Consider the following 55,582-nt stretch of genomic DNA (forward strand, 5'->3'; position numbering starts at 1 on the left):
ACCCGCCGGTCGCCGGTCAGGGAGGACTTCAGCCGGGGCTCGATGAAGCAGAGGTAGCGGCCCATCGCCGGGATCGACTCGGCCGGCGAGAAGGGCGGCCGCGGGGTCTTCTCGGTGGGCAGGCCGTCCGCGCGGACCCACCAGCGCAGCACGCGCGGGGTCCAGCGGGCGATGCCGTACTCGTCGCGCGCGGGGTCCGACAGCTCGGGGTCGAAGTCGCTCTCCGCCTTCAGCATCGCCGCGATCAGCGCCGGGGAGACCTCCGGCTGGACGCAGGAGTGCGCCGCGTCGACGATGAGGCGCCGGTAGGCGACCGGGATGCCCTGGTCGGTACGGAGTTCCGCGGCGCCGTACGCCGCGGCCGCCGCGGTCGGCGCGGTGGCGCCCGCGCGGCCCGGACCCGGCCCGCCCCCGTCGCCCGCCCACGGGCCGAAGGCGTACCCGAGCGCGGCGGCCGCCGCCGTGACCGCCGCCGCGGCCGCCACGGCCGTACGGCGGCGAAGGCGGCGCGGGCCGGTCTCGCCCGCCGCCTCCCGCACCCGGCGCAGCAGCGCCTCCCCGGCGATCCGCTCCTCGTGCGTCCGGGTCAGACAGCACCGCACGATCTCCCGCCAGGGCTCCGGCAGTCCGGGGGAGAGCCGCAGCTCGTCCGTGCCGCGGGCGTACGCGGCGGCCGCGTCACGGCGGGCCGTCGGGGTGGCGCCGGGCAGCGGGAAGGCGCCGGTGAGGACCAGGTGGGCGAGGACGCCGAAGGCCCAGACGTCGGCGGAGGGGCGGATGCGGCGGCCGCGTTCGCCGATCTCCGACCAGAGCAGTTCGGGCGGGGTGTAGTCGGGCGTGGAGAAGGCGGGCGTGTAGGCGTGGGTGCCCTCCAGCTCGGCGGCCATGTTGAAGTCGGCGAGGCGGGCCGAACCGTCCCGCATCAGCAGGACGTTGGCCGGTTTAAGATCGCCGTGCACCCAGCCCGCCGTGTGCAGCTGGTGCAGGCCCTCGCAGATCTGCGCCAGCAGAGCGGGGCCCGAGGCGGGCCGCGGGGTCTGGGCGAGCAGAGCCGTCAGGGAGCCCTCCGCCTTCTCCAGGACCAGGACGGTCGCGCCGTCGAGCCCGGGGCGGGCGGGGTCGTCGACGGTCAGCGTCTCGTACATCCGGATCAGCCGGGGCCGCGCCACCCGGCGCAGCAACTCGACCTCCCGGTCGATCAGTTCCCGCAGGTGGGCCAGTTGACGGGGGGTGCTGGTGCCGGTGGGCAGGAACTTCAGCGCCACGGTGCGCGGCAGCGCGTCGTCCGCCGCGGTCCGCCGCCCCTCGTACACGCTGCCGAACGCCCCGGTCGCGATCGGCCCCCGCACCTCCCAGCCGCCGACCCGGTACCCGCGCGGCACCGGGACCGCGTACGGCTCCTGCCGTCCGGTCACCCGACGGGCCGGTCGAGGGCGCTGCGGGGCGGCGGGGCCGGGGCGACGGCGGGCCGCCGCGTGCCCTGCGGGCAGCCCGCGGACGGCGGCCGCGCGGGCGGGCGCTCCGCGGCGAGGACGCCCAGGTCCTCCTCCCGGACCAGGTCGAAGCGGAGCGCCAGGGACACTAGGGACTCCTTCTTGCCGTTGAGGCGGGGCCCGGTGTCGGCGGTGTCGGGGCCGGGCTTCAGGCGGAGCTTCACGGCGAGGTAGTCGATGTTCCACTGCACCGAGGTGCGCGACGCGGCCGGCCAGCCGGGGCGCAGCCGGTCCACGACCTGGTCGACGGTGGGCAGCGGGGCGTGCGGCGCGCCGCGCAGCCGGGGCTCGCACAGGGCGGCCAGCACCGCGAAGTAGCGCTTGGTGCGGTCCAGGCAGAACGCGGGCGCGGTGGTCGCGCCGTCGAGCCCGGACCCGGGGCCCAGATAGTCGTGGCGCGGCGCCCACACCTCGACCGGCAGCAGATCGCCCGCGGCGGGCAGCACGATCCGGGAGAACTCGAACGGCACCGGCGCGTCCAGCCGCCCCGGGCCGACCTTGATGTGCTCGCCGGCCCCCTCCGGGTTCTCCACGACGTACGTCTGCTCCCGGCTGAGGTTGCTCAGCAGCCAGAACGCGCCCTGCGCGGCGATCAGGCCGGCTCTGCGGGAGACCCCGTCGTGGGCGATCGCCAGGTCGTTCCCGGCGCCGCGCCCGAAGGCCAGCCGCTCGCCGGGGGCGAGCCGGAAGCGGCGGTCGCCGCGCGGGTCCTCCCCGGTCGGCGGAGGTACCACGATGATGCTGTACAAGGTGCGTCTCCCGTGCCCGGCCCGTGCCCGCCGGCCGGACGCGGAGGCCGACGACCCGGCCGGCGCCCGTCGGGCACGACAGCTGCTCAGGCCAGGTTAGGGCGACGCACCAGGGCCGTGTCCCCCCTCGATCGGGTGAGACACGGCCCTTGGGTGTGAACGGCGCGCGGGTGGCGCGGCGGGGCGCTCAGTAGCGCGGGCGCTTGAACCACTCGGCGCTGGCCCGCTTCGCCGCGAAGACGATCAGCAGGATGGCGACGGCGATGATGAGCAGGCCGATGCCCCAGGCGGCGATCATGAAGATGCCGGTGACGATCGCGAACGAGCCGTAGACGATGGAGCACACCCGGACGCCGTTGCCGCCCTTCGCGTACTGGAACAGCAGCGCCAGGCCGAGCAGCGCGAAGACCGCGGCGAGACCGAGGAAGAAGACGACGATGCCCTTGCCGAGGTCGGCGAACTCCTGGGCCTGGGAGTCGCCGGATATGCCGGCCTCGGCCATCGTCTCGTCCCACTGGCTCAGCGTGTAGCCGTACAGGCCCGCGATGAGCGCGTGCGCCAGGACGATGATGCCGAGCATGATCTGCGCGGCGCGCGTGATGCCGGGCATCTGGACCGGGCCGGCCGGCGGGTAGCCGTATCCGGCCGGCGGCGCGGCCGGGTAGCCGTAGCCCGCCGGGGCCTGGGGCTGCTGGGGGTAGCCGTAGCCGGGAGCGCCGGGGGCCGGCTGCTGGGGCGGGTTCCCGTAGGGGTTGTTCGGGTCGCCGAAACTCATGGCGGTCTTTCCTCCGTTGCCTGGATGCGGGGACGAGGCGCGGCGCGATGCGGAGGAAGGTTTCTGTTGGATGCGGTTCGTCCCCCCGGTACTGCCCCGCGGCACTGCGGCTCAATCGTTCTTCAGCCACCTGCGGATTGTCCAGCCGGGTTTCCCAGGCGTTGTGCAAGTGCAACAACCCTCGGTGACCACCGCCGGCCGCGGCCCCGGATTGGAACCGGGGGCCGGTCATCCGGGAGGATGGGCCCATGACCGCCCAGATTCTCGATGGCAAGGCCACCGCAGCCGAGATCAAGTCCGATCTGACCGCCCGCGTGGCGGCGCTGAAGGAGAAGGGCGTCACGCCCGGCCTCGGCACGATCCTGGTCGGGGACGACCCCGGCAGCCAGAAGTACGTCGCCGGCAAGCACCGCGACTGCGCCCAGGTCGGCATCGCCTCCATCCAGCGCGAACTGCCGGCGACGGCGACGCAGGAGGAGATCGAGGCGGTCGTCCGGGAGCTGAACGAGGACCCGGCCTGCACCGGTTACATCGTGCAGCTCCCGCTGCCCAAGGGCATCGACGAGAACCGCATCCTCGAACTGATGGACCCGGCCAAGGACGCCGACGGCCTGCACCCGATGAACCTCGGCCGCCTCGTCCTCAACGAGCCGGCCCCGCTGCCCTGCACCCCGAACGGCATCCTCACCCTGCTGCGCCGCTACGGCGTCGAGCTGAAGGGCGCCGAGGTCGTGGTCGTCGGCCGCGGCGTGACCATCGGCCGCCCGATGCCGCTGCTGCTCACCCGGCGCAGCGAGAACGCCACCGTGACCCAGTGCCACACCGGCACCCGTGACCTGGCGGCCCATCTGCGCCGCGCGGACGTCGTCATCGCCGCCGCCGGGTCCGCCCACCTGATCCGCCCCGAGGACGTCAAGCCCGGCGCGGCCGTCCTCGATGTCGGGGTCTCCCGCAACGCCGAGGGCAGGATCGTCGGCGACGTCCACCCCGGCGTGGCCGAGGTGGCCGGCTGGATCTCCCCGAACCCGGGCGGTGTCGGCCCCATGACCCGGGCGCAGCTGCTGGTCAACGTGGTCGAGGCGGCGGAGCGCAGTGTCGGCTGAGCGGGACGGCGCGGCACCCGGGGCCGACGGCGAGGAGCCGCGGATCACGGGTGACACCCCCGAGACCGTCGAGGTGCGCGACGCGATCAGCGCGCCCGACGCCGAGGGCAGGCCGCGCCGGGTCACCCGTCGTTTCCCGCTGTTCACCCGGGACACCGCCCGCCCGGAGGGCGGCGGCCGGGCCGCGTCCGGGGACGCTCCGGCGCCCGCCCGGCAGTGGCCGATGCTCGCCGTGCTCGCCACGGTCGGCCTCGGCCTGCTGCTGACCGCGTTCGACGCGTTCCGCGCCGGCACGCTGCTGGTCGGCGTGGCGCTGCTGGGCGGCGCGGTGCTGCGCTGGCTGCTGCCCGGCGTCGGCATGCTCGCCGTACGGTCCAGGTTCACGGACATCGCGACGTACGGCGCGCTGGGCACGGTGATCGTCCTGCTGGCGCTGATGGCGCAGCCGGATCCCAAGCTGGAGATCCCGTTCCTGAAGGACACGCTGCACTTCACCGTCAGCGGCTGAGCGCCGGACACGGCGGTACGGCGGCAGGTAGACGGCCCGTCCTCTCCCCCGAGGAAGGACGGGCCGCCGCCCACGACCAACCTTTCGCACCCGCAGGGCCCGTTCAACGTCTGTCCGTTCGCTGTGGCACGGAAGTGACCGTTCCGCTACCGTGTCCGCGCGCTGTCGCATCACCGCACGACGGTGCCGGTGAGCGGCCTGACAGCGCCTGATGCGGACGAGACGGGCCATGTGCCCCCGTTGTGTCGATGTATTGACAAGTTCGGGGATGTGCGGTCAAGGCACTGCACAGCGGGACTAATCTGTCCCATCGGGCCATAAGGCCGGGCAATCAGGACAGTGCGGGGGTGCGCCGCCGCCGGGGGAACTGAGATCCTGGCGACGCGCATCCCCGTGGGCGGGGGAAAAGCCAGCACTACCCGGGGGGAAGAGGGGGGAAGCAATGCCTCGTTGGAAGGCTTTGCCGGATGAACTCGATCCGCAGATCAGGGAGTTCACCAGTCAGCTGCGGCGGCTCGTGGACCGCAGCGGCCTGAGCGTCGCCGCGCTCGCCGACCGCACCGGCTACAGCAAGACGTCCTGGGAGCGTTATCTGGGCGGCCGGCTGCTCGCACCCAAGGGCGCGATCGTGGCCCTGGCCGAGGTCACCGGCACCAATCCGATCCATCTGACCACCATGTGGGAGCTCGCCGAACGCGCCTGGAGCCGTTCGGAGATGCGCCACGACATGACCATGGAGGCCATCCGGATCTCGCAGGCGCGCGCCGCGCTCAGCGAGTTCGGCCCGCCGCCCGCGAACGCCAAGGGCAGGACCGCCCGCCGCGGCGGCAGCGCCACGGCCGTGCCCGGCATCGCCGGCCCGGCCGGCGTCGCCCCGACGGTGCCGCCGCAGCCGACCGCCGCCGACGCGGACAGCCGGACGCCGGCGGCCAACTCGTGGAACATGGCCGGCTACACCGGACCGTCCCCCGCGAGCGGCCGCCGTTCCGGCGCCGCCGGAGTGGCCGGATCGGCGGGCGCGGCCGGAGGGGCCGGAGCGAGCGGCACGGGCGGCGGCGCGGGGGCCGGCGGCAGGGGCTCCGGCCGCCGGCGCGCGGCGGCCCCCGCACCCGTCGGCGGCGGCAAGCGGCGGATGATGATGTTCGCCGTGGGCCTCGTGGGCGTGCTGGTCGTGGCGGCCGGCGCCGTCTACCTCGGCGGCAGCGGCGACGGTGAGGGCGATGCGAAGGCCTCGCCCTCGCCCTCCGTCACCACCGGCGCCGAACTCCCGCCCGGGGTGAAGTGCAGCGGCGACAGCTGCACCGGCAAGGACGCGGAGAGCATGGGGTGCAGCGGCGACCTGGTCACCACCGCCCAGACCGCCACCGTCGGCACCACGGTCGTCGAGGTCCGCTACAGCAAGGTCTGCGCCGCCGCCTGGGGCCGGATCACCCAGGCCGCGCAGGGCGACAAGGTCGAGGTGAGCGCGGGCAAGGCCCGAGAGAACGGCTCGATCACCCTGGCCGGTGACACCGTCGCGTACACCCCGATGGTGGCCGTCAAGGACGCCGGCGAGGCCATCGCCTGCGCCGCGCTGGCCTCGGGCGCGCAGGGCTGCACCCAGCAGCCGTGACGGCTGTGACCGCCGGCACCGGACAGCGTCGCCCTCTTCGCGCGGCCACGGAGGCTCCCTGGTCGGCCACGGAACTGCCTGGTCGACCACGAGGCTTCCTGGTGGGTCACGAAGTTCCCTGGTTGGCCGCGAGGTTCCCTGGTGGGCCACGGAGGCCCCCCGGTCGGCCAGTGAGGCTTGCCCGGTCGGCCGCTCAGGCTGCCCGGCCGGGACGATCCGGCGGTGGCGGCCGGGCGTGGGGGCGGGCGTGAGGGCCGGGTGCGGTGGCCGGGCCGAGGGCTGGGTGCGGTGGCCGGGCCGAGGGCTGGGCGGTGACGGTCGCTCAAGGAGGCAGTTGCGCCGGTCGGCCGGGTCGATCCGGCCGTGGCGGCCGACTGGCGACCGGCCGTGGCATTGGGCCGTGACATTCGGTCGTGGTAGCCGGTCGGCGAGAGCCGGGACGGCCGCTGGGCGAAAGGCCGCCGCGACGGCCGTTGGGTGAAGGGCCGCCGTCGCAGCCGCGGTTGGTGGAAGCAGCCCCGACGGCCGGCCGGTGAGAACACTTCGGCAGCCGGTCGGGGCAAGCGGCTGCGGTGGGTTGGCGTGAAACTCCGGCCGCAGCAGTCCGCTCGGCGGGACCGGCGTGGGGACCGGGGTGGGGCCGGGCCGTGGCGACGGGGCCGGGAATCCGGTTCCGGAAAAGCCGGGAACGCAGGTGTGGCCGGCCGGATCCGGGGCAGGCGGGAAGTACCCCCACGGGAGTCCGGCACGCATCGGAACCCCCGCACGGCGGCCGCCTCCGTCTCCCCCTCTCCCGGACGGGCGGCCGCCTTTCTTCGTAAGAGCCGGGCAGGATGCGGCACTCGCCTGCGCAAGGGCCGGCCGTACGCCGCACTCGCTCCCGCAAGACGGGCCGTACGCCGCAGTCGCTCCCGCAAGACGGGCCGCATCCCGAACTAGCTCCCGCAAGACGGGCCGGACACCGAACTCGCTCCCGCAGGACAGGCCGCATCCCGAACTAGCTCCCGCAAGACGGGCCGGACGCCGCACGCGTTCTCCGCGAACCCTCGGCCCGCTGCGGCACCCGGGCGGTCTGTGGGCTGGGCCACACCGGACCGGGGGTCCGGGATGCCGGATGCGCGATAGCCTGACCCGCGGATTATCTCTTGACGCCAAGAGATCGATCATCCGAACCCCCGGGGCAGGGACGCCCCACCGCCAGCTGTCATACGGAGAACGCCATGACCCGCACTCCCGTGAACGTCACCGTCACCGGCGCGGCCGGCCAGATCGGTTACGCCCTGCTCTTCCGCATCGCCTCCGGCCAGCTGCTCGGCGCGGACGTGCCGGTCAAGCTGCGCCTCCTGGAGATCACGCCGGCCCTGAAGGCCGCCGAGGGCACCGCGATGGAGCTGGACGACTGCGCGTTCCCGCTGCTCCAGGGCATCGAGATCACCGACGACCCGAACGTGGCCTTCGACGGCGCGAACGTCGCCCTCCTCGTGGGCGCCCGCCCGCGCACCAAGGGCATGGAGCGCGGCGACCTGCTGGAGGCCAACGGCGGCATCTTCAAGCCGCAGGGCAAGGCCATCAACGACCACGCCGCGGACGACATCCGCGTCCTCGTCGTCGGCAACCCGGCCAACACCAACGCCCTGATCGCCCAGGCCGCCGCCCCGGACGTACCGGCCGAGCGCTTCACCGCGATGACCCGCCTCGACCACAACCGCGCGCTGACCCAGCTCGCGAAGAAGACGGGCTCCACGGTCTCCGACATCAAGCGCCTGACCATCTGGGGCAACCACTCCGCCACCCAGTACCCGGACATCTTCCACGCCACCGTCGGCGGCAAGAACGCCGCCGAGGTCGTCAACGACGAGAAGTGGCTGGCCGAGGACTTCATCCCGACCGTCGCCAAGCGCGGCGCCGCCATCATCGAGGCCCGCGGCGCCTCGTCGGCCGCCTCCGCCGCCAACGCCGCCATCGACCACATCTACTCCTGGGTCAACGGCACCCCGGAGGGCGACTGGGTCTCCATGGGCATCCCGTCGGACGGCTCCTACGGCGTCCCGGAGGGCCTGATCTCCTCCTTCCCGGTCACCTGCAAGGACGGCAAGTACGAGATCGTCCAGGGCCTGGAGATCAACGAGTTCTCCCGCGCCCGTATCGACGCCTCCGTCAAGGAGCTGGAGGAGGAGCGCGAGGCGGTCCGCGGCCTCGGCCTCATCTGAGCCCTCGCTCCCCGCACGCTGTGCAGGCCCCGCCCGGTTCCCCGGGCGGGGCCTTCGGCGTTCCGGTGGTCCCCGTCACGTCACGCCGCCGAGTTGTCCCGAATGTCCGCATCCTCAGTGACGCAGCGCACTTTCGGACAGGGATTGCGCATGCATCCGGGGGGCAAGGGCAGGTGCTCACGGTCCTGAGCGGGGGGACACACAGGAACGAGAGGCATCACCAGGCATGGCGGACAGTACGGAACTCCAGGCTCGGAAGAGCATCCACGCGGCAGGCGAGTGGCGGCACGCCGTCTCCGGGGCCACGCGCGCGATTCTCGACCCCGCGGACGCCGCACCCTTCGCCGTGGTCGCCGAGGGCGACGAGAAGGACGCGGACCTCGCGGTCGAGGCCGCCCGCGCCGCCTTCGACGGCGGCGCCGGCACCTGGCCGCGCACCCCCGCCGCCGAGCGCGCCGCCCTGCTGCGCCGCGTCGCCGGCCTGCTGGTGCGCGACCGCGAGGAGCTGGGCCTGCTGGAGAGCCGTGACGCGGGCAAGACGGTCGAGGAGGGCCGCGTCGACATCGACTGCGTGGCCGACGCCTTCCGCTACTTCGCCGACCTCGTCGCCGCGGAGGCCCCCGGCCGGGTCGTCGACGCGGGCTCGCCCGACATCCACAGCGTGGTCGTCCACGAGCCGGTCGGCGTCTGCGCGCTGATCACCCCCTGGAACTACCCGCTGCTCCAGGCCAGTTGGAAGATCGCGCCCGCGCTCGCGGCCGGCAACACCTTCGTCGTCAAGCCGAGCGAGATCACGCCGATGACGACGATCGCCCTGATCGCGCTGCTGGAGGAGGCCGGGCTGCCCGCCGGGGTGGCCAACCTCGTCACCGGCCCCGGCCACACGGTCGGCGCCCGCCTCGCCGAGCACCCCGACGTCGACCTGGTCTCCTTCACCGGCGGCCTGGCCAGCGGCGTCAAGGTCGCCCAGGCCGCGGCGCCCACCGTGAAGAAGGTCGCCCTCGAACTCGGCGGCAAGAACCCCAACGTCGTCTTCGCCGACGCCTGCGCCACCGAGGAGGGCTTCGACACCGCCGTCGACCAGGCCCTCAACGCGGCCTTCATCCACAGCGGCCAGGTCTGCTCGGCCGGCGCCCGCCTGATCGTCGAGGAGTCCGTCCGGGACCGCTTCGTCGCCGAACTCGCCCGCCGTGCGCAGAGGATCCGGCTCGGCCGGGGCACGGCGGACGGCGTCGAGTGCGGCCCGCTGGTCTCCGAGCAGCACCGGGCCAAGGTCGAGGCGTACGTCGCCTCCGCGCTGGCGGAGGGGGCCGTCCTGCGCTGCGGCGGCAAGCGCCCCGAGCCCAGCGAGATCCGGCCCGAGAGCGGCTACTTCTACGAGCCGACCGTCCTCGACCACTGCCACCGCGAGATGCGCGTGGTGCGCGAGGAGGTCTTCGGTCCCGTCCTCACCGTCGAGACCTTCCGCACCGAGGACGAGGCCGTCGCCCTCGCCAACGACACCGAGTACGGCCTCGCCGGCGCCGTCTGGACCGCCGACGCGGGCCGGGCCCGCCGGGTCGCCGGACGGCTGCGGCACGGCACCGTCTGGATCAACGACTTCCACCCCTACCTCCCGCAGGCGGAGTGGGGCGGCTTCGGCAGGAGCGGCACCGGCCGCGAACTCGGCCCCGCCGGGCTCGCCGAGTACCGCGAGACCAAGCACGTCTACCAGAACCTCGCCCCGAAGCCCGTCCGCTGGTTCGCCGGCTGACCTCCCCCTTCCCCGCACGCTCTGCCAGCCCCACCTGGAGTACCCCCATGTCCGAGAACAACCACGTCTACGACTACGTCGTCATCGGAGGCGGCACGGCAGGCTCCGTCATCGCCTCCCGCCTCACCGAGAACCCGGACGTCACCGTCGCCGTCATCGAGGGCGGCCCCAGCGACGTCGGCCGCGACGACGTGCTCACCCTGCGCCGCTGGATGGGCCTGCTCGGCGGCGAGCTGGACTACGACTACCCCACCGTCGAACAGCCCCGCGGCAACTCCCACATCCGGCACAGCCGCGCCCGCGTCCTCGGCGGATGCTCCTCCCACAACACGCTGATCGCCTTCAAGCCGCTGCCGTCCGACTGGGACGAGTGGGAGGAGGCCGGCGCCAAGGGCTGGGGCGCGGTTTCCATGGAGGCGTACTTCGCGCGCCTGAAGAACAACATCGTTCCCGTCGACGAGAAGGACCGCAACGCCATCGCCCGCGACTTCGTCGACGCCGCGCAGGCCGCGCTCGGCGTGCCGCGCGTCGAGGGCTTCAACAAGAAGCCGTTCACCGAGGGCGTCGGCTTCTTCGACCTCGCCTACCACCCGGAGGACAACAAGCGCTCGTCGGCGTCGGTGGCGTACCTCCACCCCGTGATGGACGAGCGGCCCAACCTCACGATCTGGCTGGAGACCTGGGCGTACAAGCTGGAGCTGGCCGGCACCCGCGCCGAGGGCGTCCACGTGCGCACCAAGGACGGCGAGGAACTGCTGATCCGCGCCCGCAACGAGGTCGTGCTGTGCGCGGGCGCGATCGACTCCCCGCGGCTGCTGCTGCACTCGGGCATCGGACCGGCGGCCGACCTGGAGGCGCTGGGCATACCCGTGGTCCACGATCTGCCGGGCGTCGGCGAGAACCTGCTCGACCACCCCGAGTCGGTGATCGTGTGGGAGACCCACGGGCCCATCCCGGAGAACTCCGCGATGGACTCCGACGCGGGCCTGTTCGTGCGCCGCGACCCCGGCCACCAGGGCCCCGACCTGATGTTCCACTTCTACCAGATCCCCTTCACGGACAACCCCGAGCGCCTGGGCTACGAGCGGCCCCCTTACGGGGTGTCCATGACCCCGAACATCCCCAAGCCGAAGTCCCGCGGCCGGCTCTACCTGACCAGCGCCGACCCGGCCGTGAAGCCCGCCCTGGACTTCCGCTACTTCACCGACGAGGACGACTACGACGCCCGCACCCTCGTCGACGGCATCCGCATCGCCCGCGAGATCGCGAAGACCGCGCCGCTGGCCGGCTGGCTCAAGCGCGAGGTGTGCCCCGGCCCCGAGGTCGTCGGCGACGCCGAGCTGAGCGAGTACGCCCGCAAGGCCGCGCACACCGTCTACCACCCCGCGGGCACCTGCAAGATGGGCGCCGCCGACGACGAACTGGCCGTCGTCGACCCCGAGCTGCGCATCCGCGGCCTGGAGGGCATCCGGATCGCCGACGCGTCGGTCTTCCCCACCATGACCGCCGTCAACCCGATGATCGGGGTGCTGATGGTCGGGGAGCGCGCCGTCGACCTGATCGGTGGTGACGCCCGATGAGTACCGCCCGCCCCGCCCCCGAGACCCTCACCCCGCCCGTCTTCTCGGTCGACGGCCTGTGGAAGGTGTTCGGCCCCAAGGCCGACCGCGTCCCCGCCGACCCCGAGCTGGCCGCCCTCCCGCCCGCCGACCTGCGCGAGCGCACCGGCTGCACGGCGGCCGTGCGGGACGTGTCCTTCGACGTCCGCAAGGGCGAGGTCTTCGTCGTCATGGGTTTGTCCGGCTCCGGCAAGTCCACCCTGGTGCGCTGTCTGACCCGGCTGATCGAGCCGACGGCCGGCACGATCGTCATCGACGGCGAGGACGTCCGCGCCATGGACAAGGCCCGGCTGCGCGAACTGCGCCGCCACCGCGCGGCGATGGTCTTCCAGCACTTCGGCCTGCTCCCGCACCGCACGGTCCTCGACAACGTGGCCTACGGCCTGGAGATCCAGGGCGTGGGGAAGGCCGAACGGCGTGCCAGGGCCGCCGAGGTCGTCGCCAAGGTCGGCCTGGAAGGCATGGAACAGCGGCGCCCCGGCCAGCTCTCCGGCGGCCAGCAGCAGCGCGTCGGCCTCGCCCGCGCCCTCGCCGTCGACCCCGAGGTGCTGCTCTTCGACGAGCCGTTCAGCGCCCTCGACCCGCTGATCCGGCGGGACATGCAGGAGGAGGTCGTCCGGCTGCACCGCGAGGAGGGCCGCACGATGGTCTTCATCACCCACGACCTCGGCGAGGCGCTGAAGCTCGGCGACCGGATCGCGCTGATGCGCGACGGCCGCGTCGTGCAGCTCGGCACCCCCGAGGAGATCGTCGGCTCCCCGGCCGACGACTACGTCCGCGAGTTCGTCCGCGACGTGCCCCGCGAACAGGTCATGACCGTCCGCACGGCCATGCGCCCCGCCTCGGTGGAGGAGGCGGGGAGCGGCCCGGCGGTGTCCCCGCGCGCGACCGTGGCGGAGGCCATCGAGGCCGTGGCCCGCAGCGGCGCGCCCGCCCGGGTCATGGACGGCCCGCGCTGTCTCGGGGTCGTCGACCACGAGGGCCTGCTGGAGGTCGTGGCGGGCGTGGCGGAGAACAGCCCCGGAAGCGGCAGCCCCGGGAGCGGCAGCCCCGGAGGCGACAGCCCCGGAAGCGGCGGCCCCGGGGGCGTGACCGCGGGCGGCCGGGCGGACGCCGCCTCGGGCAGCCGTCCCCACGCGGCCGCGGGCAGCCGCGCCGCCGGCCCCCACTCGGAGGCCGTCTGATGGCCACGCTCACCGCGATCCCCGTACGCACCCTCCCCACCGCCCTCCTGCGCAGCCGCCCCGCCGTCAAGCTGGCCACCCTCACTTTGATCGCGGCGGTCCTCGTCCCCCTGGCCCACGCCCGCTGGTCCAGCGGCACCTGGCCGGACGCGCTCACCGTCGACCTCACCGGCCCGCTGACCAGCACCAGCGACTGGATCATCGACAACCGGGACAGCCACCCGCTGTTCCTCTACTTCTTCGGGCACGTCAGCAACGCCGTCGTGCTCTCCGTACGCGCCGTCTACCTCGCCCTCCTCACCCTCGGCTGGGCCGGCGTGACCGCACTCGGCGCCTTCCTCGCCTGGCGGGCCGCCGGCCCGCGGCTCGCCCTGGGCACGGCGGCGGCGTTCCTCGCCTGCGGCCTGCTCGGCATGTGGGTACCGACCATGCAGACGCTGGCCCTGATGGTGGTCGCGGTGCTCGCCTCGGTCGTCGTCGGCGCCCTGCTGGGACTCGCCGCCGGACTGTCCGCGCGCATGGACCGCCTGCTGCGGCCGGTGCTGGACACCATGCAGGTGCTGCCCGCCTTCGCCTACCTCCTGCCGGTGGTGCTGGTCTTCGGCATCGGCGTGCCCGCCGCCGTCCTCGCCACCGTCGTCTACGCCGCCCCGCCCATGGCCCGGCTCACCGCGCTCGGCCTGCGCGGCGCCGACCGGGGCGTACTGGAGGCGGTGGAGTCGCTGGGCGCGACCGCGCGGCAGCGGCTGCTGACCGCCCGGATCCCGCTGGCCCGCAAGGAACTCCTGCTCGGCGTCAACCAGACGATCATGATGGCGCTGTCCATGGCGGTGATCGCCTCGGTGATCGGCGCCGGCGGCCTCGGCGACCGCGTCTACCAGGCGCTGGCCTCGGTCGACGTGGGCGCCGCGCTCGCGGCGGGCATCCCGATCGTGCTGCTCGCGGTCGTGCTGGACCGCGTGACGGGCGCGGCGGGCGCCGCCGCGGCGGGCGCGGACGGTGCCGCCCCGTCCGGCCGGCGGCTGTGGCCGTACGCGCTGGGCGCCACCGCGGCCGTGGCCGTCGCCGGGCCCCTGACGGACCGTACGGACTGGCCCGACGCCTGGACGGTGAACATCGCCGAGCCGGTCAACCGGGCCGTGGACTGGATGACCGCCCACCTGTACTCCGGGGTGCCCGTCATCGGCGGCACCGCCGACTGGGCGGCCCGCTTCACCACCTGGGTCCTCGACCCGCTGCGCGACGGCCTCCAGTGGCTGCCGTGGTGGTCGGTGCTGCTGATCGTCGCCGCGCTGGCCTGGCTGATCGGCACCTGGCGCACCACCCTGACCGCCGTGCTCGCCATGGCCGCGATCGGCGTCCTCGGCGTGTGGGAGCCGTCGCTGGACACGCTCTCGCAGGTGCTGGCCGCGGTCGCCGTCACCCTCGTCCTCGGTGTCGCGACCGGCGTCGCGGCGGCGCGCAACCACCGCGTCGAACGGCTGCTGCGGCCGGTTCTGGACGTCTGCCAGACGATGCCGCAGTTCGTGTACCTGATCCCGGTCGTCGCGCTCGCCGGCGTGGGCCGCGCCCCGGCCGTCGCCGCCGCCGTCGTCTACGCGCTGCCCGCGGTCGTTCGCATCACCGCGCAGGGCCTGCGCCAGGTCGACGCGGCCGCGCTGGAGTCGGCCCGCTCGCTCGGCGCGACCGGCGGCCAGCAGCTGCGCCAGGTGCAACTGCCGCTCGCCCGCCGCTCGTTGCTGCTCGCGGTCAACCAGGGCGTGGTGCTCGTCCTCGCCGTCGTCATCATCGGCGGTCTGGTCGGCGGCGGCGCGCTCGGCTACGACGTCGTGTTCGGCCTCGCCCAGGGCGACCTCGCGACCGGCCTGGTCGCCGGCGCGGCCATCGTCTGCCTGGGGCTGACGCTCGACCGGGTCACCCAGCCCACCGACCGCCGCACGACGAAGGGAGCGTGACATGTTCCGCCGTACCACCCTGATCGCCTCGGCGGCCGTGCTGACGCTGGCCACCGGCTGCGGCGCCGCCGACATGACCCGGCAGGCCTCGCCGTTCGCGAACGCCCGGGGCGCGAAGACCGTCACCCTGTCCGTGCAGTCCTGGGTGGGCGCCCAGGCCAACGTGGCCGTCGCCCAGTACCTGCTGGAGCACGAACTCGGCTACCGCGTCGACACCGTCCAGGTCGACGAGATCCCCGCCTGGGACGCCCTCAGCCAGGGCCGCGTCGACGCGCTCCTGGAGGACTGGGGCCACCCCGAGCAGGAACAGCGGTACGTCAAGGAGAAGAAGACCGTCACCCGGGGCGGCGACCTCGGGGTGACCGGGCACATCGGCTGGTACGTCCCCACGTACTTCGCGAAGAAGCACCCGGACGTCACCCACTGGAAGAACCTCAACAAGTACGCCGACGAGTTCCGCACCGCGGAGAGCGGCGGCAAGGGCCAGCTGATGGACGGCTCCCCGTCCTACGTCACCAACGACAAGGCCCTGGTGAAGAACCTCGGCCTGGACTACAAGGTCGTCTTCGCCGGCTCCGAGGCCGCGCAGATCACCCAGATCAGGCAGTTCGCCAACGAGAAGAAGCCCTTCCTGACGTACTGGTACTCCCCGCAGTGGCTGTTCGAGAAGGTCCCGATGACCGAGGTGAAGCTGCCGCCCCACAAGGAGGGCTGCGACGCGGACCCGGCGAAGGTCGCCTGCGCCTACCCGCACACGCCGCTGCAGAAGTACCTCAACACCGACTTCGCCGAGAAGGGCGGCGCGGCGGCGGCCTTCCTGAAGAACTTCCGGTGGACCACCGAGGACCAGAACGAGGTCTCCCTGATGATCGCCGAGCAGCGGCTCAGCCCCGAGACGGCGGCGAAGAAGTGGGCGGAGCGGCACGAGTCGACCTGGCGGGCCTGGCTGCCACCCCGCAAGGCATGAACCCGTCCGTGAGGACGCTGACCGCCGCGGTCAGCACGAGCGCGGCCCGCTCACGCTCCTCGAAGGCGCCGTCCCCGGCCGCCCGCCGGGCGGCGGGCGGCCGGGGAGGTGGAGCGGGCCGTGGTCACCTGTGGTCGCCCGGCTGGTAGTGCCCCGGTGTCATCCGGCAGGTCACGCCGAACCGGTTCCAGGCGTTGATCACGGTGATGGCGGCGATCAGCTGCGCCAGTTCCGTCTCCTCGAAGTGCCGCGCCGCGCGCTCGTACACCTCGTCCGGCGCGAACCCGTCCGTCAGGACGGTCACCGCCTCCGTCAGCTCCAGCGCGGCGAGTTCCCGCTCCGTGTAGAAGTGCCGGGACTCCTCCCACGCGCTGAGCTGGACGATCCGCTCCACGCTCTCACCGGCCGCGAGAGCGTCCTTGGTGTGCATGTCGATGCAGAACGCGCAGTGGTTGATCTGCGAGGCGCGGATCTTCACCAGCTCGTACAGCGTGTGGTCCAGGCCCTGCCGGGCGGCCGCGTCGAGCCGGATCATCGCCTTGTAGACATCGGGGACGAGCTTCGCCCACTCCAGACGGGGGGCGGCTGCGGGGGCGTAGGTCACGGTGTCGGTGGTCATGCCCTCGACCCTAGGAAGAAAGCTGCCCAGGCGTATGGTCCATTTCCATGCCGAAACCGTGGGCCACTCTGGGCATCGACCTGCACCTCGAACCGGCCGGCGGCGGAGTGCGCCGGGGCCTGACCGATGCCCTGCGCGACGCCGTCCGCACCGGCCGCCTCGCGCCCGGCACCCGGCTGCCCTCCTCCCGCTCCCTCGCCGCCGACCTCGGCCTGGCCCGCAACACCGTCGCCGGCGCCTACGCCGACCTGGTCGCCGAGGGCTGGCTCACCGCCCGCCAGGGCTCCGGCACCCGCGTCGCCGACCGCCCCGTGCCACCGCCCGCGCGGCGCCCCGCCCCCACCCCGAGCCGCACCGGCCGCCCCGCGTACAGCCTCGTCCCCGGCACCCCCGACCTCGCCTCCTTCCCCCGCGCCCAGTGGCTCAAGGCCGCCCGCCGCGCCCTGGCCGCCGCCCCCAACGACGCCCTCGGCTACGGCGACCCCCGCGGCCGGGCCGAACTGCGCACCGCCCTCGCCGGCTACCTCGCCCGCGCCCGCGGCGTGCGCGCCGACCCCGACCGGATCGTCGTCACCGCTGGCTTCGCCCACGCGCTGCACCTGCTCGCCCAGCTGCTGCACGCGCGCGGCCTCGACACCCTCGCCGTCGAGTCGTACGGCCTCGACGTGCACTGGGACCTGGTCGAGCGGGCGGGGCTGCGCACCGCACCGCTGCCGTTCGACGCGTCCGGCACCGTGCTCGACGGGCTGGACCGCGCCGGAGCCGTCCTGCTCACGCCCTCCCACCAGTTCCCCATGGGCGTGGCCCTGCGGCCCGAGCGGCGCGCGGCCGTCGTCGACTGGGCCCGTCGCACCGGCGGACTGATCCTGGAGGACGACTACGACGGCGAGTTCCGCTACGACCGCCAGCCCGTCGGCGCCCTCCAGGACCTCGGCCCCGAGCACGTCGTCTACCTGGGCACCGCCAGCAAATCCCTCGCCCCCGGGCTGCGCCTGGGCTGGATGGTGCTGCCCCCGCCGCTGGTGGACGAGGTCCGCGCGCTCGGCGGCTCCGCCGTGCCCGTCCTCGACCAGCTCACCCTCGCCGAGTTCGTCACCTCCGGCGCCTACGACCGGCACGTGCGCGCCGCCCGGCTGCGCTACCGGCGCCGCCGCGACGCCCTGGTCGCCGCCGTCGCCGCCCGCGCCCCCGAGGTGACGGTCACCGGCATCGCGGCCGGACTGCACGCCGTGCTCCGCCTCCCGCCCGGCACCGAACAGTCCGTGGTCCGCGCGGCCGCCTGGCACGGCCTCGCCCTGCACGGCCTGGCCCGCTACCGGCACCCCGCCGCCGTCGGCCACCCCGTCGACGCCCTGGTCGTCGGCTACGGCACCCCGCCCGACCACGCCTGGGCGGGAACCCTGGAAGCCCTGTGCAACGTCCTGCCTTGATGTGACCATGCTCCATCACGCACCGTATGATCACGGGCCGGTGCGACGGGCCCGGCGACGCGAGGACGACGGTCGCGATGGGAACGACGCGAACGACGCGAACGACGCGAACGACGCGAACGACCCGGACGACGGGGACGATGGGGACGACGGGGAGAAGAACCATATGACGGACAACCGGCGGCGGCTGCGCTCCAGCACCGTCGTACTCGGCGGGATGGGCGTGATCGCCGCGGCCCTCACCTCCTGCGGCTCCGATCCCGACCGCCGCTGCGTCGACCGCGACAGCTACGACTACCTCAACGGCTACAAGGTCATCGCCGACAAGAACTGCTCCTCCGGCTCCTCCTCCTACGGCAAGGGCAAGGGCGGCAAGGGCAAGAAGACCGGCCGCGGCAGGGACGCCGACGCCGCCTGGTACTACGACGCCGACGTCAGCGGCGGCTACGCCGACAACGGCACCTTCAGCCGCGAGGAAGCCGTCGACCGCGGCGGCTTCGGCTGCTCCGGCTCCGGCAGCGGCGGCGGCTGAGCGCGCCCCCGCCCCATGGAACGCCGCACCACCGAGCCCCGCCCCGGCTGGCAGCAGACCGTCGAGGAACAGGGCCTGATCTACCCGCTCACCCGCCACCCCGACGGCCTGCTGCGCCCCTACTGGGACGAGAGCGCCTACTACGTCTTCTCCCTGGAGGAGATCGAGGCCCTCGAAGAGGTCGTCGAGGAACTGCACCGCATGTGCCTCGCCGCGGCCGACCACATCGTCACCGCCGACCGCTTCGCCGACCTCGGCATCACCGACCCCCGCGTGGCCGCCGCCGTCGCCGAGGCCTGGCACCGCCGCGCCGAACTCCCCTCCCTCTACGGCCGCTTCGACCTGCGCTACGACGGCCACGGCCCCGCCAAACTGCTCGAGTACAACGCCGACACCCCCACCTCCCTCGTCGAGGCCGCCTCCCCCCAGTGGTTCTGGATGGAGGAGCGCTTCCCCGGCGCCGACCAGTGGAACTCCCTCCACGAACGCCTCATCGACGCCTGGCGCCGGCAGGCCCGCCTCCTGCCGCCGGGCAGCCCCCTCTACTTCGCCCACTCCAGCGCCGACGAACTCGGCGAGGACCTGATGACGGTCGCCTACCTCAAGGAGACCGCCGACCAGGCCGGCCTCGACACCGCCTGGATCTCCATGGAGGAGATCGGCTTCGACCGCCTCTCCGGCCGCTTCGTCGACCAGCGGCTGCGCTTCATCCGCAGCTGCTTCAAGCTCTACCCCTGGGAATGGCTCACCACCGACCGCTTCGCCGGCCACGTCCTCGACACCCTCGACAACGGCGGCGGCACCGGCACCACCCTGTGGATCGAGCCCGCCTGGAAGATGCTCCTCAGCAACAAGGCACTCCTCGCCATCCTCTGGGAGCTGTACCCCGGCCACCCCAACCTCCTCCCCGCCCACCTCGACGGCCCCCGCGACCTCGCCGCCACCACCGGCTACGTCGCCAAGCCCTTGCTCGGCCGCGAAGGCGCCGGCGTCACCGTCCACCCGCCCGGCACCCCGCCCGCCGTCCGCGACGAACCCTGCTGCTACCAGCAGCTCGCCCCCCTCCCCGCCTTCGACGGCAACCACGTCGTCCTCGGCACCTGGGTCGTCGAGGGCCAGGCGGCCGGCCTCGGCATCCGCGAGTCCTCCGGCCTGATCACCGACGAGTACGCCCGCTTCCTCCCCCACGTGATCCTGTAGCGCGCCCGGACGTCAGGCGATGTCCAGCACCGCCCGCAGCTGCGCCAGCCCCCAGTCCAGGTCCTCCTTCCCGATCACCAGCGGCGGCGCGATCCGGATCGTCGCCCCATGGGTGTCCTTCACCAGCACCCGCCGGTCCATCAGCCGCTCCGACACCTCCCGCCCCGTGCCGTACCGCGGATGCACATCCACCCCCGCCCACAGCCCCCGCCCGCGCACCTGCGTCACCCGCCCGGTCCCGGCCAGTGCCGCCAGCTCCCGGTGCAGATGCTCACCCAGCTCCGCCGCCCGCGCCTGGTACTCACCCGACCGCAGCATCGCGATCACCTCCAGCGCCACCGCGCACGCCAGCGGATTCCCGCCGAACGTCGACCCGTGCTCCCCGGGCCGGAAGACCCCCAGCACCTCCGCCGACGACACCACCGCCGACACCGGCACGATCCCGCCGCCCAGCGCCTTGCCCAGCACATACGCGTCCGGCACCACCCCCTCGTGCTCACACGCGAACGTCCGCCCCGTGCGCCCCAGCCCCGACTGGATCTCGTCCGCGATCAGCAACACGTTCCGCTCCCGCGTCAGCTCCCGCACCGCCGGCAGATAACCGGCCGGCGGCACCAGCACCCCCGCCTCGCCCTGGATCGGCTCGATCAGCACCGCGACCGTGTTCTCCGTCAGCGCCTCCCGCATCGCCGTCACGTCCCCGTACGGCACGATCTGGAACCCCGGCGTGTACGGGCCGTAGTCCGCCCGCGCCTCCGGATCGGTGGAGAAGCTGACGATCGTCGTCGTCCGCCCGTGGAAGTTGCCGCCCGCGACCACGATCTTCGCCATCTCCGCGGGCACCCCCTTCACCCGGTAGCCCCACTTCCGCGCCGTCTTCACGGCCGTCTCCACCGCCTCCGCCCCCGTGTTCATCGGCAGCACCATCTCCATCCCGCACAGCTCCGCCAGCCGCGCGCAGAACGCACCGAACCGGTCGTGGTGGAACGCCCGCGACGTCAGCGTCACCCGGTCCAGCTGCGCCTTCGCCGCCTCGACCAGCCGCCGGTTGCCGTGCCCGAAGTTCAGCGCCGAATACCCGGCCAGCAGATCCAGATAGCGCCGCCCCTCCACATCCGTCATCCACGCCCCGTCCGCACTGGCGACCACCACCGGAAGCGGGTGATAGGTGTGCGCGCTGTGGGCCTCGGCGGTCGCGATCAGGTCGTCCGTGGCGGTCATGGCCCCTCCAGAAGGTGAACCGGAAGCGTGAGGACGCCCTCCTTCCTATCCTCGCTCGCATGATGGACGCGGGAACTGCGCTCTCCGGCGCGCCCGGTAGGCTGAGCCCAGGGCCGTGACTGGCGCGCTTGGGATGGGACCGACCATCGGGGAGCGGCCCGAACGGGAAACTGTGCCGTGCGCCTGGGCCGAACCGTGTACGCCGAACGCCACGTCCGGAGGTCCTGATGTCTGACGCGTCCGCTCCCCTCTCCACCGAGTCCACCGCCTTCCGAGCCGCCCTCGACGTGATCCGCGCCGTCGAGCCGCGCGTGGCCGACGCCATCGGCCAGGAGGTCGCCGACCAGCGCGAGATGCTCAAGCTGATCGCCTCCGAGAACTACGCCTCGCCGGCCACCCTGCTCGCCATGGGCAACTGGTTCAGCGACAAGTACGCCGAGGGCACCGTCGGCCGCCGCTTCTACGCCGGCTGCCGCAACGTCGACACCGTCGAGTCGCTCGCCGCCGAGCACGCCAGGGAGCTGTTCGGCGCCCGCCACGCCTACGTCCAGCCGCACTCCGGCATCGACGCCAACCTCGTCGCCTTCTGGTCCGTGCTCGCCCAGCGGGTCGAGCTGCCCGCCCTGGAGAAGGCGGGCGTCCGCCAGGTCAACGACCTGTCCGACGCTGACTGGGCCGAACTGCGCCAGGCCTTCGGCAACCAGCGCATGCTCGGCATGTCCCTGGACGCCGGCGGCCACCTCACCCACGGCTTCCGCCCGAACATCTCCGGCAAGATGTTCGACCAGCGCTCCTACGGCACCGACCCCGCCACCGGCCTCCTCGACTACGAGGCCCTGCGCGCCACCGCCCGCGAGTTCAAGCCGCTCATCATCGTCGCCGGCTACTCCGCCTACCCCCGTCTGGTCAACTTCCGCATCATGCGGGAGATCGCCGACGAGGTCGGGGCGACCCTGATGGTCGACATGGCCCACTTCGCCGGTCTCGTCGCCGGCAAGGTCCTCACCGGCGACTTCGACCCGGTGCCGCACGCCCAGATCGTCACCACCACCACCCACAAGTCGCTGCGCGGCCCGCGCGGCGGCATGGTCCTGTGCGACGACTCCCTCAAGGACCAGGTCGACCGCGGCTGCCCGATGGTCCTCGGCGGCCCGCTGCCGCACGTCATGGCCGCCAAGGCCGTCGCCTTCGCCGAGGCCCGTCAGCCCTCCTTCCGTGACTACGCCCAGCGCATCGTGGACAACTCCCGCGCCCTCGCCGAGGGCCTGATGCGGCGCGGCGCCACCCTGGTCACCGGCGGCACCGACAACCACCTGAACCTGATCGACGTCGCCTCCTCCTACGGCCTCACCGGCCGCCAGGCCGAGGCCGCGCTCCTCGAGTCCGGGATCGTCACCAACCGCAACGCCATCCCGGCCGACCCCAACGGCGCCTGGTACACCTCCGGCATCCGCATCGGCACCCCCGCCCTGACCACCCGCGGCCTGGGCACCGCCGAGATGGACGAGGTCGCCGCCCTCATCGACCGCGTCCTCACCACCACCGAGCCCGGCACCACCAAGTCCGGCGCGCCCTCCAAGGCCGCCCACGTCCTCGACCCGAAGGTCGCCGACGAGATCTCCCGCCGCGCCACCGACCTCGTGGCCGGCTTCCCGCTCTACCCGGAGATCGACCTCGGCTGACCGGGCGCGGCCGCGCACCGGCTCCCGCCGGGCTCAGCGGTCGACCAGCTCCTGTCGCGGCTCCTCACGCGGCGGTCCGGCGTCCTGCCGGGCCGCCGCGCGGCGTATCAGCAGGGAGCCGCCCGCCCCGATCGCCAGTCCGGCACCGAGCCCGGGCAGCGCCCAGGACCAGCCGCTGTCGGTGCCCGGTGACGCGGCGGCCCGGTCCGGGGAGGGCGCGGGCTCGCTCACCGGACCGGCCGCGCGGGGCTCCCCGGAGGTGTGCGACAGGGAGCGTCCCATCACTCCCAGCTCTGTCAGCAGCGCGCGCAGCGCGGCCGGCTGGTCGGCGCGGTGCCAGGAGCCGTTCTCCGAGCGGGGCAGGGTCGCCGCCGTGTGGATCCAGACCGTCTCGGAGCCGGTGTTCACGAAGACCTGGTTCATGCGCCAGGGGTCCACGTCGTGCAGCAGCCAGGTGACGTTGATCTGCCGTGCTCCGGTCAGGTCGGCCTCCGGCGGCTCGGTGCGGCTGCCCGCGCCCGGCCGGCCGAGCAGCCGGTCCAGCTCGCCGTACTTCTCGTCGGAGTAGGTCAGCCCGGCCGCCTCCGTGGTCGACGGGGCGACCACCAGCACGCTCGTCGGCCCGCCGGCCACCGCGGGCGGCGCGCTCCACACCACTCCCGCCGACGCCACTGCGGTCGCCGCTCCCAGCGCCGCCGCGGCCGACGCCATGCGGCCACGGCATCCGCCCCTCGCCCGTTCCATCCGTCCGCGCATCCGAACCCCCAGCCCGGTGATCCCCGTGCGGCCCGTCCCCGAGCCGCGTGTCACTTCTGGTACACCGCCCGGCCCGCCGGGGTTCCCACCCACAGCGCACTTTCTCGCGCCCCTTCTCGTGCCTCGTCCATGCCCGCTCGCCGTGCCTGCGTGCTGTGCACACCGCCGCGCCCGATCCCCGCGCCCGTGCCCGATCCCCGCACCGCGCCCGATCCCCGCGCCCGTGCCCGATCCCCGCACCGTGCCCGATTCCCGCGCCCGCGCCCGATCTCCGGCCGTCCCGGACCGCCGTCACCACCGTCGCCGTTGTCACCACGTCGCCGCCGTCACACCGTCACCCCCGCTGCGACCGCGCGATCCCCACCGCCCGCTTCCTCTCCGCCACGCCCTCCAGCCGGAGCGTCACCGTGCTCCGCCCGTTTCCGTGCGTCCACAGCAGCGTCGGGCCGGCCGGGCGCTGCTCGCGCGTGAAGCGGCTGCCGTCCGGGTCCACCAGCCACAGCTCCAGCAGGTGCGGCTCGGCGAACCACAGCGCGGGATCCGGCACCCCGCTCGCTCCGGCGGCGCCGGCCAGCGGTATCCACTCCGGCTGCCGCGGCACCCTCTTCACGAAACCGACGTCCAGCCGCGCCCGGTACTCGTCCAGCCGTATCGTCCGGCCGTCCTCGCGCCAGCACAGGGACACCAGATAGCGGCCCCGGGGTTCGGCGGTCACCGCGACCGCGTCCGGGGTGCCGAGCGCCGGCGGGACCAGCGGCTCGAAGCCCGCCCGCCGCGCGGCCTCGGCCAGGGACACCGGGTGGCGGCCACAGCCCGGCACCCGGGCACCGGCCGAAGGGGTCGCCGACGGGTCGTACCGCACCTCGACCCCGCCGAAGCCGAACCAGTCGGTGACCGCGGCCCGCACCGGGGGCGTGAGCGCGAGCAGTGCCAGCAGCGCGCACAGCGTCGCCGTCAGCGCACGCCGGCGCTCCCGCGCCCACCGCCGTACCACCCGCAGCCGCCCGGCGGCACCCGAGGGCTCGGGCACCGGGACCGGCACGCGGTCGGCCAGTATCTGCCCCAGCACCCGCTCGACCATCGTCTCGGCGCCGGCCGCCGCACCGGGCGGATCCAGCGACCGTCCCAGGGCTCGCAGCTCCTCGGGCAGCCCTCCGGCACCGGCCTCCCCGGCCCGTTCCCGACGCGGCCCCCGCCCTTGTTCCAGTCCCTGGCCCTGTTCCGGTCCCTGGCCCTGTTCCGGTCCCTGGCCCTGCACCTGTCCCTGGCCCTGTGCCCGGCCCTCTTCCTGCCCCTGCCCCTCGCTCGTCAACGCTCGTCACCCCCTTCCCGAGGCTGGAAATCGGGCAGCAGCCGGCCCAGTTTCCGCAGTGCCCGATTGAGCCGGGACTTCACCGTCCCCCGGGGCCAGCCCAGCGCCTGGGCGGTCTCCGGCTCGTCCATCTCCAGCAGATACCGGTACGTGACGACCAGGCGGTGCTCCTCGCTCAGCTTGTCCAGGGCGGTCAGCAGGGCCGTGCGGCGCTCGCTCTCCAGCGTCGCCACCGCCGGGTCCGCCGATTCCGGTATCAGCGGCTCCGCCTCCGCGTAGGCCGCCTCCCGGCCGGCGAGCGTGCGCTGGCGCGCCGCCGTACGCACTGTGTTCCTCGTCTCATTGGCGACGATCGACAGCAGCCACGGCTTGAACGCCGAGCCCTCCTTGAAGCGGCCCAGCGCGCAGTACGCCTTCACGAAGGCCTGCTGCACCACGTCCTCCGCGTCCGCACCCGCCCCCAGCGCGGCGGCCGCCCGCAGCGCGATGCCCGTGTGGGCCCGCACCAGCTCCGCGTACGCCTCCGGCTCCCCGGCGCGTACGCGTGCGATCACCGCGGCCTCATCGACGATGCGGCCCCCCTCCCGCGTCCTCACATCCTTGTTACACCGCGGGAGGCGGATCGGTTCCCACCTGTTTCCGACCAGTTCCGGAGCGGCGCCCGCGCTCTGCGAGAATGGTGTGCATGGCCTCTGATCGCCCACCCGTCGCCCACAACCCTCAGGGGAATGGCTTCGCCATGCAGCGTCGCCCGCGCGTGCTCTCCGGAATCCAGCCCACCGCAGGCTCGTTCCACCTCGGCAACTACCTCGGCGCCGTCCGTCAGTGGGTGGCCCTGCAGGAGTCCCACGACGCCTTCTACATGGTCGTCGACCTGCACGCGATCACGGTCCCGCAGGACCCGGAGGAACTGCGCGCCAACACCCGGCTCGCCGCCGCCCAGCTGCTCGCGGCGGGGCTCGACCCGGACCGCTGCACCCTGTTCGTCCAGAGCCACGTCCCCGAGCACGCGCAGCTCAGCTGGGTCATGAACTGCCTCACCGGCTTCGGCGAGGCCTCCCGCATGACCCAGTTCAAGGACAAGTCCGCCAAGCAGGGCGCCGAGCGGGCCTCCGTCGGCCTGTTCACGTACCCGATCCTCCAGGTCGCGGACATCCTCCTCTACCAGGCGCACGAGGTGCCGGTCGGCGAGGACCAGCGCCAGCACATCGAGCTGACCCGCGACCTCGCCGAGCGTTTCAACGGCCGTTTCGGCGAGACGTTCACGGTCCCGAAGCCGTACATCCTCAAGGAGACGGCGAAGATCTACGACCTCCAGGACCCGTCGATCAAGATGAGCAAGTCGGCGTCCACGCCGAAGGGCCTCATCAACCTGCTCGACGAGCCGAAGACCACCGCGAAGAAGGTCAAGAGCGCCGTCACCGACACCGACACCGTCATCCGGTTCGACCCGGAGAACAAGCCGGGCGTCAGCAACCTCCTGACGATCTACTCGACCCTCACCGGGGCGGGAATCGCCGAACTGGAGGAGAAGTACGCCGGCAAGGGCTACGGTGCGCTCAAGACCGACCTCGCCGAGGTCATGGTCGAGTTCGTGACGCCGTTCCGGGAGCGCACCCAGGAGTACCTGGACGACCCGGAGACGCTGGACTCGATCCTGGCCAAGGGCGCGGAGAAGGCCCGCGCCGTCGCCGCGGAGACGCTGGCGCAGGCCTACGACCGCGTGGGCTTCCTGCCGGCCAAGCACTGATCCCGACCCCTGACCGGGCACCAGGCACGGCCCCTGACCGGGCACCAGGCACGGCTCCGAACCGGGCACTGCGCACGGCGGCGAGCCGGGCACCGGGCACGGCAGGGAACCGGGCGCCCGGCCGGTGCGGGCGCGTAGTGCGCCGCGTACCGGGGGAGTGCCGAGCGGCTCGCGGGTCGTGCGCGGAAGATCCGGTTCGGTCCGCACCACGCACAGCGCTGCACATCACTACGGCTGCGCCTGCCCACGGCCGCGCCGGGGCCGTACAGTCGATAGCCGGACGGCTGCTCCCCGCGGCCGTCCGCGCTCACACAGACGTACCGCACAGACGTACCGACACGACGACAGGAGACGACGTGGGGACCGTAACGATCGGTGTGTCGATCGCGGTCCCGGAGCCGCACGGCAGCCTGCTCCAGGAGCGGCGCGCGGGCTTCGGCGACGCCGCGGCTCACGGCATCCCCACGCACGTCACCCTCCTGCCGCCGACCGAGGTCGACGACAGCGCGCTGCCCGCCATCGAGGCGCACCTCGCGGAGGTCGCGGCGGCGGGACGGCCGTTCCCGATGCGGCTGTCCGGCACGGGCACCTTCCGCCCGCTGTCGCCCGTCGTCTTCGTCCAGGTGGTCGAGGGTGCCGAGGCGTGCACGTGGCTGCAGAAGCAGGTCCGTGACGCGTCCGGGCCGGTGGCACGCGAACTGCAGTTCCCGTACCACCCGCACGTGACCGTCGCGCACGGCATCGACGACGCGGCGATGGACCGGGCGTTCGAGGAACTCGCCGACTACGAGGCCGAGTGGCCGTGCACCGGCTTCGCCCTCTACGAACAGGGCGCCGACGGCGTGTGGCGCAAGCTGCGGGAGTTCACCTTCGGCAGCACCACGGTGCCGCCCCAGGCCGCGGCCCCCGCCGAGGAACAGGGCACCCTCCACTGACCCGCCTCCGCGCGGGCACGCGCCCGCGCGGTGACCGTTGCGTCCGGGAGCCCGCCCGACCGGCCCCCGCGGTGCCTCAGATCGGCAGCCTGCGGAACACCGCGCGCGGTACATGCCGCACCGCCGACATCAGCAGGCGCAGCGCCCCGGGGACCCAGACCGTCTCCGACCGGCGGCGCAGGCCCAGTTCGATGGCGGCCGCGACCGCCTCGGGGGTCGTCGCGAGGGGCGCCTCGTCCAGTCCGGCGGTCATGCGCGAGCGGACGAAGCCGGGGCGTACGACCATGACGTGGACGCCGGTGCCGTGCAGCGCGTCGCCGAGGCCCTGGGCGAAGGCGTCCAGGCCGGCCTTGCTGGAGCCGTAGATGAAGTTGGAGCGGCGGGCGCGTTCCCCGGCGACCGAGGAGAGCACGACCAGCGAGCCATGGCCCTGGGTCTGCAACGCGCGGGCGCTGACCAGTCCGGCGGACACCGCGCCCGTGTAGTTGGTCTGCGCGACGCGCACCGCGCTCACCGGTTCGCGCTCGTCGCGCGCCTGGTCGCCGAGGATGCCGAAGGCGAGCAGCACCATGTCGATGTCGCCCTCGGCGAAGACCTTCCCGAGGACGGTCTCGTGCGACTCGGGGTCGAGCGCGTCGAAGGCGACGGTGCGCACGTCGGCGCCGAGCGCGCGCAGGCTCTCGGCGGCCTGCTCCAGGCCGGGGGAGGGGCGGCCGGCCAGCCAGACCGTGCGGGTGCGGCGGGCGATCAGCCGGCGCGCGGTGGCCAGCGCGATCTCGGACGTACCGCCGAGGACGAGCAGGGACTGGGGGAGGCCGAAGGCGTCCTTCACGGCGGCTCCTAAGGGTGTCTGGGTGTCTGGAGCGGGGTGTCTAAGGCTGGGTGCTTGGGGGTGGGTGTCTAGAGGGAGAGCCGGCGGGCGAGGTCGGAGACGAACACCCCGCGCGGGTCGAGTTCCGCGCGCAGCGCGCGGAACTCGACCAGCCGCGGGTACATCGCGGCGAGCAGCTCGGGCCGCAGCCGGGAGTCCTTGGCGAGGTAGACCCGGCCGCCCGCGGCGGCGACCTCCTCGTCCAGCTCGTCGAGGAAGGCGTCCAGGCCGGGCAGCGTGGCCGGGATGTCGAGGGCCAGGGTCCAGCCGGGGGAGGGGAAGGAGAGCCAGCCCGGATCGGCGTCCCCGAACCGCTTCAGCACGGCCAGGAAGGACGGGCAGCGGCGCTCGGAGATCCGGCGCACGATCCGGCGCAGGGCCTCCTCCTGGCCGTATCCGACGACGAACTGGTACTGCACGAAGCCGCCGCGGCCGTAGATCCGGTTCCAGTGCGGCACCCCGTCCAGGGGGTGGAAGAAGGTGGAGATCCTCTGCAGTTCGCCGGTACGCGCGCGGGGCGCCCTGCGGTACCAGAGTTCGTTGAACAGGCCCACCGTTCGCCGGGTGAGCAGGCCCTCGGGGAGGAAGGCGGGGGCGGCCGGCAGCTGGGAGGGGTGGAAGGCGAGCGGGTCCCGGCGCGCGCGGGCGGTGCGGGGCAGCGCGTCCAGGGGCGCGTGGTCGCCGCGGGTGAGCACCGCGCGGCCGGTCGCCGCACCGCGCGCCAGCAGGTCGATCCAGGCGACGGAGTAGCGGTAGTGGTGGTCGCCGTCGGTCAGCCGGGCCATCAGGTCGTCGAGGTCGCGGGCGCGTTCGGTGTCGACCGACATCCACGCGGTCTCGACGGGCTGGAGCTGGATCGTGGCGGTGAGGATGACGCCGGTCAGCCCCATGCCGCCGGTGGTGGCGTCGAAGAGCGGGGTGCCGGGGCTCACCCCGTGGACGCCGCCGTCGGCGGTGAGGAGTTCCATGGACAGCACGTGCCGGGAGAAGGACCCCGAGATGTGGTGGTTCTTGCCGTGGATGTCGGCGCCGATCGCGCCGCCGACGGTCACGTAGCGGGTGCCCGGGGACACCGGAACGAACCAGCCGAGCGGCAGCAGGACGCGCATCAGCCGGTGCAGGGAGACGCCGGCGTCGCACAGCACCGTGCCGTTCGTGGCGTCGATCGCGTGGATCCGGTCCAGGCCGGTCATGTCGAGGACCGCTCCGCCCGCGTTCTGCGCCGCGTCCCCGTACGCCCGTCCCAGGCCCCGGGGGATGCCTCCCCGGGCCCCGCAGTCCCGGACGGCGGCGACGGCCTCCTCGTAGGTCCGTGGGCGGATCAGACGGGCGGTGGTGGGGGCGGTGCGGCCCCATCCCGTGACGGAGACGGTCTCGGCAGGCATGTCGGTGACCGTATCGTTCCTATGTAGGCGGTTGGTTGTGAAACATCGCACCCCTCCCCGAAATGGGTGATTAATGGGATGTCGCTCAATATTGCCGGAGTTCCGGCCGTGTCGGCGTGAACAGTGAGTCCACATGGACGACCTCGACGACATGGACCACCGAATCCTTTCGGCGCTCCGGGCCCACGGCTCCGACCCGCGCGTCGCGGCCGCCGCGCGTGCCCTGTCCTGGGCCGGCGAGCACGGGGCGCTGTGGCTCGCGGGGGGTCTCGCCGGTGCCGCCGTGGACGGCGCCCGGCGCGGCGCCTGGTTGCGCGGTACCGCGCTCATCGCGGGCGCGCACCTCGCCAGCATGGGCGTGAAACGGATCGTGCGCCGTCCGCGCCCCGCGCACGTCGAGCCCCTGGTGCGCACCGCCGGACGGCACTCCTTCCCGAGCTCCCACGCCGCCTCCGCCGCCGCCGCGGCCGTCGCCTACGGCGCGCTCGGCACCGCCGGCGCCCGGTTGGTCCCGCCGCTCGCCGCCGCGATGTGCCTCTCCCGCCTGGTCGTGGGCGTCCACTACCCCTCCGACGTGGCGGCCGGCGCGGCCCTGGGGGCGCTCACGGCACGCCTCGGGGCGCGCTGGATCCACCGGGGCGCACAGGGCGGGGCGTACGGCAGCACCGCGTACGGCATGACGGCTAACGGCGGGACGGCGTACGGCACCACCGCGTACGGCAGGAACGCGTACGGCACGGCCGCGTACGGCATGACAGGGAGCGGGCATGACTGAGGCAGCGCCCATGGCGAACGGCACCCGCACCCAGGGACCGGCCCTCCTGGGCGCCCGTACCCCCCGCCCCCGCCCGCCCGAGGAGCCCCGCGCGGGCACGCCCCTCGGCGGCCTCCTCAAGGGCCTGCTGAGGACCGCGCGGCCCAAGCAGTGGGTCAAGAACCTCCTCGTCGTGGCCGCCCCGGCCGCCGCCGGCGAGCTGTTCTCCCGTGCCGCGCTCACCCGACTGCCGCTCGTCTTCGTCCTGTTCACCGCCTGCGCCGCCGCCGTCTACCTGATCAACGACGCGCGGGACGCGGACGCCGACCGCGCGCACCCGACCAAACGGCACCGCCCGGTCGCCGCCGGACAGGTCCCCGTCCCGGTCGCCTACGCGGTCGGCGGCGCGCTCGCCGTCCTCGCGCCGGCCACCGCGGCCTGGCTGGCCTCCCCGTCGGTGGCGGCGCTGCTGACGGCGTACCTCGGCATGCAACTGGCCTACTGCGTCAGCCTCAAGCACGTCCTGGTCGTCGATCTCGTCATCGTCACCACCGGGTTCCTGATGCGGGCGACGGCCGGCGGACTCGCGCTGTCCATCCCGCTGTCGCGCTGGTTCCTGATCACGACCGGGTTCGGGGCGCTGTTCATGGTCGCGGCCAAGCGCTACTCCGAGGCCGTCCAGATGGCCGGGAAAGGGGGCGCCACGCGCGCGTTGCTCACCGAGTACACCACCGGCTACCTCCGCTTCGTGTGGCAGCTGGCCGCCGGCGTCGCCGTACTCGGCTACTGCCTGTGGGCGCTGGAGGCGGGCGGCGACCCGCACACCGGGCTGCTGCCGTGGCGTCAGCTGTCCATGGTGGCCTTCATCCTGGCGATCCTGCGGTACGCCGTGTTCGCCGACCGGGGCACCGCGGGCGAACCCGAGGAGGTGGTGCTGCGGGACCGCGCGCTGGCCCTGATCGGCCTGGTGTGGCTCGCCATGTACGGCCTGGCGGTGGCCGATTGGTGACGTGGGCGCCCCTGCGCGCGCGGCTCCGGCTCCGGCTGGACTGCCGGGAAGTCCTCTCCTTCGCCGCCGTCGGCCTGCTCGCCTACGCCACCGACCTCGCCCTGTTCACCTGGCTGCGCGGCCCGCTGGACCTCGACCCGCTCACCGCGAAGGCGCTGTCCTTCGTGGCCGGCTGCACGGTGGCCTACGCGGGCAACGCGCTCGGCACCTACCGGAACCGCGCGACGGGCGCCCCGTGGCGGCGGTACGCGCTGTTCTTCGCGGTGAACGCCGCGGGCGCCCTCGTCCAGCTGCTCTGTCTCGCCGTCAGCCACTACGGCCTCGGCTACACCTCGCAGCGCGCGGACACCGTCGCCGGCGCCGGAGTCGGCATGGCACTGGCGACACTCCTGCGCTTCTGGGGCACCCGGACATGGGTCTTCCGCGCGGAGGGCAGGTTGGCTTCATGGACTGGCTGAAAAGGCTCCCGGTCGTCGGACCGTGGGCAGCCCGGCTGATGGTCACGCACGCGTGGCGCTCGTACGAGCGGCTGGACCGCGTGCACTGGACCCGGCTGGCCGCGGCGATGACGTTCACCAGTTTCGTCGCGTTGTTCCCGCTGCTGACGGTCGCCGCGGCGATCGGCGCCGCCACGCTCGGCGCGGACCGGCAGAAGGAGCTGGAGGACAAGGTCGCCGAGCAGATCCCCGGCATCGCCGACCAGATGAACATCAGCGGACTGGTCCAGAACGCCGGCACCGTCGGGATCATCGCGGGCGCCCTGCTGCTGTTCACCGGGATCGGCTGGGTCGGCTCCACGCGCGAGTGCCTGCGCGCGGTGTGGGAGCTGCCGGACGACGAGGAGAACCCCATCCTGCGCAAGGTCAAGGACGGCGGTGTGCTGGTCGGTCTCGGCGGCGCGGTCCTGGTCACCCTCGCCGCGTCCACCGTCGCCTCCGCGGCCGTCGGCTGGACCGCCCGCCAGCTCGGCCTGGAGGAGCAGGGCTGGGGCAGCGCGCTGCTGCGGATCGCCGCCTTCGCGGTCGCCGTGCTCGCCGACTTCCTCCTGCTGCTGTACGTCCTGACGCTGCTGCCCGGCGTCGAGCCGACCCGGCACCGGCTGCTGGTCGGCGCCCTGGTCGGCGCGATCGGCTTCGAGCTGCTGAAGCTGCTGCTGAGCGGCTATATGCAGGGCGTGGCCGCGAAGAGCATGTACGGCGCCTTCGGCGTGCCGGTCGCCCTGCTGCTGTGGATCAACTTCACCTGCAAGCTGGTGCTGTTCTGCGCCTCCTGGACGGCGACGCCCGCCAAGGACGCCGACGGGGCCATCGCCGGCGACGGCAGCGGCTCCGGCGTCGGCAGCGGCACCAGTGGCGGCACCGGCGTCGGCACCGGCGTCGGCACCGGCGGCGGGACGGGCGCGGGCGGCGGCGTCACCGTCCCCGGCGGCGCACCAGGTCCGGCAGCGGCCAGCGGCGGTTGACCAGGAACGCGGCGCCGCCGAGCAGCACCAGCAGACCGCCCGCGATCCCCAGGGCGACGCCCATGCCGCTGGAGGCGCTCTCCGCCGTGGCGCTCGCCACCGGCTTCTTCGCGGTACCCCCGCCCGCGGCGCCCCCGGCCTCGCCCGCGCCTGCCGGCGCGGAGGCCGTGGCACCCGGCTCGGCGCCGGGCTGCGCGGCGCTCTTCGGCGGCACCAGCTCGCCCACCGGCTGCACCTTCCCGGACGCCTGGAAGCCCCAGTCGAACAGGCGCGCGGTCTCCTTGTAGACCTCGTTGTGGTCGTTCTTCTGCGGGTTCATGACCGTCACGAGCAGCACCTTGCCGCCCCGCTCGGCGACACCCGTGAAGGTCGCTCCGGCGTTGGTGGTGTTGCCGTTCTTCACGCCCGCGATGCCCTGGTACTGGTCGATGTCGTAGTCGCCGGTCAGCAGCCGGTTGGTGTTCTGGATCTCGAAGGTCTCGCGGACCGTCTTGCCCTTCTTGTTCTTCGTCGTCTGTCCGGGGAACTTCGCGGTGAGCGTCGAGCAGTACTCGCGGAAGTCCTTCTTCTGCAGTCCGGAGCGGGCGATCAGCGTCAGGTCGTACGCGGAGGACACCTGGCCGGGAGCGTCGTAGCCGTCGGGGCTGACCACGTGCGTGTCGAGGGCCTGCAACTCCTCGGCGTGCCGGTTCATCTCCCGGACGGTCTTGTCGACGCCGTCGTTCATCGCCGACAGCACGTGCACGGCGTCGTTGCCGGAGCGCAGGAAGACACCGAGCCACAGGTCGTGGACCGAGTAGGTCTCCTTCTCCTTTATCCCGACCATCGAGGAGCCGGCGCCGATGTCCGCCAGGTCCTCGGCCGCCACCTTGTACTTCATGTCCTTGGGGAACTTCGGCAGCAGCGTGTCCGCGAACAGCATCTTCAGCGTGGAGGCCGGGGCGAGCCGCCAGTGCGCGTTGTGCGCGGCGAGCACCTCTCCGGACTCGGCGTCGGCCACGATCCACGACCGCGCGGTGACGTCCTTCGGCAGCACCGGCACGCCGGGGGCCAGATTCACCTGGGTGCCCGGCTGCCCGAGCCGCTCGCCGCCGACGGTCGACATGTTCGCCGGGGGAGTGGCCGACGGGCTCGCCGAGGCGGACGGTGCCGGCTTGCGCGCCGCCGTGGGCGTCGGCGTCGGCTTCGGCGCCGCCAGCGCGGCCGGAGCGGTCAGCGAAAGCGACAACAGGGTCGCGGAAGCGAGCAACAGGGACCGCTGCACGGTCTTCTCGGGTGCGGGCACGAGCGAGAACGTACAGGGCGCGCGCCGGGATGTCCCGTGCCCCTCCCCACCCCGGCCGGGGCTCCGGACGGCGGGCGGCGATACTGAACGCATGAAACTCAGCCGCCCGATCTCCTGGTTCCTGCTCGCCTTCGGGGTCTGGAGCTGGGTCATCTGGGTCACTTTCGTCAAAAACCTGATCAAGGACAGCAGCGGGCTGGCGTTCGACGACGGCGAGCCGACGACCTACTTCTGGGTCCACCTGCTGCTCGCCGTCGTCTCCTTCGTATGGGGGACGGTCATCGGGGTCATCGGGTTGCGCGGTCTGCGCGCGATGCGCCGAACGTCATAGCACCGCGGTCTTCCCGACTCCAGGAGAGAGCAACGGCATGGTGATCGTCTTCCTGCTCGTCACGGTGAGCGTCCTCGTGGCGGCCAACTGGTACCTGTGGCGCCGCCTGTTCCGGGACACCACCCGTGCCCCGGGAGCGGTCCGCCGCGCGGGCGCGGTGCTGATCGCGGGCGGCTGGGCGCTCGCCGTCGCCGCCCTGCTCGCGGGACGCGTCGGCGTGCCGTTCTGGCTCCAGCGCACCCTCGCCTGGCCGGGCTTCCTGTGGCTCGCGCTGTCGATCTACCTGCTGCTCGCCCTGGTGGTGGGGGAGGCCGTACGGCCGCTGCTGCGCCGCTGGCTGGAGCGCCGCGACCGCGCGGCGCAGCCGCCCGCCGCGCCGGACGTCCGCCATCCGCAGCCGATACCGGCGGGCGCCCCGGCCCAGGAAACCGACGCGGCCGGCGCACCCCGCAAGCCCCGCGAGGCACCCACCCAGGACCCCCAGGCACCCGCCCGGGACCCCCAGGCACCCGCCCGGGACACCGAGGCATCCGCCCGGGACACCGAGGCATCCGCCCGGGACACCGAGGCATCCGCCCAGGACAATGAGGCACCCGAGCGGCCCCGCGGACCCCGTGAGGACTCCCCGGCTCCCGGTCCCGCCGCTCCCTCCCGCCGCCTGTTCGTCTCCCGCGTGGTCGCAGGCGCCGCCGCCGCGGCGGCCGTCGGCACGGTCGGCTACGGCTCCTACGGCGTGCTGCGCGGCCCGCGGGTGAAGCGGGTCACCGTGCCGCTCGCCAAGCTCCCGCGCGCGGCGCACGGTTTCCGGATCGCGGTCGTCAGCGACATCCACCTGGGCCCGGTGCTCGGCCGCGGCTTCGCCCAGAAGGTCGTCGACACGATCAACGCGACCCAGCCCGACCTCATCGCGGTCGTCGGCGACCTGGTCGACGGCAGCGTCAAGGACCTGGGCCCCGCGGCCGCACCGCTGGCCGGTCTCGAAGCCCGGCACGGGGCGTACTTCGTCACCGGCAACCACGAGTACTTCTCCGGCGCCGAACAGTGGGTCGAGGAGGTACGGCGCCTCGGGCTGCGCCCGCTGGAGAACGACCGTACGGAACTGCCCTACTTCGACCTCGCGGGCGTCAACGACGTGGCCGGCGAGGACGAGGGCCAGGGCCCCGACTTCGGCAAGGCGCTCGGCGACCGGGACACCGCGCGCGCGTGCGTCCTGCTCGCCCACCAGCCGGTGCAGATCCACGACGCCGTCGAACACGGCGTCGACCTGCAGCTCTCCGGCCACACCCACGGCGGCCAGCTCTGGCCCGGCAATCTCCTCGCCGCCGCCGCGAACCCCACGGTGGCCGGCCTGGAGCGCTACGGCGACACCCAGCTGTACGTCAGCCGGGGCGCGGGCGCGTGGGGACCGCCGACCCGGGTGGGGGCACCGTCGGACATCACGGTGGTGGAGCTGGCGTCAGCCCGGTGAGCCTGTTTTCAGGATGTGGCCGACGTCGAGGGCGACCTCAGCGCCGATGACTCCGGGCAAGGTGACGATCTCCCCGGCGGAGTGCGGGCGGTGGTTCTCGTAGTCGTCCCCGGCGGGGTCGGTCAGCACGTGAAGGCGCTGGTGTGTGCGGTCGACGATGACGTAGACCGGGATCTTGGCGCCCGCGTAGGCTCTGACCTTGTCGCGCAGGTCGGTCTTCCAGTTGCTGGAGGTGACCTCCAGGACCAGGCGGAAGCAGGCGGGGTCGTAGCAGTTGTTCTCGACGCAGTGGTCCCGGTAGTCGGCGTCGACCACGGAGAGGTCCGGGATCACGTAGTCCTCGTTGCCCGTCGGCAGCCAGAGGCCGATGCCTGGGATGACTCTGGATTCGACCCCGTGCAGGCCTGCTGCGGCGAAAGGAAGCGCGAGGTCCATCAAGACATCCCCGTGGGGACCGTCCGGTGGCGGGGTCACGACGAGCTGGCCTCCGATGATCTCGACGCGGTAGCCCGGATTGCGGTCCATGAGCCGGTTGGCCTCCGCGATCAGCGGTCGGTTCTCATGGGGCCGCTCGACGGATGCTGCGGACATCACGTGCCTCCCGTGGGCTGGTGTCGAGAGCATCATCGTAGGCAGGCCGGACGCTGGACGTCCCGTTCCGCCCCCTTCACCCGGAAGTGGGTCACTGCCCCCGCCCGGCGCCCCCGGGATCCGGCAGCACCCGCGTCATCCCCGGCAGGAAGTCCGTGAACAGCTCGTGGACCTCGCGCACCAGGGGGCGCAGGACGCGGAAGCGGGCCAGGTAGACACCGCGCGCGGTGAGCCGGGCGCCGCGTTCGGCGAGGCGGTAGCTGCGCTCGCGGCCCTCGGTGCGGTCGAAGATCCAGTACAGGCACAGGCCCATCTGGGCCAGCCACATCAACTCGGGCAGGATCTCGCGCAGTTCCTCGGGGACCTTGGTCTTCGTGGCCCCGGCCAGCACCTGCCGGTGGACGCTGATGGCCTCCACGCGCGCGTGCTCCGACTCGGGGGAGAAGGGGCTGAGCGGACTGTCCGGGTCGGCGGCGTTCTTGAAGAACTGCACCGCGAACTCGTGGTACGGCGTGGCCACGTCCAGCCACGCCTTCAGCACCCCCGCCAGCCGCGCCTCCAGGTCGGTCTCCCGCTCCAGGACGGGCCGCACCGCCGCCTGGTGGTCGGCGGCGATCCGGTCGTAGAAGCCCTGGATCAGGTGCTCCTTGCCGGCGAAGTAGTAGTAGGCGTTGCCGACGGAGACCCCGGCCTCCTGGGCGATGGCCCGCATCGTCGTCTTGTCGTAGCCGCGCTCCTGGAACAGCCGCATGGCCGTCTCCAGGATGAGCGCGCGGGTCTGCTCGGACTTGCTGGGCGCGTCGCCCGCACCGGGGCTGTCGTTCTTCGCAGGCACGCAAGGAGCCTAACCAGTGGGCGGGGGCCCTACGGACCGGTGGGGCAGGCCCCGCCGGCGCAGCCGGGCGGGCGGTACGACCAGCCGTGGCCCGGCTCGTACACCCAGCCGTCCGCACGGCGGTAGGCCCTCCCGCCCCGCTGCACCCCGCCCCACTGCGCCCCGCCCCACTGCGCACCCCGCCACTTCGCCGCGGCCAGCACCGCGCCGCGGGCCAGCAGCGCCCCCGTCGGGGTGCTGAGGCGATGCGCGAGTCCCCGGTACTCGCGCAGCGCCCACAACGTCACGATCCACGCGGCGGGCCCCTGATACACCTGCCCGGCGTCCCCGACGACGGTGATCTCCTCCAGGGTGGCGCCGTGGTCCAGCGTGGGGTAGCGGCGCCGCGCCTCGGCCGACCCGGCGGGCAGCAGCTCCAGGGGGACCAGCTGGGGTCGGCGGACCAGCCAGTCGCGCAGGAAGGCGCACAGCGCGCACTCGGCGTCGTACAGCACGGTCAGCCGGCGGACCGGGACGCGCGCGGCGTCCCGGCCGGCGGCGGGGGCGCCCACCGCGTCCCCCGCGTCCCCCGCGTCCCCCGCGCCACCCGCGCCGCCCGCGCCCCCGGTCGGGGCGGTCACGGCGGTCACCGCCGTCACGCCCCGGCCGTCGGAGCGGCCCAGCCCTGCGGCGCGACCGGCGGCACCTGCTCGCGCTCCATCACCCCGCGCCGCCGGATGCGGCTGAGCACGTACACGTTGCCCAGGTGCAGGACGCCCAGCACCAGCAGCACCACGCCGAGCTTGGTCGACAGAGTCTCGAAGATCCCGCGGGTGTCGGTGACGGTCTCGTCGCCGCCCAGGTAGAGCGCCACGAAGCCCAGGTTGACCAGGTAGAAGCCCACCACCAGCAGGTGGTTGACCGCGTCGGCGAGCTTCTCGTTGCCGTGCAGCACGTCGGCGAGGAAGACCCGCCCGTTGCGGCTCAGCGTGCGGGCCACCCAGACGGTCAGGGCGATGCTCACCAGCAGGTAGATGACGTAGGCGACGACCGTACGGTCCATGTCCCCCCACCCTTTCTTGAACGCGTTCAAAACGCTGACAGGAGAGACTGTAGACCTGTTTTTGAACGTGTTCAACCAGTGGGGGCAGCCCTGCCGGTGTGACCCCCGCCTCAGGGGCGGCGCCCCAGTTCCGGCCGCTTGCCGTAGTCCGTCAGGCCGATGACGTTGCCCCAGGGGTCGGCGATCTCGACCGTCCACCCGGTGGCCGTGGCGAAGGGCCCCTCCCAGGGCGTGATTCCCGCGCCCAGCAGCCACTCCGCCGCGACCCGCGCGTCCGGCACCTCCAGCCAGACGCGCGGCGACGGCCATGGCGGCGGCCGGTGCCCCAGCCCCTCCTCCTGCCGCAGCAGGATCCCGGGCGTCTCCCCGCCGGCCTTCAGCAGCGCGATACCGGCCTCGTCGAGCCGGAACCCCACCGCGAACCCGGCCCGCTCGTAGAACGCCACCGCCTCGGCGAGATCCCCGACGGGCAGCAGCACGTTGTCGAAACCGAGCAGCTCGTACGACTGGTCATCTGACATACCGTCAGAATAGGAGAGCGACCGGGCATACCGGGTGATTGGCGCCCGGCCGGACACACGAGTGGGCCCCCGCTCCCAGGAAGGGAACGGGGGCCCACGGTGCCGTGTGCCGGCCGAGCCGGCCCGCCGGGCTCAGTAGCGGCGCGTGATCAGCGCCCTCTTCACCTCGGCGATGGCCTTCGTGACCTCGATACCGCGCGGGCAGGCGTCCGTGCAGTTGAAGGTCGTACGGCAGCGCCAGACGCCGTCCTTGTCGTTCAGGATCTCCAGGCGCTGCTCACCCGCCTCGTCACGCGAGTCGAAGATGAAGCGGTGCGCGTTGACGATGGCGGCCGGGCCGAAGTACTGGCCGTCGTTCCAGAACACCGGGCAGGACGACGTGCACGCGGCGCACAGGATGCACTTGGTCGTGTCGTCGAAGCGCTCGCGGTCCTCGGCCGACTGCAGGCGCTCGCGCGTCGGCTCGTTGGTGTCCTTCGTGATCAGGAAGGGCATCACGTCCCGGTACGCCTGGAAGAACGGCTCCATGTCCACGACCAGGTCCTTCAGGACCGTCAGGCCCTTGATGGGCTCGATCGTGATCGGCTTCTCGGGGTTGATGTCCTTGATCAGCGTCTTGCAGGCCAGACGGTTCTTGCCGTTGATCCGCATGGCGTCCGAACCGCAGATGCCGTGGGCGCAGGAGCGGCGGAAGGTGAGCGTGCCGTCCAGGTCCCACTTGATCTTGTGCAGGCCGTCGAGGACGCGCTCCTTGGGGTCGATCTCCAGCTGGAAGTCTTCCCAGGTCGCCTCCGCCGAGACCTCCGGGTTGAACCGGCGGACCCGGAAGGTGACGGTGATGTAGGGGGAGGCGGCGGAGGCCGCTTCCGCCTTGTCCAGGACAGGGGTAGCCATCAGTACTTACGCTCCATCGGCTGGTAGCGGGTCTGGACGACCGGCTTGTAGTCGAGACGGACGGTTTCCGACCCGTCGGCGCCGACCTCGCGGTACGCCATGGTGTGGCGCATGAAGTTGACGTCGTCGCGGTTCGGGTAGTCCTCGCGGTAGTGGCCGCCGCGGGACTCCTTGCGGGCCAGGGCGGAGACCGCCATGACCTCGGCCAGGTCGAGCAGGTTGCCCAGCTCGATGGCCTCCAGCAGGTCCGTGTTGAACCGCTTGCCCTTGTCCTGGATCGCCACGTTCCTGTAGCGCTCCTTGAGCTCGGCGATCTTCTCGACTGCCGTCTTGATCGTCTGCTCGGTGCGGAACACCATGACGTTGGCGTCCATGGTCTCCTGCAGCTCACGGCGCAGGGTGGACACCCGCTCGTTGCCGGTGGAGGTGCGCAGCCGCTCGATCTGCTCGACGACGAACGCCTCCGGGTTCTCCGGCAGCTCGACGAAGTCCGCCTTCTGGGAGTACTCGGCGGCGGCGATGCCCGCCCGCTTGCCGAACACGTTGATGTCCAGCAGCGAGTTGGTGCCCAGGCGGTTGGCGCCGTGCACCGACACGCAGGCGACCTCGCCGGCGGCGTACAGACCCGGCACGACGGTGGTGTTGTCGGCCAGCACCTCGCCCTGGACGTTGGTCGGGATGCCGCCCATGGCGTAGTGCGCGGTGGGCTGGATCGGGATCGGGTCCGTGTACGGCTCGATGCCGAGGTACGTACGGGCGAACTCGGTGATGTCCGGGAGCTTGGCGTCCAGCTGCTCCGGCGGCAGGTGGGTGAGGTCCAGGTAGACGTGGTCGCCCTCGGGACCGCAGCCGCGGCCCTCCCGGATCTCGGTGTAGATGGAGCGGGAGACGACGTCACGGGACGCGAGGTCCTTCATGACCGGCGCGTACTTCTCCATGAAGCGCTCGCCGTCCTTGTTGCGCAGGATGCCGCCCTCACCGCGGGCACCCTCCGTCAGCAGGATGCCCATGCGCCAGATGCCGGTCGGGTGGAACTGGAAGAACTCCATGTCCTCCAGCGGGATGCCCCGCCGGTACACGGCGGCCTGGCCGTCACCGGTCAGCGTGTGCGCGTTGGACGTCACCTTGAAGAACTTGCCGCAGCCGCCGGAGGCGTAGATCACGGCCTTCGCCTGGAAGACGTGGATCTCGCCGGTCGCCAGCTCGTAGGCGACGACACCGGCGGAGCGCTTGACGCCGTTCTCCTCGGTGATCAGCTGGTCCAGGACGTAGAACTCGTTGAAGAACTCCACGCCGTGCTTGACGCAGTTCTGGTACAGCGTCTGGAGGATCATGTGGCCGGTGCGGTCGGCCGCGTAGCAGGACCGGCGGACCGGTGCCTCGCCGTGGTTGCGGGAGTGACCGCCGAAGCGGCGCTGGTCGATCGTCCCGTCGGGCGTCCGGTTGAACGGCAGGCCCATCTTCTCCAGGTCGAGGACCGAGTCGATGGCCTCCTTCGCCAGGATCTCGGCGGCGTCCTGGTCGACCAGGTAGTCACCGCCCTTGACCGTGTCGAAGGTGTGCCACTCCCAGTTGTCCTCCTCCACGTTGGCCAGCGCCGCGGCCATGCCGCCCTGCGCGGCGCCCGTGTGGGAGCGGGTGGGGTAGAGCTTGGTCAGGACCGCGGTGCGGCTGCGCTTCGTCGACTCGATGGCCGCGCGCATACCGGCGCCACCGGCGCCGACGATGACGGTGTCGTACTTGTGGATCTTCATGATTCTCGCAGCCCCGTGCCTAGCGGATGTTCGGGTCGAAGGTGAAGATCACCAGCGTGCCCAGCAGGATGGTGAACACCGTGGCGGTGTAGAGCAGGCCCTTGAGCCACAGCCGGGTGTTCGCGCGTTCCGCGTAGTCGTTGATGACCGTGCGCAGGCCGTTGGCGCCGTGCAGCATCGCCAGCCACAGCATCAGCAGGTCCCAGACCTGCCAGAACGGCGAGGCCCAGCGGCCGGCCACGAAGGCGAAGCCGATCTTGGAGACGCCGCCGTCCAGCACGAGCTGGATCAGCAGGTGGCCGATGACCAGGACGACCAGCACCACGCCGGACAGGCGCATGAAGAGCCAGGCCGCCAGCTCGAAGTTGCCCCGCGTGGACTTCGGGGTCTTCTTGGTGCGCTTGCGCGGCGCCTCGATGTACGGCGCGGGGTTGTCGACGCTGTAGCCGCCCTCGACAGGGCCGACGCCGGAAGCGGTGGTCTCAGTGGTGGACATGGGCGTCAGCTCCCGAACAGTTCACGAGCGGCGTGGCCGAGGACGGGGTAGATCGCCCCGATCATCAGCACGACCCAGATGCCTACGACGGTCCAGAGCATGTGCTTCTGGTAGCGGGGTCCCTTCGACCAGAAGTCGACGGCGATGACGCGGAGGCCGTTGAGCGCGTGGAAGAGGATGGCGGCGACGAGGCCGTACTCCAGCACGGCGACGATCGGCGTCTTGTAGGTGGCTACGACCTTGTCGTACGCCTCGGGGGAGACACGGACGAGTGCGGTGTCCAGCACGTGCACGAACAGGAAGAAGAAAATGAGGACGCCGGTGACTCGGTGAGCCACCCAGGACCACATTCCTTCCCGTCCGCGGTACAGCGTTCCAGCCGGCACGGAAGAACCCTCCGGGAGCGGGATTGGGGCCTGCCGGCTTCGGTGTCGGACGGGCCCGGCCGGGTACGGTCCACCGGCCCCCAGCATCGTAGCGACGGTTGCCTGTGGCGCTTACACGGGGCCTGTCGGTGTGATCAAACTGGCACGCGGATGGGTGAGGTCTGGGGGTTCTGGGGTGGTGGGTGCTGTTATGTGCCGCGTGCGGTGCCGTTGTGGCTGGTCGCGCCCATGCGGCGGTGGCCGCATGCCGGTTACCGCCTCGCGCCCCTCAGGAGCTCGACCAGGCGTCCCTTCGCCAGGCGCCGGAGTTCGTCCACGACCACGACCCGCTCCTCTTCCGGATCGTTCGTCAATCGTGACCGGATGGCCGTCAGGATGTGATTGAGGGTTTCGTCCGGAGACGCGTTGTTCGCGTGGATGATGAATACGTGTCCGAATCGCGCCTCGTAAGCGGCGTACGCCGCGTTCAGGGCCGTATGTGCCGCCTCGTACGTCCCCTCCGGGAGGACCGGCAGGGATTCCGCCGCCAGGGCCTCCGCCACCTCGCCCGGTGACAGGTCGTACGCCGCCTCGTCGGCCGCGGCCAGGAGGGAGTCCAGGTCGGGGTAGGGGCGGTGGGCGGTGACGCGGGTGGCCCAGTGGCGGCTGTGCAGGCAGGTGAGCAGGGTCTGCCGGGCGGACTCCGCAGGGGCGGTGTTGAAGGCGTCCAGCGGGGCACAGGTGCCGCGGGACTGTCCCGGTGGGGCGAGCCGGTCGGGGAGACGGGGCGCGGGCAGCGTGGGTCCTCGAAGGAAGGTGTGAAAGTTGTGCCCTCACGTTATCGAGAGTGGTCACTGTGTGTCCGACGGATGCCCGAATGTCACCCGGACGGGGAGGTTTAAGGGCCTCTCGTCGACGTACGCCGTCCGCTTCGGGCTTACGTTGGCGGCGTGAGCCAGCACAGGCGCCGCGTGTCGGCGACTCAGGCGAGGCGGAGGCGGGTGGCCGCGACGGCCGCCGGGGCCGCCGCCGTGGTGGCCCTGACCGGCGTGGGGCTGGGACTGTGGGCCGACGGGGGCGGCGAGAGCGGTGGCGGGGAGCCGGCGGGATCGGCGGCCCGGACCCCGGCGGAGCGGCCCGAGGAGCGGGCGCCCGCCGCGCCGGAGCACCGGCAGACCCCGAGCCCCAGCCACCCGCTCTCCTCCGCGCCGCGCACCATCCCCGCCGTACGGGCGCACACGCCGGCGCGCGGGCCCGGCTGGCGGCCCGAGCGCGGGCACCGGGTGGTGGTCAGCGACGCGGACCTCGCCGACGAGGGGCGGCTGATCGCCGGTGAGCTGGGGATGGCGTACGGCGGACAGAAGGCGGACCTGCGCGCCGGGGACGTCCGGCTGGCGCTCAACGACGACGAGGGCGCCGACCCGGAGTCGTACACCATGACCGTGCGCGGCGGCCGGGTCACCATCACCGCGCCCGACGACGCGGGCGTCTTCTACGGCACCCGCACCCTGAAGCAGGCCGTGCGCGGCGGCGGCAGCGCCCCGGAGGGCGTGGTGCGCGACGACCCGGCCAAGCCGCGCCGCGGGTTCATGCTGGACATCGCGCGCAAGCACTTCGACGCGGCCTGGATCGAGGACCGGGTGCGCGAGCTGGGCGACCTGAAGTTCAACGAGCTGGGCCTGCACTTCTCCGACGACCAGGGGTTCCGGATCGCGTCCGACACCCACCCGGAGGTCGTGTCGGAGGACCACCTGACCAAGGCGCAGGTGCGGCGGATCGTGAAGCTGGCCGAGAGCCGGCACATCACCGTCGTACCGGAGATCGACTCGCCCGGGCACCTCGGGGCCGTCATCGCCGCCCACCCCGGTCTCCAGCTGCGGAACGCGCAAGGGGTCGCGGCGACCGGCGCGGTCGACATCTCGAACCCGGACGCCGCCGAGATCGTCGACGACCTGCTGAACGAGTACGCCGAGCTGTTCCCCGGTACCCCCTGGCATCTGGGCGGCGACGAGTACCGGGCGCTCACCGCGGCCGACCCCGAGGCGTCGTACCCGCGACTGGCCGCCGCCGCGCGGCGGGCCCACGGCGAGGGCGGCACCGTCGCCGACCTCGCCACCGGCTGGCTCAACGACCGCGCGGAGACCGTCCGGGTGCAGGGCAAGTCCGCCCCGCGCGCGTGGAACGACGGCTTCTACCGGAACACCTCCGTGCGCGCCGACGAGCGGATCCAGGTCGCCTACTGGACCGGCAAGGAGATCGGGGCCCGGCCGCCGGCCGAGTATCTGAGCGCCGGACGCCAGGTGATCAACTACAACGACGAGTTCCTGTACTACGTGCTCGGGCAGCCGCAGACCTTCGTCTACCCGACGGGGCAGCGGATCTACGAGCAGTGGACACCGCGGGTGCTGCGCGGCACGCAGGCCGTGCCCGCGCGCTACGACGGGCAGATCCTGGGCGCGGTGTTCGCCGTCTGGTGCGACCTCGCCGGATCGCAGACCCAGGAGCAGGTCGCGGCGGGCATCCGGATGCCGCTGCGGGCCACCGTGCAGAAGCTCTGGAACCCGGGCGAGCCCTCGCTCTCCTGGTCCGAGTTCAGGGCGCTGGCGGACAGGCTGGACTGACCGGACTGACCGGACTGACCGGACTGACCGGACTGACCGGACTGACCGGACTGACCGGACTGACCGGACTGACCGGACTGACCGGCGACCCCGATCCCCTGGCCGAAAACCTCTTCTCCCGGCCCCTCGGCCGGCTCGGTGGTGTGCCGCTGTGACACAACCGGGCGGTTGCACGCAGTAAGGGGAAGTGCGGGCTCCGTAGAGGTCGGCGCCCATCGCAGGCCTCGGCAGGCCTTGGAACAGGCCCGGACAGGGAGACGTGGATGAGCCTGGTGGAACTGATCGCGCAGGCCGACGAACGCGGACTGGCCGCCAGCGGACTGGCTTGTTTGGATCGGTGCGTGCCGCTGCTCGGCGGGGACGACGACGTGCTGCGCCCGCTGTGGGCGAACCTCGTGGACGGCGGGGACGCCGGCGCGTGGGGCGGACTGCTGGAGGGGGTGCGCGCCGAGCTGGGCGTCGCGGACGTCGTGGCCGCCGAGGACGCCGAGGACGAGGCCGCGCTGCTCGTGCGGCGCATGCTGGCCGCCGCCCCCGCCGTCCGGTCCGCCCCCGAGGCCCGGGCATGGGCCGACGCCTGCTCCGTCGCCGCCCTCCAGGTGCACCGGCTGCTCGACCCCGGCGAGGACGCCGACTCCATCGAGTCGCTGCGCGGCGCCCTCCACTCGGTGCCGGCCGGCGGGACCCTGGTGACCAGCCGGGCCGCCGGCATGTCCCCGCTCGTCGCCGCCGAACTGCGCCGCCAGATCACCGTGCTGGAACTCCTCGCCGAACACGGCGCCGGCGGTCTGCGCCGCGCGCTCGACGTCTCCACCGAGGGACGCCGGGTCCTGCGGGCGGTCGTCTCACGGCGGGCCCGGCACGCGTGAGCCGCGCGGGAGCGTGACCCGCGCGGGGGCGGTAGCACGTGGGAGCGGGGGCACGCGGGGGGCGGGGCACGCGGGAGCGGGGGCGCGCGGCGTAAACCCGCGCGGGCGCGAGAATCCTGTGACCGTCTCGCGGGCGGATGGGAGGTCCTGCGCCGGTTCGGGGGAGCCGCCGGATCCGCGTGACGGTTCACCGGTCCGGCGCGCTCTACCCCATGTGACGACGACACAGCAGGAGAGCAGGCCCTCCGCCGCGAGCAAGCCGGCGCGGTGGGCGGCGGACGCGGTCGCGGCGATGCGGGAGGGGGCGCGGATGCGCCTCGACTACTCGGCGCAGAGCCTGTGGCGCGTCGACCGGTTCATCGACGAGCTGCGCCGAGAGGACACCCCGTACCCGGCCGCGGAGCACGTGCTGCGCGGTTTCGGGGCGTACGCCGGTGAGGTGATCGTGCGCCAGACCGGCGCCGAGTGGTGGGCGAGCGGCGGCGACCACTGGGTGCGCACCCCGGACGGCCGGCTGTGGGACCCCATCGACGAGGCCCGCCGCTGCTTCGCGGGCCACGGTTCGCTGCGCCTGCTGTGCCGGGACGCGACCGCGGACGCGCCCCGGCACTGAGCGGTTCCGAGCGGCGCGGGCTACGGGGCCAGCACGTCCCCGATGCCCTGCCCGGCCGGTACGGCGAGGGTGCCCGGACCGAAGTACAGGCCGCTCGCGGCGATCACACCCGCCGGCCCGCTGTTCAGGGTGAGCACGGTCCCGTGCACGGTCCCGTCGCCCGCGTTCTCGCCGGAGGAGCCGATGCCGAGGTCGGCGTGGCCGTCGCCGGTGACGTCGGCCAGGGCGACCGCCGAGCCGAGCCGGTCGCCCGCCTCGGCCGCGCCCGGCACGCCCGCCAGGTCGGTGTGCCAGGTGGCCGCACCGGTCTCGGTCGCGCCGCCCGCGCCGCCGCGGAACAGGGTGACCGCGCCCGCGTCGGCCTGCTCGGTCCCGGCGACGGTCAGGTCCTCGCCGGGAGCGCCCGCGAGGACGTCGGCGTAGCCGTCGGCGTCGGTGTCCCCGACGGCGACCGAGGTGCCGAGGCCGTCGCCCGCCTCGGTGCCGGTCCCCTGGGTGAGGACGGCGCCGGTGCCGGTCAGGCCGTCGGCGGAGCCGTGGAAGGTGCCGACCTCCCCGGCGGCGGGGCGGCCGACGGCCAGGTCGGCGTAGCCGTCGCCGTTCAGGTCGCCGGTGGCGAGCGAGCGGCCCCCGGTGCCCGGGAGCGCGGTCGGTGCCGTCAGTCCGGCCGCCGAGCCGCGCGCCACCACCAGCGGCGTGGCGCCGTCCGCGGTGCGGAAGGTGACGGCCAGGTCGGTGTAGCCGTCCCGGTCGAAGTCGCCGGCCGCCGCGGCCGGGTCCTCGACCGGGCCGTCGGCGAGGGCGAGCGGGGTGCCGAGGGCGCCGGTGCGGCCGTCGACCGGGTAGGCGCGTCCGCCGCCCGGGGCCACCGCGGCGAGGTCGGCGTCGCCGTCCCCGTCGAAGTCGCCGCTCGCGAGGGCCGCGCCGAACGGCTCACCGGCTACGCCCGGGGAGACGGCCGCGGCCCTCGGGGCGAGCGCGGTGACGGTGCCGTCGAGCAGGGTCACCGCGCCCGCGTCGGTAGCGCCCTCGCCGGGTGCGCCGATCGCGAGGTCGGCGTCGCGGTCGGCGTCCAGGTCGCCGTAGGCGGTGGCGGCGCCGAACGCGTCGCCCGCCTCGGTGCTGCCGGGCACGCCGGTGCTCTCCTGGGTGACGACCGGCTTGTTCGCGCCGTAGGGGCCGGGCGTGGCCCCGGGCACCACGGACACCCGGTTGGCGCGCGGGACGCCGACGGCGAGGTCCGCGTGGCCCTCGCGGTTGACGTCACCGGACGCGGCGGGCTTGTTGGCGTTCGCGGCGAGGGCGCGGATCGCGGGCAGGTCGGCGTACAGGTTCCTGCCGGGGCACTCGGTGGGGCAGCCGTCGCGGTGGCCGGAGATCCGGTTCAGGGTGACCTGGACGGTGCCGGTGGGCGCGGCGTGCGCCCGCTCGGCGGGGGAGATCAGACCGATCGTGCCGAGCGCCAGGGCGGTGGCGACGGCGGTGCGGAGCAGCAGACGCATCAGGAGGCGGCCTCTTCCGTGGTCTCGGGCGCGGGCAGTTCGCCCGAGCAGGTGGCGCGGCCGTAAGTGTCGAAGGCGGTGGCGGTCTGCACGTGCCGGCCGCGGATGACGAGGGCGCACCGGGCTCCGCCATCGTTGCCGTCCAGGACGCTGTTCACGGTAGGGGCCGGCCGAGCGGGACCCGGACGGTCTTCTTCCAGGGCAGCTCGACGTTCTTCTCCACGGTGGCCCGGCCCTCCTCGCTGCGCGCGAGGTAACTGACCTCGACGCGGCCCTTGCCGGTGACCTCGTAGGTCACCGCCGCGGTGGGCACCTTCCGCTCCGGCTTCTCCGCCTCGCCGCCGAAGCCGCCGAACACGCCGAACACGCCGAACAGGACGAGACCGAGGCAGGCGGCCGGCACGGCGCCGCCGACGACGAGGGCGCCGCAATCGCTTCCCGCTTTCTTGGTTTCGGTTGCTGACATGGGCCTGGACTTTCTCCGTCATTCCGCCGGATCAGGTGATTCGGAGGTGAATACCCGATGGTGAGCCGGGTGGTTATAGCGCACGGCAGGCTGGCTTTTCCAGTGGCTGGACAAATGGTGCGAATTCACTCCTGGAATGCGGCGTGATGCTCCGATGCGGATGCCGCCTGCAAGTACCAGCGCCATGTGACGGGGCAGGAATAAGAGCAGGTCTGGAAGCTCAATAGCGCCCGCACGCCGGGTGGCGCGTCGAGGTGGACGGTGGCCCGCAGGACGGCTTCATCGTCGAAGCCAAGTGGACGGGCCGGAACTCGGCCGCCTGGGACACAAGCCCTTACGACCCGGGCAAGTTCTTCAACGAGAGCAAGGTCGTCGACCAGGCCGAGCGGCTGCTCGCACTGGATGCGGCTCTGAAGGGCAAGGGCGTAAGGTATGCCGTGTCCAACATTGAAGGTGCGGCATTCTTCCGGGCTGTTCTGCGGGAGCGATTCCCGGATGAAATGGCCAGCGGCAGACTGGCCGTATGGCATGTTCCAGGAGATGGGATGTAGATGACGCTGGAAACAGTGAGCGCCACGCTCATCACCGCAGCCGAGGGCGGATTCCCGGATACCCTCGAGGGTCTGAATCAGACGCTGGAAGGTCTGGGATGGGCGCCTGCGGGATCTACCGCACCGCCTTACTGCAAGCAATGGGAGTCCGGCGGGGTCAGGCTTTTCCTCTCCCAGGGGGAGCGTCAGTGGCTCGCGGATTTCGTATTCCGGGAGTTCTTCCCCGAAGACGTCGATGAACGGGGTAGTGAAGCCCTGGAGGAAGCGGCGGCGGGGCAGGTTCCCTACCTCCATTCCCTGCGGGACGAACTGCTCGGGGACATCGGCCGAAGAGTCGAGACCGTGCCGTCGAGCGAGCTGTCATTCGATGACCTCAGTCTCATGGAGTGGTCGGAGTGGCGCCTCGCCGGCCGACCTTTCTGTCTGGGTGTCTCGTTCTTCGACACCGACGCGCCCGTACTAGTCATGGGTAGGGCCGTGCTCACCGTGGCCTGACCGTTTCTTCCGGACGGGAAAGCCGATCGCCCAGTGCGGCGGGTCGGTGCCGATTTCCGGCACGGACACGCCTCCGGTCCCAGGAAATCACGGAACCCGAGGTGTTCGGGCGGGAGTGGGGTGACGGTGGGCGAAATCGATTCGACTGCCTTCCGGCCTCAGAGGGTCGTCGGAGGACCCGGGATTCGGATCTGCCGGTGTATGCGGGTATTGTTGCCGGTCGGTTCGAGGTGAGTCCCTGGGACTCGATCGTCGCCGTGGCCCCACGGCGTTCGAAGAGCATCGGTCAGGTACTGTCCGAACTCAATGAGCTCCGCGGAACGGGGCTGGTGGAGTAGCGCTCAGCCCGGCGCAATTCGGCAATGTCGCACGGCCGCACCGCAGTCACCGGTGCGGCCGTGTGCCGTTCTGGCACGGGGCGCAATGGCGGCCGGGCGGAAAGGGAAACATGTGAGCGTGCACCAACTTCAAGGATAAGAGCGGTTCGGCGTCGAACCGGAAGGCGGTATCCACCTGGTGGACGGAACGCCGTTCCTGGCCGTGAAAGGCTTCTGGGCAGCCTGTTTCCTGTCGCAGGGCATCGAGGACGAAGACCTGGTGTTCCCCGTCTTCGAGGGGGAGGGGAATTTCGCACTTCAGGTGCACCAGGAAATGCGGGACGAGGGCGCCTGGCCCACGTTCCGGATTCCCGCATTCGGCGGGAGGAGCGTTGTCGTTGTCTTCCGAGACTACCCGGAGGACGACGGTACCGACTATGTCGTCGATCTCGGGCAGGCCAAGGACTGCGTGCGCATCGCGGCAGTCGAAGGGCATTTCATGAGTCCCGGAGTCTCCTGGGACGAGGTGGAGGCCATCGCGAACGCGGGCGCCGGCCCACTGGAGCAGGCCCAGCGGATGCTGCTCCTCGCACCCATGTACGCCGACGGACGCCACACGGATCAGGCCGCCGAGCGGTTCGCCCGTGCCCTGCGTGAGGTCGGGGCCGCCGGGGCCCCGGAGGATCTCGCCCGGCTGCTCACCGAGGGCGGCACGATGTGGGAGGAGCCGGAGTGGTTCACGGGCAGCGACGGCGCCTGGACCTGTGAGGGCGAGCTCAGCTTCCGTAACCCCGAGGGACACAGCGGTCCGGACCTGGCGAGCCGACTGGAGGTGGACCGGGCCCTGCGCGGCTGACGGCGGGGACGACGCGTCGATGCCGGCGCCGGCATCGGGTCTGCCGGTACGGCCGGAAGAGGCGGCGCTCCGGTTCCTGGAGGCGGGGTTCAGCCTCTTGGAGCGAGCTGGCCGACAGGCTCGGGGTCGGATGTGGGAAGCTGCCGCCCCGCGTGGGCGAGGGCCCCGGACTCTCGTGCGATGGCCGAATGTGGGGCTACGGCGTCAGGGTGTTAGAAAACGGACACGGTCGCATCACCTGTCACACAGGCAACACTCACTCAGCGCGCCGGGAACACGAAACGTCACCGGGTCTTCGCGCATGCCATCGACGACGCCCAACGGGCGAAAGGTTGTACGACTTCTGTGATTTGCCTGTGTGCGAAGGGACACACCCGCGCCCCGTGATGTTCCTGAGGGTCCGTCCGCTTGGTCATCCGGGGGCTGGAAGGGGCTCTCCCGCTTGAGCGAAGGGACGGGCTCATGAACGGGGCGGACAACACCACGAGGCCATGCGCGAGAGACATGCGCCCGTACACCATGGCCTTCGTGGCGCGCGTCACCTCCCGCAACCGGCTGCCGCTGGACTACTCCGTGGCCAGCCTGCGGGTGGTCGACTTCCTCATCGACGGGCTGCGCAAGGGCGGAGCCGAACGGGAGCGGCTGCGCGAGACGCTGTTCGGGCTCGGCGCGTACGTCGGCGAGGTGCTGGTGCGCCGCGCGGGCGCGGTGTGGGTGGACTTCGACGCCGAGCAGCGCGCGTACTTCGGCCAGCCGCTCGGCGTACGGATGCCGGACGGCCGGGTCTGGAACCCGCTCGGCAAGGTCCACAACCGTTTCGACTCGGGCGGGCCGGAGGAGTCGCTCCAGACCTTCTACCTCACGCTGCACGGGCGGGCGCGCCGGGCGGTGGCCTGAGTCGGGGGCGGCCCCTGCGTGGCGGCACGGGTCTGGTGGGCCGGGCACGTGGTCCGGACGGGGAGGGTGGTCCGGGCGCGGCGGTTCCGGCGCGGCGGTAAGGGCCCGGAGGGGGCGGATGGTCCGGACCGGGGCGGTCCCGCGTGGTGGTCCGGGCCTGGTGGGCCGGGCGGGGGCGGTCCCGGCGTCGTGGCCCGGGCGGAGGCGGTCCCGGCGCGGCGCGGGCCCGGCTCGCCGGTGCCGCCCTCACCGGCTGTGACATTTCCGTGCGGCCCGACGCAGATGACCTTGGGGACGCCGGGCAGAGGCGGTCGTGTCCCCGGTGCCGATCCGCCACAGACCGGTTTAGGGCGAGGACAGTTCTTGGGCCAGGGAGGGGAACCCCGCCGCGCGCAGGCGTACGACGGGGAACTGGGCGCGGCCGTCGCGCGGGCCCAGGAGGGTGACGAGACCGCCTTCGCGGTCGCCTACCGGCTGGTGCAGCCGGGGCTGCTCGGCTATCTGCGGGGACTCGTCGGCGACGACGCCGAGGACGTGGCGTCCGACGCCTGGCTGGAGATCGCCCGCGACCTCGGACGGTTCAAGGGGGACGGCGCGGGCTTCCGCGGCTGGACCGCGACCATCGCCCGGCACCGGGCCCTGGACCATTTGCGCCGGCAGAAGGTACGGCCCCGCTCCTCCGCGCTGGAGCAGGACGTACTGGAACTGCCCGCCGCGCACACCACCCACGACCAGGCCCTGGAGTCCATCTCCACCGCGCGGGCCCTGGAGCTGGTTCGCGGGCTGCCCCGGGACCAGGCGGAGGCGGTGCTGCTGAGGATCGTCGTCGGCCTCGACGGCCCCGCCGCCGCCCGCGTCCTCGGCAAGCGCCCCGGCGCGGTGCGCACCGCCGCGTACCGCGGACTGAGGCGGCTCGCCCGGCAGCTCGGCGACCGGGGTGTGACGGATGACGGCCCCGGGACGCTGGGGGAGTCGAAATGAACGTCGACGGGCACGTCGGCACGAACGTCGGAAAGAACGGCGAAGCGGACGATGAACGCCGGATTGAACCGTGACGACGACGGTGAGAGCGACAGACCCGGCCGGACGCGCGGCAGGGGCCGGACAGAACGGGAAGCGGACATGGGTGAACGGCTGAGCGACGACGGGGCACCCGACCGCCGTCGGCCCACACACCCCGCCGCCACGACCTCCGGCCGTCCCGCGGGCGCCGTGTCCGATCTCGGTGGCCCCGGCGACCTCGACGAGGCCGGGATGCGGAAGCTGCTCGCCGCCGTGCTCCGCGAGGAGCGGTGGGACGCCGAGGGGGAGAGCCGGGCCGTGGCCGCGTTCCGGGCCGCTCGGGACGCGGGGGCGCACCGCGCGCGGACCCGGCGGCGCGACGACTGGCGACCGCGCGGGGAGCGCGGCCTGGCGCGGTCGGTGAAGGGCGTGCTCTCGCTGTTCGCGGTCAGCCTCACGCTGGGCGGCGTCGCGTTCGCGACGATCGGCTCGGGTGAACCCGGCCCGGAGGAGTCCGGCGAGGACCGGCGCCGCAGCGCCCCGACCCACAGCACCCCCGCCCGGGACGACGGCCACACCAGCGCCCCGGCCTCCACCACCCCCGGCCCCGCCCGGCCCGAGCACCCGATCACCGCAGCGGACACCGAGGCCCACTGCCGCGCCTACGAGCGGGTCGAGGGCCGTGGCCACGCCCTCGCGGCGACGGCCTGGAAGCGGCTCACCGAGGCGGCGGGCGGCGCGGACAAGGTCGCCGAGTACTGCGCGCGGCAGCAGCGTCAGGGCAGCCCGGCCACGCCGAGCGCGCCGGGCCGGACGAGGGTGCCGAACGACCGGACGCGCCCCAAGGCCCCGCCCGCGCCGGACGCCGCGCCCACTCCCGAGGCCAGGCCGACGGGCGCCGACGGACAGGCGCGGCAGAGCAGGCCGGACAAGGCGACGGGGAAACAGGGCTCGTAACCGGGCCGGTTGCCGCAGGGCTTTCGGCAAGGCCGGTTCCTGCGGGGCCGACCAGCGACAGGGCCACCCGCAGAGCTCGGACGCGGGGCTCGGATCCTGTGCGGCTCGTCACATCCGCCGCCCCGCTCACCCCGCCGAGGCAACGGCCGGGGCCGCCACCCCCCACAGGAGAGGCCCCGGCCGTCGCGCGGCACGGGCCGCGCGGCGGCCCGTACTAGTTACAGCGCCGCCGGTGCGCTTCGTGTCACACCCCGGCACCCACCCCCGCGCACTCCGCTCGCGTCACGAGTTAGTTGCATCTTCTACGTATCTTCCGGGGACATGGACGGGGAGCGGTTTCAGGTCGTAACGTGCCATTCGCACCGGACCGCGGACAGGTGAAAGACAGAGCGAAGTGGCAGACGCCCGCGCGCAGGCGGCGCCGGTGAGGCGCAGAGGGAGTGCGGTGCTGGGGGACGACGCCGAGTTGACGGCAGCGGTGCTTGCGGCACAGGACGGGGACGAGACCGCGTTCCGTACTGTGTACCGCGCGGTGCACCCGCGGCTGCTCGGATACGTGCGGACGCTGGTCGGCGAACCCGACGCCGAGGACGTGGCGTCCGAGGCCTGGCTCCAGATAGCCCGGGACCTCGAACGGTTCAGCGGTGACGCGGACCGCTTCCGCGGCTGGGCCGCCCGCATAGCCCGCAACCGCGCCCTGGACCACATACGCATGCGCGGCCGCCGCCCCGCCATCGGCGGCGACGAGACGGAACTGACCGGCAAGCCCGCCGAGTCGGACACCGCCGGCGAGGCCATCGAGGCGCTGACCACCGACCGCACCCTCTCCCTGATCGCCCGGCTCCCGCAGGACCAGGCCGAGGCCGTGGTGCTGCGCGTGGTCGTCGGCCTGGACGCCAAGACCGCCGCCGAGACGCTCGGCAAGCGGGCCGGCGCGGTCCGCACGGCGGCGCACCGCGGGCTGAAGCGGCTGGCCGAGCTCCTCGGCGAGAGCGGCGGCGATCCGGAATCCGCGGGCGTGCTCGACGCCGTGCCGCCCCCGCGAGAACCGCGCCGCCGCGCGGTGACGTCCGCGAGTGTGACGCATACGCGCCCGCGGACGCAGAAGGACATGTGATGGCCGACGAGCAGTACAGGTGGCTGGACCGTGAGACGGCGGAGCGTTTGCTGCGCGGGGAGTCACCGGACGCCGTCGGCCCGGACGCCCGCGACCAGGCCGAACGGCTCGCCCAAGCGCTCGGCGCGCTGGCCGCGACACCCCCGCTGACCAGCGACGAGCTGCCCGGTGAGGCCGCCGCGCTGGCCGCTTTCCGCAAGGCCCGCGCGGAGCGCGACGAACACCACGAGACGCTCGCCGGACCCGCCCGCACCCGCTCCTCGGACGCCGCCCTGTTCCGCATCGGCGCCCGCGCGGACGGCCGTACGACGGACGGCGGCCGCCCGCGCCGAGGCCGCCCGCTGCGCCTCGCGCTGGCCGCCACGCTGGCCGTCGGCATGGTCGGCGGGGTCGCTTTCGCGGCCGGAACCGGAGTCCTGCCGACGCCGTTCGACGACACCGAGCCGGGACCGGCCGCCTCGGTGTCCGCCGCCGCCACCCCGGACCGCCCGCTGCTCACGGCCACCCCGGACGGCACCCGCGGCGGCGCCGGTGCCGCGAAGCCGGGCACGGGCGCGGCCTCCGGGGAGCAGGGCGAGGACGGCACGCAGAAGGGCCGGGACGGCGAGGACCGGGCCACGCCGTCCGGCGGTGCCGGGCGCTCGTGGAGCGAGATCGCCTCGGCGTGCCGGGTGGTGCGCGACGGCCGGAGCCTGGACGCCGACCGCCGGCGGGTGCTGGAGGGCGTGGCGGGCGGCTCCTCGCGGGTGGGCCGGTACTGCGAGAACGTGCTGCGGGGCACCGGCGGCGCGGCCTCCGGGGGCGCCACCGGCGGTTCCCCCGCCGGCGCCACGGGCGGTGCCCTCGCCGGGACCACCGGCTCCGGACAGGGCCAGGGCAAGGGCGACTCCG

The 55,582-nt window shown here is 73.0% G+C and carries 55 protein-coding genes, 1 pseudogene and 1 riboswitch (2 of these 57 only partly in view); of the genes and pseudogenes, 32 read left to right on the top strand and 24 right to left on the bottom strand.

Annotation, left to right across the window (positions count from 1 at the left end; all coding sequences use genetic code 11):
• The 3 genes from AB0K92_RS01640 to AB0K92_RS01650 all read right to left on the bottom strand — a co-directional run.
• On the bottom strand, nt 1–1,415 hold the 5' portion of the coding sequence (locus AB0K92_RS01640) for a protein kinase (protein WP_365918332.1). The gene continues 139 nt to the left of window position 1, outside the view; only the first 1,415 of its 1,554 coding nucleotides appear in the window; its start codon is at nt 1,413–1,415; its stop codon lies off the left edge, out of view.
• The gene (locus tag AB0K92_RS01645) at nt 1,412–2,242 is read right to left on the bottom strand and encodes an FHA domain-containing protein (protein WP_365918334.1); all 831 of its coding nucleotides are present in this window, start codon (nt 2,240–2,242) and stop codon (nt 1,412–1,414) included. The genes AB0K92_RS01640 and AB0K92_RS01645 overlap by 4 nt, the downstream gene beginning before the upstream one ends.
• A 187-nt stretch (nt 2,243–2,429) precedes the next feature.
• Entirely contained in the window at nt 2,430–3,017 is a 588-nt protein-coding gene (locus AB0K92_RS01650) for a hypothetical protein (protein ID WP_365918336.1), read from the bottom strand.
• Between the two features lie 248 nt (nt 3,018–3,265).
• On the opposite strand from AB0K92_RS01650, the gene AB0K92_RS01655 reads away from it, so the two are divergent.
• The 9 genes from AB0K92_RS01655 (at nt 3,266) to AB0K92_RS01695 (ending at nt 15,928) form a co-directional block, all read left to right on the top strand.
• Nucleotides 3,266–4,120, top strand: coding sequence for a bifunctional methylenetetrahydrofolate dehydrogenase/methenyltetrahydrofolate cyclohydrolase (locus AB0K92_RS01655; RefSeq protein WP_365918338.1), 855 nt, complete (start codon nt 3,266–3,268; stop codon nt 4,118–4,120).
• Between the two features lie 43 nt (nt 4,121–4,163).
• Nucleotides 4,164–4,628 carry a DUF3017 domain-containing protein gene (locus AB0K92_RS01660; RefSeq protein ID WP_365918748.1) on the top strand — a complete coding sequence of 155 codons (465 nt, stop codon included), beginning with the start codon at nt 4,164–4,166 and terminating at the stop codon, nt 4,626–4,628.
• 442 nt (nt 4,629–5,070) lie between these two features.
• Entirely contained in the window at nt 5,071–6,240 is a 1,170-nt protein-coding gene (locus AB0K92_RS01665) for a DUF2690 domain-containing protein (RefSeq protein WP_365918340.1), read from the top strand.
• A gap of 1,220 nt (nt 6,241–7,460) precedes the next feature.
• Nucleotides 7,461–8,450, top strand: a complete 990-nt coding sequence (locus AB0K92_RS01670; protein ID WP_365761703.1) for a malate dehydrogenase — start codon at nt 7,461–7,463, stop codon at nt 8,448–8,450.
• Nucleotides 8,451–8,676: 226 nt separating this feature from the next.
• Nucleotides 8,677–10,203, top strand: coding sequence for an aldehyde dehydrogenase family protein (locus tag AB0K92_RS01675; protein ID WP_365918342.1), 1,527 nt, complete (start codon nt 8,677–8,679; stop codon nt 10,201–10,203).
• Nucleotides 10,204–10,250: 47 nt separating this feature from the next.
• On the top strand, nt 10,251–11,783 hold the full coding sequence (locus AB0K92_RS01680) for a GMC oxidoreductase (protein WP_365918344.1): 1,533 nt from the start codon (nt 10,251–10,253) through the stop codon (nt 11,781–11,783).
• The gene (locus AB0K92_RS01685; RefSeq protein ID WP_365918346.1) at nt 11,780–13,006 is read left to right on the top strand and encodes a glycine betaine/L-proline ABC transporter ATP-binding protein; all 1,227 of its coding nucleotides are present in this window, start codon (nt 11,780–11,782) and stop codon (nt 13,004–13,006) included. The genes AB0K92_RS01680 and AB0K92_RS01685 overlap by 4 nt, the downstream gene beginning before the upstream one ends.
• Nucleotides 13,006–14,961, top strand: a complete 1,956-nt coding sequence (locus AB0K92_RS01690; RefSeq protein ID WP_365918348.1) for an ABC transporter permease subunit — start codon at nt 13,006–13,008, stop codon at nt 14,959–14,961. The genes AB0K92_RS01685 and AB0K92_RS01690 overlap by 1 nt, the downstream gene beginning before the upstream one ends.
• Nucleotide 14,962: 1 nt before the next feature.
• Nucleotides 14,963–15,928, top strand: coding sequence for an ABC transporter substrate-binding protein (locus AB0K92_RS01695; protein ID WP_365918350.1), 966 nt, complete (start codon nt 14,963–14,965; stop codon nt 15,926–15,928).
• A gap of 124 nt (nt 15,929–16,052) precedes the next feature.
• Here the strand turns inward: AB0K92_RS01695 and AB0K92_RS01700 are convergent, their stop codons facing one another.
• Nucleotides 16,053–16,547: a carboxymuconolactone decarboxylase family protein gene (locus tag AB0K92_RS01700; RefSeq protein WP_365918352.1), complete on the bottom strand. Its 495-nt coding sequence runs from the start codon at nt 16,545–16,547 to the stop codon at nt 16,053–16,055.
• A 47-nt stretch (nt 16,548–16,594) separates the two neighbouring features.
• Here AB0K92_RS01700 and AB0K92_RS01705 point away from each other — a divergent pair, with 47 nt between their 5' ends.
• The 3 genes from AB0K92_RS01705 to AB0K92_RS01715 all read left to right on the top strand — a co-directional run bounded on the left by AB0K92_RS01705 (nt 16,595) and on the right by AB0K92_RS01715 (nt 19,709).
• Nucleotides 16,595–17,977, top strand: coding sequence for a PLP-dependent aminotransferase family protein (locus AB0K92_RS01705; RefSeq protein WP_365918354.1), 1,383 nt, complete (start codon nt 16,595–16,597; stop codon nt 17,975–17,977).
• Between the two features lie 166 nt (nt 17,978–18,143).
• Nucleotides 18,144–18,509 (top strand): hypothetical protein, encoded by a 366-nt coding sequence (locus AB0K92_RS01710; protein WP_166001758.1) that lies wholly within the window; start codon nt 18,144–18,146, stop codon nt 18,507–18,509.
• Between the two features lie 15 nt (nt 18,510–18,524).
• On the top strand, nt 18,525–19,709 hold the full coding sequence (locus AB0K92_RS01715) for a glutathionylspermidine synthase family protein (protein ID WP_365918356.1): 1,185 nt from the start codon (nt 18,525–18,527) through the stop codon (nt 19,707–19,709).
• A 12-nt stretch (nt 19,710–19,721) separates the two neighbouring features.
• On the opposite strand, the gene rocD is transcribed toward AB0K92_RS01715, so the two are convergent.
• Nucleotides 19,722–20,930, bottom strand: coding sequence for an ornithine--oxo-acid transaminase (rocD, locus tag AB0K92_RS01720; protein ID WP_365918358.1), 1,209 nt, complete (start codon nt 20,928–20,930; stop codon nt 19,722–19,724).
• Nucleotides 20,931–21,035: 105 nt separating this feature from the next.
• Nucleotides 21,036–21,126, top strand: a riboswitch (ZMP/ZTP riboswitch).
• Between the two features lie 31 nt (nt 21,127–21,157).
• On the opposite strand from rocD, the gene AB0K92_RS01725 reads away from it, so the two are divergent.
• The gene (locus tag AB0K92_RS01725) at nt 21,158–22,612 is read left to right on the top strand and encodes a glycine hydroxymethyltransferase (RefSeq protein WP_365918360.1); all 1,455 of its coding nucleotides are present in this window, start codon (nt 21,158–21,160) and stop codon (nt 22,610–22,612) included.
• Between the two features lie 33 nt (nt 22,613–22,645).
• On the opposite strand, the gene AB0K92_RS01730 is transcribed toward AB0K92_RS01725, so the two are convergent.
• From AB0K92_RS01730 to AB0K92_RS01740, 3 genes are all read right to left on the bottom strand, one after another.
• Nucleotides 22,646–23,323 carry a hypothetical protein gene (locus AB0K92_RS01730; RefSeq protein WP_365918362.1) on the bottom strand — a complete coding sequence of 226 codons (678 nt, stop codon included), beginning with the start codon at nt 23,321–23,323 and terminating at the stop codon, nt 22,646–22,648.
• A gap of 379 nt (nt 23,324–23,702) precedes the next feature.
• Nucleotides 23,703–24,575, bottom strand: a complete 873-nt coding sequence (locus AB0K92_RS01735) for a hypothetical protein (RefSeq protein WP_365918750.1) — start codon at nt 24,573–24,575, stop codon at nt 23,703–23,705.
• 101 nt (nt 24,576–24,676) lie between these two features.
• Nucleotides 24,677–25,234 (bottom strand): sigma-70 family RNA polymerase sigma factor, encoded by a 558-nt coding sequence (locus tag AB0K92_RS01740; protein ID WP_365918364.1) that lies wholly within the window; start codon nt 25,232–25,234, stop codon nt 24,677–24,679.
• A 185-nt stretch (nt 25,235–25,419) separates the two neighbouring features.
• Between AB0K92_RS01740 and trpS the strand changes: the two genes are divergently transcribed.
• On the top strand, nt 25,420–26,430 hold the full coding sequence (gene trpS, locus AB0K92_RS01745) for a tryptophan--tRNA ligase (protein WP_365918366.1): 1,011 nt from the start codon (nt 25,420–25,422) through the stop codon (nt 26,428–26,430).
• A 356-nt stretch (nt 26,431–26,786) separates the two neighbouring features.
• Nucleotides 26,787–27,365: a 2'-5' RNA ligase family protein gene (locus AB0K92_RS01750; protein WP_166001769.1), complete on the top strand. Its 579-nt coding sequence runs from the start codon at nt 26,787–26,789 to the stop codon at nt 27,363–27,365.
• 76 nt (nt 27,366–27,441) lie between these two features.
• Here the strand turns inward: AB0K92_RS01750 and AB0K92_RS01755 are convergent, their stop codons facing one another.
• Together AB0K92_RS01755 and AB0K92_RS01760 are read right to left on the bottom strand one after the other, a co-directional pair.
• A complete protein-coding gene (locus AB0K92_RS01755; RefSeq protein WP_365918368.1) occupies nt 27,442–28,197 on the bottom strand; it encodes a decaprenylphospho-beta-D-erythro-pentofuranosid-2-ulose 2-reductase in 756 nt (251 codons plus the stop codon).
• 68 nt (nt 28,198–28,265) lie between these two features.
• Nucleotides 28,266–29,621, bottom strand: coding sequence for an FAD-binding oxidoreductase (locus tag AB0K92_RS01760; protein WP_365918370.1), 1,356 nt, complete (start codon nt 29,619–29,621; stop codon nt 28,266–28,268).
• A 133-nt stretch (nt 29,622–29,754) separates the two neighbouring features.
• Between AB0K92_RS01760 and AB0K92_RS01765 the strand changes: the two are divergent.
• The 4 genes and pseudogenes from AB0K92_RS01765 to AB0K92_RS01780 all read left to right on the top strand — a co-directional run.
• A pseudogene (locus AB0K92_RS01765) lies at nt 29,755–30,252 on the top strand (phosphatase PAP2 family protein); the annotation flags it as partial.
• 136 nt (nt 30,253–30,388) lie between these two features.
• Nucleotides 30,389–31,384 carry a decaprenyl-phosphate phosphoribosyltransferase gene (locus AB0K92_RS01770; RefSeq protein WP_365918372.1) on the top strand — a complete coding sequence of 332 codons (996 nt, stop codon included), beginning with the start codon at nt 30,389–30,391 and terminating at the stop codon, nt 31,382–31,384.
• Complete coding sequence (locus tag AB0K92_RS01775) at nt 31,381–31,842, top strand: GtrA family protein (RefSeq protein WP_365918374.1); 462 nt, start codon at nt 31,381–31,383, stop codon at nt 31,840–31,842. The genes AB0K92_RS01770 and AB0K92_RS01775 overlap by 4 nt, the downstream gene beginning before the upstream one ends.
• Nucleotides 31,830–32,846: a YihY/virulence factor BrkB family protein gene (locus AB0K92_RS01780; RefSeq protein ID WP_365918376.1), complete on the top strand. Its 1,017-nt coding sequence runs from the start codon at nt 31,830–31,832 to the stop codon at nt 32,844–32,846. Before AB0K92_RS01775 ends, AB0K92_RS01780 begins: the two co-directional genes overlap by 13 nt.
• Here AB0K92_RS01780 and AB0K92_RS01785 read toward each other — a convergent pair.
• Complete coding sequence (locus AB0K92_RS01785) at nt 32,797–34,131, bottom strand: D-alanyl-D-alanine carboxypeptidase (protein WP_365918380.1); 1,335 nt, start codon at nt 34,129–34,131, stop codon at nt 32,797–32,799. The genes AB0K92_RS01780 and AB0K92_RS01785 overlap by 50 nt on opposite strands.
• 91 nt (nt 34,132–34,222) lie before the next feature.
• Between AB0K92_RS01785 and AB0K92_RS01790 the strand changes: the two genes are divergently transcribed.
• On the top strand, nt 34,223–34,462 hold the full coding sequence (locus AB0K92_RS01790) for an SCO4848 family membrane protein (protein WP_166001782.1): 240 nt from the start codon (nt 34,223–34,225) through the stop codon (nt 34,460–34,462).
• 37 nt (nt 34,463–34,499) lie between these two features.
• Nucleotides 34,500–35,930 (top strand): metallophosphoesterase, encoded by a 1,431-nt coding sequence (locus tag AB0K92_RS01795; RefSeq protein ID WP_365918383.1) that lies wholly within the window; start codon nt 34,500–34,502, stop codon nt 35,928–35,930.
• Here the strand turns inward: AB0K92_RS01795 and AB0K92_RS01800 are convergent.
• The 10 genes from AB0K92_RS01800 to AB0K92_RS01845 form a co-directional block, all read right to left on the bottom strand.
• Entirely contained in the window at nt 35,919–36,521 is a 603-nt protein-coding gene (locus AB0K92_RS01800) for a Uma2 family endonuclease (RefSeq protein WP_365918385.1), read from the bottom strand. The genes AB0K92_RS01795 and AB0K92_RS01800 overlap by 12 nt on opposite strands.
• Before the next feature lie 91 nt (nt 36,522–36,612).
• Nucleotides 36,613–37,356 (bottom strand): TetR family transcriptional regulator, encoded by a 744-nt coding sequence (locus AB0K92_RS01805; protein ID WP_365918387.1) that lies wholly within the window; start codon nt 37,354–37,356, stop codon nt 36,613–36,615.
• A 29-nt stretch (nt 37,357–37,385) separates the two neighbouring features.
• Complete coding sequence (locus AB0K92_RS01810) at nt 37,386–37,907, bottom strand: DCC1-like thiol-disulfide oxidoreductase family protein (protein WP_365918752.1); 522 nt, start codon at nt 37,905–37,907, stop codon at nt 37,386–37,388.
• A gap of 83 nt (nt 37,908–37,990) precedes the next feature.
• Nucleotides 37,991–38,398: a hypothetical protein gene (locus AB0K92_RS01815; protein ID WP_166001787.1), complete on the bottom strand. Its 408-nt coding sequence runs from the start codon at nt 38,396–38,398 to the stop codon at nt 37,991–37,993.
• 110 nt (nt 38,399–38,508) lie between these two features.
• On the bottom strand, nt 38,509–38,919 hold the full coding sequence (locus tag AB0K92_RS01820) for a VOC family protein (protein ID WP_365918389.1): 411 nt from the start codon (nt 38,917–38,919) through the stop codon (nt 38,509–38,511).
• A 132-nt stretch (nt 38,920–39,051) separates the two neighbouring features.
• Nucleotides 39,052–39,813 carry a succinate dehydrogenase iron-sulfur subunit gene (locus AB0K92_RS01825; protein ID WP_166001791.1) on the bottom strand — a complete coding sequence of 254 codons (762 nt, stop codon included), beginning with the start codon at nt 39,811–39,813 and terminating at the stop codon, nt 39,052–39,054.
• A complete protein-coding gene (gene sdhA / locus AB0K92_RS01830; protein WP_365918391.1) occupies nt 39,813–41,567 on the bottom strand; it encodes a succinate dehydrogenase flavoprotein subunit in 1,755 nt (584 codons plus the stop codon). The genes AB0K92_RS01825 and sdhA overlap by 1 nt, the downstream gene beginning before the upstream one ends.
• 19 nt (nt 41,568–41,586) lie before the next feature.
• On the bottom strand, nt 41,587–42,063 hold the full coding sequence (locus AB0K92_RS01835) for a succinate dehydrogenase hydrophobic membrane anchor subunit (protein WP_073940417.1): 477 nt from the start codon (nt 42,061–42,063) through the stop codon (nt 41,587–41,589).
• Nucleotides 42,064–42,068: 5 nt separating this feature from the next.
• Nucleotides 42,069–42,449 carry a succinate dehydrogenase, cytochrome b556 subunit gene (sdhC, locus tag AB0K92_RS01840; RefSeq protein WP_166001795.1) on the bottom strand — a complete coding sequence of 127 codons (381 nt, stop codon included), beginning with the start codon at nt 42,447–42,449 and terminating at the stop codon, nt 42,069–42,071.
• A gap of 251 nt (nt 42,450–42,700) precedes the next feature.
• Nucleotides 42,701–43,159, bottom strand: a complete 459-nt coding sequence (locus tag AB0K92_RS01845; RefSeq protein ID WP_365918754.1) for a 2-oxo-4-hydroxy-4-carboxy-5-ureidoimidazoline decarboxylase — start codon at nt 43,157–43,159, stop codon at nt 42,701–42,703.
• Nucleotides 43,160–43,429: 270 nt separating this feature from the next.
• Between AB0K92_RS01845 and AB0K92_RS01850 the strand changes: the two genes are divergently transcribed.
• From AB0K92_RS01850 to AB0K92_RS01860, 3 genes are all read left to right on the top strand, one after another.
• Nucleotides 43,430–45,049, top strand: a complete 1,620-nt coding sequence (locus AB0K92_RS01850) for a glycoside hydrolase family 20 protein (RefSeq protein ID WP_365918756.1) — start codon at nt 43,430–43,432, stop codon at nt 45,047–45,049.
• A 263-nt stretch (nt 45,050–45,312) separates the two neighbouring features.
• The gene (locus tag AB0K92_RS01855; RefSeq protein WP_365918393.1) at nt 45,313–45,918 is read left to right on the top strand and encodes a hypothetical protein; all 606 of its coding nucleotides are present in this window, start codon (nt 45,313–45,315) and stop codon (nt 45,916–45,918) included.
• A 214-nt stretch (nt 45,919–46,132) separates the two neighbouring features.
• Complete coding sequence (locus AB0K92_RS01860) at nt 46,133–46,531, top strand: hypothetical protein (RefSeq protein WP_365918395.1); 399 nt, start codon at nt 46,133–46,135, stop codon at nt 46,529–46,531.
• 20 nt (nt 46,532–46,551) lie between these two features.
• Here the strand turns inward: AB0K92_RS01860 and AB0K92_RS01865 are convergent, their stop codons facing one another.
• Genes AB0K92_RS01865 through AB0K92_RS01875 form a run of 3 tightly spaced genes read right to left on the bottom strand, consistent with a single transcriptional unit; the run spans nt 46,552 to nt 48,499 of the window.
• Nucleotides 46,552–48,033, bottom strand: coding sequence for an FG-GAP and VCBS repeat-containing protein (locus AB0K92_RS01865; protein ID WP_365918397.1), 1,482 nt, complete (start codon nt 48,031–48,033; stop codon nt 46,552–46,554).
• Nucleotides 48,033–48,191 (bottom strand): hypothetical protein, encoded by a 159-nt coding sequence (locus tag AB0K92_RS01870; RefSeq protein ID WP_365918399.1) that lies wholly within the window; start codon nt 48,189–48,191, stop codon nt 48,033–48,035. Before AB0K92_RS01870 ends, AB0K92_RS01865 begins: the two co-directional genes overlap by 1 nt.
• Nucleotides 48,188–48,499: a hypothetical protein gene (locus AB0K92_RS01875; protein ID WP_365918401.1), complete on the bottom strand. Its 312-nt coding sequence runs from the start codon at nt 48,497–48,499 to the stop codon at nt 48,188–48,190. The genes AB0K92_RS01870 and AB0K92_RS01875 overlap by 4 nt, the downstream gene beginning before the upstream one ends.
• 254 nt (nt 48,500–48,753) lie before the next feature.
• Between AB0K92_RS01875 and AB0K92_RS01880 the strand changes: the two genes are divergently transcribed.
• The 8 genes from AB0K92_RS01880 to AB0K92_RS01915 all read left to right on the top strand — a co-directional run.
• Nucleotides 48,754–49,050, top strand: coding sequence for a hypothetical protein (locus AB0K92_RS01880; protein ID WP_365918403.1), 297 nt, complete (start codon nt 48,754–48,756; stop codon nt 49,048–49,050).
• On the top strand, nt 49,051–49,545 hold the full coding sequence (locus AB0K92_RS01885; RefSeq protein WP_365918404.1) for a hypothetical protein: 495 nt from the start codon (nt 49,051–49,053) through the stop codon (nt 49,543–49,545).
• Between the two features lie 516 nt (nt 49,546–50,061).
• The gene (locus tag AB0K92_RS01890; RefSeq protein ID WP_365918406.1) at nt 50,062–50,718 is read left to right on the top strand and encodes a hypothetical protein; all 657 of its coding nucleotides are present in this window, start codon (nt 50,062–50,064) and stop codon (nt 50,716–50,718) included.
• Nucleotides 50,719–51,222: 504 nt separating this feature from the next.
• Nucleotides 51,223–51,615 carry a hypothetical protein gene (locus AB0K92_RS01895; protein WP_365918408.1) on the top strand — a complete coding sequence of 131 codons (393 nt, stop codon included), beginning with the start codon at nt 51,223–51,225 and terminating at the stop codon, nt 51,613–51,615.
• A gap of 363 nt (nt 51,616–51,978) precedes the next feature.
• Nucleotides 51,979–52,596: an RNA polymerase sigma factor gene (locus AB0K92_RS01900; protein WP_365918410.1), complete on the top strand. Its 618-nt coding sequence runs from the start codon at nt 51,979–51,981 to the stop codon at nt 52,594–52,596.
• 141 nt (nt 52,597–52,737) lie between these two features.
• Complete coding sequence (locus AB0K92_RS01905) at nt 52,738–53,574, top strand: hypothetical protein (RefSeq protein ID WP_365918412.1); 837 nt, start codon at nt 52,738–52,740, stop codon at nt 53,572–53,574.
• Nucleotides 53,575–54,019: 445 nt separating this feature from the next.
• Nucleotides 54,020–54,691 (top strand): RNA polymerase sigma factor, encoded by a 672-nt coding sequence (locus AB0K92_RS01910; RefSeq protein ID WP_365918414.1) that lies wholly within the window; start codon nt 54,020–54,022, stop codon nt 54,689–54,691.
• A protein-coding gene (locus AB0K92_RS01915; protein ID WP_365918416.1) for a hypothetical protein crosses the window boundary here: on the top strand, nt 54,691–55,582 show its 5' portion. It continues 308 nt past the right edge of the window; only the first 892 of its 1,200 coding nucleotides appear in the window; the start codon lies at nt 54,691–54,693; the stop codon falls past the right edge of the window. The genes AB0K92_RS01910 and AB0K92_RS01915 overlap by 1 nt, the downstream gene beginning before the upstream one ends.

The organism is Streptomyces sp. NPDC052687 (assembly GCF_040678395.1).
Lineage (GTDB): Bacteria > Actinomycetota > Actinomycetes > Streptomycetales > Streptomycetaceae > Streptomyces.

Excerpts from the sequence above, each read along its gene's own strand:
- AB0K92_RS01650 (WP_365918336.1), bottom strand. The coding sequence starts at position 3,017 with ATGAGTTTCGGCGACCCGAACAACCCCTACGGGAACCCGCCCCAGCAG.
- AB0K92_RS01655 (WP_365918338.1), top strand. The coding sequence starts at position 3,266 with ATGACCGCCCAGATTCTCGATGGCAAGGCCACCGCAGCCGAGATCAAG.
- AB0K92_RS01665 (WP_365918340.1), top strand. The coding sequence starts at position 5,071 with ATGCCTCGTTGGAAGGCTTTGCCGGATGAACTCGATCCGCAGATCAGG.
- AB0K92_RS01670 (WP_365761703.1), top strand. The coding sequence starts at position 7,461 with ATGACCCGCACTCCCGTGAACGTCACCGTCACCGGCGCGGCCGGCCAG.
- AB0K92_RS01675 (WP_365918342.1), top strand. The coding sequence starts at position 8,677 with ATGGCGGACAGTACGGAACTCCAGGCTCGGAAGAGCATCCACGCGGCA.
- AB0K92_RS01680 (WP_365918344.1), top strand. The coding sequence starts at position 10,251 with ATGTCCGAGAACAACCACGTCTACGACTACGTCGTCATCGGAGGCGGC.
- AB0K92_RS01685 (WP_365918346.1), top strand. The coding sequence starts at position 11,780 with ATGAGTACCGCCCGCCCCGCCCCCGAGACCCTCACCCCGCCCGTCTTC.
- AB0K92_RS01690 (WP_365918348.1), top strand. The coding sequence starts at position 13,006 with ATGGCCACGCTCACCGCGATCCCCGTACGCACCCTCCCCACCGCCCTC.
- AB0K92_RS01695 (WP_365918350.1), top strand. The coding sequence starts at position 14,963 with ATGTTCCGCCGTACCACCCTGATCGCCTCGGCGGCCGTGCTGACGCTG.
- AB0K92_RS01700 (WP_365918352.1), bottom strand. The coding sequence starts at position 16,547 with ATGACCACCGACACCGTGACCTACGCCCCCGCAGCCGCCCCCCGTCTG.
- AB0K92_RS01705 (WP_365918354.1), top strand. The coding sequence starts at position 16,595 with ATGCCGAAACCGTGGGCCACTCTGGGCATCGACCTGCACCTCGAACCG.
- AB0K92_RS01710 (WP_166001758.1), top strand. The coding sequence starts at position 18,144 with ATGACGGACAACCGGCGGCGGCTGCGCTCCAGCACCGTCGTACTCGGC.
- AB0K92_RS01715 (WP_365918356.1), top strand. The coding sequence starts at position 18,525 with ATGGAACGCCGCACCACCGAGCCCCGCCCCGGCTGGCAGCAGACCGTC.
- rocD (WP_365918358.1), bottom strand. The coding sequence starts at position 20,930 with ATGACCGCCACGGACGACCTGATCGCGACCGCCGAGGCCCACAGCGCG.
- AB0K92_RS01725 (WP_365918360.1), top strand. The coding sequence starts at position 21,158 with ATGTCTGACGCGTCCGCTCCCCTCTCCACCGAGTCCACCGCCTTCCGA.
- AB0K92_RS01730 (WP_365918362.1), bottom strand. The coding sequence starts at position 23,323 with ATGGCGTCGGCCGCGGCGGCGCTGGGAGCGGCGACCGCAGTGGCGTCG.
- trpS (WP_365918366.1), top strand. The coding sequence starts at position 25,420 with ATGCAGCGTCGCCCGCGCGTGCTCTCCGGAATCCAGCCCACCGCAGGC.
- AB0K92_RS01760 (WP_365918370.1), bottom strand. The coding sequence starts at position 29,621 with ATGCCTGCCGAGACCGTCTCCGTCACGGGATGGGGCCGCACCGCCCCC.
- AB0K92_RS01770 (WP_365918372.1), top strand. The coding sequence starts at position 30,389 with ATGACTGAGGCAGCGCCCATGGCGAACGGCACCCGCACCCAGGGACCG.
- AB0K92_RS01780 (WP_365918376.1), top strand. The coding sequence starts at position 31,830 with ATGGACTGGCTGAAAAGGCTCCCGGTCGTCGGACCGTGGGCAGCCCGG.
- AB0K92_RS01790 (WP_166001782.1), top strand. The coding sequence starts at position 34,223 with ATGAAACTCAGCCGCCCGATCTCCTGGTTCCTGCTCGCCTTCGGGGTC.
- AB0K92_RS01795 (WP_365918383.1), top strand. The coding sequence starts at position 34,500 with ATGGTGATCGTCTTCCTGCTCGTCACGGTGAGCGTCCTCGTGGCGGCC.
- AB0K92_RS01800 (WP_365918385.1), bottom strand. The coding sequence starts at position 36,521 with ATGTCCGCAGCATCCGTCGAGCGGCCCCATGAGAACCGACCGCTGATC.
- AB0K92_RS01815 (WP_166001787.1), bottom strand. The coding sequence starts at position 38,398 with ATGGACCGTACGGTCGTCGCCTACGTCATCTACCTGCTGGTGAGCATC.
- AB0K92_RS01820 (WP_365918389.1), bottom strand. The coding sequence starts at position 38,919 with ATGTCAGATGACCAGTCGTACGAGCTGCTCGGTTTCGACAACGTGCTG.
- AB0K92_RS01825 (WP_166001791.1), bottom strand. The coding sequence starts at position 39,813 with ATGGCTACCCCTGTCCTGGACAAGGCGGAAGCGGCCTCCGCCGCCTCC.
- sdhA (WP_365918391.1), bottom strand. The coding sequence starts at position 41,567 with ATGAAGATCCACAAGTACGACACCGTCATCGTCGGCGCCGGTGGCGCC.
- AB0K92_RS01835 (WP_073940417.1), bottom strand. The coding sequence starts at position 42,063 with ATGTCCACCACTGAGACCACCGCTTCCGGCGTCGGCCCTGTCGAGGGC.
- AB0K92_RS01855 (WP_365918393.1), top strand. The coding sequence starts at position 45,313 with ATGAGCCTGGTGGAACTGATCGCGCAGGCCGACGAACGCGGACTGGCC.
- AB0K92_RS01865 (WP_365918397.1), bottom strand. The coding sequence starts at position 48,033 with ATGCGTCTGCTGCTCCGCACCGCCGTCGCCACCGCCCTGGCGCTCGGC.
- AB0K92_RS01875 (WP_365918401.1), bottom strand. The coding sequence starts at position 48,499 with ATGTCAGCAACCGAAACCAAGAAAGCGGGAAGCGATTGCGGCGCCCTC.
- AB0K92_RS01885 (WP_365918404.1), top strand. The coding sequence starts at position 49,051 with ATGACGCTGGAAACAGTGAGCGCCACGCTCATCACCGCAGCCGAGGGC.
- AB0K92_RS01895 (WP_365918408.1), top strand. The coding sequence starts at position 51,223 with ATGCGCCCGTACACCATGGCCTTCGTGGCGCGCGTCACCTCCCGCAAC.
- AB0K92_RS01905 (WP_365918412.1), top strand. The coding sequence starts at position 52,738 with ATGGGTGAACGGCTGAGCGACGACGGGGCACCCGACCGCCGTCGGCCC.